The sequence below is a fragment of the Ruegeria sp. BHSB196 genome (assembly GCF_059613135.1).
Genome location: NZ_JBXWRY010000021.1, coordinates 1 through 55,235 on the forward strand (window position 1 = coordinate 1; position 55,235 = coordinate 55,235).

At 58.9% G+C, this 55,235-nt stretch carries 60 protein-coding genes (1 of these 60 running past the window's edge); 42 read left to right on the forward strand and 18 right to left on the reverse strand.

Going from position 1 to position 55,235, the window contains the following annotated elements; genetic code table 11:
* The 9 genes from AC2FNJ_RS11680 to AC2FNJ_RS11720 form a co-directional block, all read left to right on the forward strand.
* Positions 1–1,075, forward strand: a 1,075-nt coding sequence (locus AC2FNJ_RS11680; protein WP_496764412.1) for an ATP-binding protein, incomplete at its 5' end; no start/stop codon positions are given.
* Between the two features lie 121 nt (positions 1,076–1,196).
* The gene (locus AC2FNJ_RS11685) at positions 1,197–1,766 is read left to right on the forward strand and encodes a L,D-transpeptidase (RefSeq protein ID WP_093454951.1); all 570 of its coding nucleotides are present in this window, start codon (positions 1,197–1,199) and stop codon (positions 1,764–1,766) included.
* A complete protein-coding gene (locus AC2FNJ_RS11690) occupies positions 1,766–2,206 on the forward strand; it encodes a c-type cytochrome (protein WP_093454950.1) in 441 nt (146 codons plus the stop codon). The genes AC2FNJ_RS11685 and AC2FNJ_RS11690 overlap by 1 nt, the downstream gene beginning before the upstream one ends.
* 56 nt (positions 2,207–2,262) lie before the next feature.
* Positions 2,263–2,577, forward strand: coding sequence for a copper resistance CopC family protein (locus tag AC2FNJ_RS11695; protein WP_496764413.1), 315 nt, complete (start codon positions 2,263–2,265; stop codon positions 2,575–2,577).
* A 3-nt stretch (positions 2,578–2,580) separates the two neighbouring features.
* Entirely contained in the window at positions 2,581–3,447 is an 867-nt protein-coding gene (locus tag AC2FNJ_RS11700; protein ID WP_093454948.1) for a CopD family protein, read from the forward strand.
* Positions 3,444–4,829, forward strand: coding sequence for a multicopper oxidase family protein (locus AC2FNJ_RS11705; RefSeq protein WP_093454947.1), 1,386 nt, complete (start codon positions 3,444–3,446; stop codon positions 4,827–4,829). Before AC2FNJ_RS11700 ends, AC2FNJ_RS11705 begins: the two co-directional genes overlap by 4 nt.
* On the forward strand, positions 4,826–5,302 hold the full coding sequence (locus tag AC2FNJ_RS11710; RefSeq protein WP_093454946.1) for a c-type cytochrome: 477 nt from the start codon (positions 4,826–4,828) through the stop codon (positions 5,300–5,302). The genes AC2FNJ_RS11705 and AC2FNJ_RS11710 overlap by 4 nt, the downstream gene beginning before the upstream one ends.
* A 10-nt stretch (positions 5,303–5,312) precedes the next feature.
* Positions 5,313–6,041: a DsbA family protein gene (locus tag AC2FNJ_RS11715; protein WP_093454945.1), complete on the forward strand. Its 729-nt coding sequence runs from the start codon at positions 5,313–5,315 to the stop codon at positions 6,039–6,041.
* Between the two features lie 54 nt (positions 6,042–6,095).
* Complete coding sequence (locus AC2FNJ_RS11720) at positions 6,096–6,764, forward strand: L,D-transpeptidase (protein WP_093454944.1); 669 nt, start codon at positions 6,096–6,098, stop codon at positions 6,762–6,764.
* A gap of 34 nt (positions 6,765–6,798) precedes the next feature.
* Here AC2FNJ_RS11720 and AC2FNJ_RS11725 read toward each other — a convergent pair whose 3' ends face one another.
* Genes AC2FNJ_RS11725 through AC2FNJ_RS11735 form a run of 3 tightly spaced genes read right to left on the reverse strand, consistent with a single transcriptional unit; the run spans position 6,799 to position 7,637 of the window.
* Positions 6,799–7,041, reverse strand: a complete 243-nt coding sequence (locus AC2FNJ_RS11725) for a hypothetical protein (RefSeq protein WP_472737963.1) — start codon at positions 7,039–7,041, stop codon at positions 6,799–6,801.
* A 35-nt stretch (positions 7,042–7,076) separates the two neighbouring features.
* On the reverse strand, positions 7,077–7,292 hold the full coding sequence (locus AC2FNJ_RS11730; protein WP_093454943.1) for a heavy-metal-associated domain-containing protein: 216 nt from the start codon (positions 7,290–7,292) through the stop codon (positions 7,077–7,079).
* 51 nt (positions 7,293–7,343) lie between these two features.
* Positions 7,344–7,637 (reverse strand): hypothetical protein, encoded by a 294-nt coding sequence (locus AC2FNJ_RS11735; RefSeq protein ID WP_093454942.1) that lies wholly within the window; start codon positions 7,635–7,637, stop codon positions 7,344–7,346.
* A gap of 206 nt (positions 7,638–7,843) precedes the next feature.
* On the opposite strand from AC2FNJ_RS11735, the gene AC2FNJ_RS11740 reads away from it, so the two are divergent.
* The 5 genes from AC2FNJ_RS11740 to AC2FNJ_RS11760 all read left to right on the forward strand — a co-directional run bounded on the left by AC2FNJ_RS11740 (position 7,844) and on the right by AC2FNJ_RS11760 (position 13,221).
* Positions 7,844–10,354: a heavy metal translocating P-type ATPase gene (locus AC2FNJ_RS11740; protein ID WP_093454941.1), complete on the forward strand. Its 2,511-nt coding sequence runs from the start codon at positions 7,844–7,846 to the stop codon at positions 10,352–10,354.
* Positions 10,355–10,366: 12 nt separating this feature from the next.
* Entirely contained in the window at positions 10,367–10,768 is a 402-nt protein-coding gene (cueR, locus tag AC2FNJ_RS11745) for a Cu(I)-responsive transcriptional regulator (RefSeq protein WP_093454940.1), read from the forward strand.
* Between the two features lie 68 nt (positions 10,769–10,836).
* Complete coding sequence (locus AC2FNJ_RS11750) at positions 10,837–11,775, forward strand: DUF305 domain-containing protein (protein WP_093454939.1); 939 nt, start codon at positions 10,837–10,839, stop codon at positions 11,773–11,775.
* Positions 11,776–11,791: 16 nt separating this feature from the next.
* Positions 11,792–12,559, forward strand: a complete 768-nt coding sequence (locus tag AC2FNJ_RS11755; RefSeq protein WP_093454968.1) for a MauE/DoxX family redox-associated membrane protein — start codon at positions 11,792–11,794, stop codon at positions 12,557–12,559.
* An 8-nt stretch (positions 12,560–12,567) separates the two neighbouring features.
* A complete protein-coding gene (locus AC2FNJ_RS11760) occupies positions 12,568–13,221 on the forward strand; it encodes a DUF3047 domain-containing protein (protein WP_093454938.1) in 654 nt (217 codons plus the stop codon).
* A 5-nt stretch (positions 13,222–13,226) separates the two neighbouring features.
* Here the strand turns inward: AC2FNJ_RS11760 and AC2FNJ_RS11765 are convergent, their stop codons facing one another.
* The 3 genes from AC2FNJ_RS11765 to AC2FNJ_RS11775 all read right to left on the reverse strand — a co-directional run bounded on the left by AC2FNJ_RS11765 (position 13,227) and on the right by AC2FNJ_RS11775 (position 16,655).
* Positions 13,227–15,341, reverse strand: coding sequence for a protein-disulfide reductase DsbD family protein (locus tag AC2FNJ_RS11765; RefSeq protein ID WP_093454937.1), 2,115 nt, complete (start codon positions 15,339–15,341; stop codon positions 13,227–13,229).
* Between the two features lie 16 nt (positions 15,342–15,357).
* Positions 15,358–15,771, reverse strand: coding sequence for a rhodanese-like domain-containing protein (locus AC2FNJ_RS11770; protein ID WP_244525676.1), 414 nt, complete (start codon positions 15,769–15,771; stop codon positions 15,358–15,360).
* 101 nt (positions 15,772–15,872) lie between these two features.
* A complete protein-coding gene (locus tag AC2FNJ_RS11775; RefSeq protein WP_093454935.1) occupies positions 15,873–16,655 on the reverse strand; it encodes a DsbA family protein in 783 nt (260 codons plus the stop codon).
* A gap of 594 nt (positions 16,656–17,249) precedes the next feature.
* Here AC2FNJ_RS11775 and AC2FNJ_RS11780 point away from each other — a divergent pair.
* From AC2FNJ_RS11780 to AC2FNJ_RS11795, 4 genes are all read left to right on the forward strand, one after another.
* Positions 17,250–19,673 carry an efflux RND transporter periplasmic adaptor subunit gene (locus AC2FNJ_RS11780; RefSeq protein ID WP_093454933.1) on the forward strand — a complete coding sequence of 808 codons (2,424 nt, stop codon included), beginning with the start codon at positions 17,250–17,252 and terminating at the stop codon, positions 19,671–19,673.
* A complete protein-coding gene (locus AC2FNJ_RS11785) occupies positions 19,670–22,852 on the forward strand; it encodes an efflux RND transporter permease subunit (RefSeq protein WP_093454932.1) in 3,183 nt (1,060 codons plus the stop codon). The genes AC2FNJ_RS11780 and AC2FNJ_RS11785 overlap by 4 nt, the downstream gene beginning before the upstream one ends.
* Positions 22,853–22,981: 129 nt before the next feature.
* Positions 22,982–23,227 carry a copper-binding protein gene (locus AC2FNJ_RS11790; protein WP_496764414.1) on the forward strand — a complete coding sequence of 82 codons (246 nt, stop codon included), beginning with the start codon at positions 22,982–22,984 and terminating at the stop codon, positions 23,225–23,227.
* Positions 23,228–23,328: 101 nt separating this feature from the next.
* Positions 23,329–23,844 carry a disulfide bond formation protein B gene (locus tag AC2FNJ_RS11795; RefSeq protein WP_093454931.1) on the forward strand — a complete coding sequence of 172 codons (516 nt, stop codon included), beginning with the start codon at positions 23,329–23,331 and terminating at the stop codon, positions 23,842–23,844.
* On the opposite strand, the gene AC2FNJ_RS11800 is transcribed toward AC2FNJ_RS11795, so the two are convergent.
* On the reverse strand, positions 23,841–24,482 hold the full coding sequence (locus tag AC2FNJ_RS11800; RefSeq protein ID WP_274582268.1) for a hypothetical protein: 642 nt from the start codon (positions 24,480–24,482) through the stop codon (positions 23,841–23,843). The two genes, AC2FNJ_RS11795 and AC2FNJ_RS11800, sit on opposite strands and share 4 nt — an antisense overlap.
* 149 nt (positions 24,483–24,631) lie before the next feature.
* Between AC2FNJ_RS11800 and AC2FNJ_RS11805 the strand changes: the two genes are divergently transcribed.
* Positions 24,632–25,378 carry a hypothetical protein gene (locus AC2FNJ_RS11805; protein ID WP_496764415.1) on the forward strand — a complete coding sequence of 249 codons (747 nt, stop codon included), beginning with the start codon at positions 24,632–24,634 and terminating at the stop codon, positions 25,376–25,378.
* A 118-nt stretch (positions 25,379–25,496) separates the two neighbouring features.
* On the opposite strand, the gene AC2FNJ_RS11810 is transcribed toward AC2FNJ_RS11805, so the two are convergent.
* The 3 genes from AC2FNJ_RS11810 to AC2FNJ_RS11820 form a co-directional block, all read right to left on the reverse strand.
* Positions 25,497–25,724, reverse strand: coding sequence for a hypothetical protein (locus AC2FNJ_RS11810; protein WP_496764416.1), 228 nt, complete (start codon positions 25,722–25,724; stop codon positions 25,497–25,499).
* A 167-nt stretch (positions 25,725–25,891) separates the two neighbouring features.
* A complete protein-coding gene (locus tag AC2FNJ_RS11815; protein ID WP_496764417.1) occupies positions 25,892–26,149 on the reverse strand; it encodes a helix-turn-helix domain-containing protein in 258 nt (85 codons plus the stop codon).
* Positions 26,150–26,273: 124 nt separating this feature from the next.
* Positions 26,274–26,534: a hypothetical protein gene (locus AC2FNJ_RS11820; protein WP_496764455.1), complete on the reverse strand. Its 261-nt coding sequence runs from the start codon at positions 26,532–26,534 to the stop codon at positions 26,274–26,276.
* A gap of 203 nt (positions 26,535–26,737) precedes the next feature.
* Between AC2FNJ_RS11820 and AC2FNJ_RS11825 the strand changes: the two genes are divergently transcribed.
* The 16 genes from AC2FNJ_RS11825 to AC2FNJ_RS11900 all read left to right on the forward strand — a co-directional run bounded on the left by AC2FNJ_RS11825 (position 26,738) and on the right by AC2FNJ_RS11900 (position 39,750).
* Entirely contained in the window at positions 26,738–27,091 is a 354-nt protein-coding gene (locus AC2FNJ_RS11825) for a hypothetical protein (RefSeq protein WP_496764418.1), read from the forward strand.
* 43 nt (positions 27,092–27,134) lie between these two features.
* Positions 27,135–27,755, forward strand: a complete 621-nt coding sequence (locus tag AC2FNJ_RS11830; RefSeq protein ID WP_496764419.1) for a lytic transglycosylase domain-containing protein — start codon at positions 27,135–27,137, stop codon at positions 27,753–27,755.
* Complete coding sequence (locus tag AC2FNJ_RS11835) at positions 27,752–28,045, forward strand: TrbC/VirB2 family protein (protein ID WP_496764420.1); 294 nt, start codon at positions 27,752–27,754, stop codon at positions 28,043–28,045. The genes AC2FNJ_RS11830 and AC2FNJ_RS11835 overlap by 4 nt, the downstream gene beginning before the upstream one ends.
* The gene (locus tag AC2FNJ_RS11840; RefSeq protein ID WP_008327373.1) at positions 28,038–28,316 is read left to right on the forward strand and encodes a VirB3 family type IV secretion system protein; all 279 of its coding nucleotides are present in this window, start codon (positions 28,038–28,040) and stop codon (positions 28,314–28,316) included. Before AC2FNJ_RS11835 ends, AC2FNJ_RS11840 begins: the two co-directional genes overlap by 8 nt.
* Positions 28,306–30,681, forward strand: coding sequence for a VirB4 family type IV secretion/conjugal transfer ATPase (locus tag AC2FNJ_RS11845; RefSeq protein WP_496764421.1), 2,376 nt, complete (start codon positions 28,306–28,308; stop codon positions 30,679–30,681). The genes AC2FNJ_RS11840 and AC2FNJ_RS11845 overlap by 11 nt, the downstream gene beginning before the upstream one ends.
* The gene (locus tag AC2FNJ_RS11850) at positions 30,678–30,845 is read left to right on the forward strand and encodes a hypothetical protein (RefSeq protein ID WP_394424011.1); all 168 of its coding nucleotides are present in this window, start codon (positions 30,678–30,680) and stop codon (positions 30,843–30,845) included. Before AC2FNJ_RS11845 ends, AC2FNJ_RS11850 begins: the two co-directional genes overlap by 4 nt.
* Entirely contained in the window at positions 30,835–31,989 is a 1,155-nt protein-coding gene (locus tag AC2FNJ_RS11855) for a lytic transglycosylase domain-containing protein (protein ID WP_496764422.1), read from the forward strand. Before AC2FNJ_RS11850 ends, AC2FNJ_RS11855 begins: the two co-directional genes overlap by 11 nt.
* Positions 31,989–32,798, forward strand: coding sequence for a type IV secretion system protein (locus tag AC2FNJ_RS11860; protein WP_496764423.1), 810 nt, complete (start codon positions 31,989–31,991; stop codon positions 32,796–32,798). The genes AC2FNJ_RS11855 and AC2FNJ_RS11860 overlap by 1 nt, the downstream gene beginning before the upstream one ends.
* 16 nt (positions 32,799–32,814) lie before the next feature.
* The gene (locus AC2FNJ_RS11865; protein ID WP_496764424.1) at positions 32,815–33,468 is read left to right on the forward strand and encodes a VirB8 family type IV secretion system protein; all 654 of its coding nucleotides are present in this window, start codon (positions 32,815–32,817) and stop codon (positions 33,466–33,468) included.
* 101 nt (positions 33,469–33,569) lie between these two features.
* Entirely contained in the window at positions 33,570–34,265 is a 696-nt protein-coding gene (locus AC2FNJ_RS11870) for a TrbG/VirB9 family P-type conjugative transfer protein (protein WP_496764457.1), read from the forward strand.
* Positions 34,262–35,641 (forward strand): TraB/TrbI/VirB10 family type IV secretion system protein, encoded by a 1,380-nt coding sequence (locus AC2FNJ_RS11875; RefSeq protein WP_496764425.1) that lies wholly within the window; start codon positions 34,262–34,264, stop codon positions 35,639–35,641. The genes AC2FNJ_RS11870 and AC2FNJ_RS11875 overlap by 4 nt, the downstream gene beginning before the upstream one ends.
* A 4-nt stretch (positions 35,642–35,645) precedes the next feature.
* Positions 35,646–36,632, forward strand: coding sequence for an ATPase, T2SS/T4P/T4SS family (locus AC2FNJ_RS11880; protein ID WP_496764426.1), 987 nt, complete (start codon positions 35,646–35,648; stop codon positions 36,630–36,632).
* Positions 36,629–36,823 (forward strand): hypothetical protein, encoded by a 195-nt coding sequence (locus AC2FNJ_RS11885; protein ID WP_009807516.1) that lies wholly within the window; start codon positions 36,629–36,631, stop codon positions 36,821–36,823. Before AC2FNJ_RS11880 ends, AC2FNJ_RS11885 begins: the two co-directional genes overlap by 4 nt.
* Entirely contained in the window at positions 36,820–37,233 is a 414-nt protein-coding gene (locus AC2FNJ_RS11890) for a hypothetical protein (protein WP_496764427.1), read from the forward strand. The genes AC2FNJ_RS11885 and AC2FNJ_RS11890 overlap by 4 nt, the downstream gene beginning before the upstream one ends.
* Before the next feature lie 12 nt (positions 37,234–37,245).
* Positions 37,246–38,322, forward strand: a complete 1,077-nt coding sequence (locus AC2FNJ_RS11895; RefSeq protein WP_496764428.1) for a TrbL/VirB6 family protein — start codon at positions 37,246–37,248, stop codon at positions 38,320–38,322.
* A gap of 30 nt (positions 38,323–38,352) precedes the next feature.
* Positions 38,353–39,750 (forward strand): hypothetical protein, encoded by a 1,398-nt coding sequence (locus tag AC2FNJ_RS11900; protein ID WP_496764429.1) that lies wholly within the window; start codon positions 38,353–38,355, stop codon positions 39,748–39,750.
* Positions 39,751–39,803: 53 nt separating this feature from the next.
* Here AC2FNJ_RS11900 and AC2FNJ_RS11905 read toward each other — a convergent pair whose 3' ends face one another.
* From AC2FNJ_RS11905 to AC2FNJ_RS11915, 3 genes are read right to left on the reverse strand one after another with little or no spacing between them, the layout of a single operon-like run.
* Positions 39,804–41,069, reverse strand: a complete 1,266-nt coding sequence (locus AC2FNJ_RS11905) for a GIY-YIG nuclease family protein (RefSeq protein WP_496764430.1) — start codon at positions 41,067–41,069, stop codon at positions 39,804–39,806.
* A gap of 5 nt (positions 41,070–41,074) precedes the next feature.
* A complete protein-coding gene (locus AC2FNJ_RS11910; RefSeq protein ID WP_496764431.1) occupies positions 41,075–43,135 on the reverse strand; it encodes a DEAD/DEAH box helicase in 2,061 nt (686 codons plus the stop codon).
* Positions 43,128–45,839, reverse strand: coding sequence for a DNA methyltransferase (locus AC2FNJ_RS11915; protein ID WP_496764432.1), 2,712 nt, complete (start codon positions 45,837–45,839; stop codon positions 43,128–43,130). Before AC2FNJ_RS11915 ends, AC2FNJ_RS11910 begins: the two co-directional genes overlap by 8 nt.
* Positions 45,840–46,107: 268 nt before the next feature.
* Between AC2FNJ_RS11915 and AC2FNJ_RS11920 the strand changes: the two genes are divergently transcribed.
* Positions 46,108–47,025 carry a DMT family transporter gene (locus AC2FNJ_RS11920; protein WP_496764433.1) on the forward strand — a complete coding sequence of 306 codons (918 nt, stop codon included), beginning with the start codon at positions 46,108–46,110 and terminating at the stop codon, positions 47,023–47,025.
* Positions 47,026–47,306: 281 nt separating this feature from the next.
* A complete protein-coding gene (locus AC2FNJ_RS11925; protein WP_496764434.1) occupies positions 47,307–47,906 on the forward strand; it encodes a hypothetical protein in 600 nt (199 codons plus the stop codon).
* Positions 47,907–48,018: 112 nt separating this feature from the next.
* Here AC2FNJ_RS11925 and AC2FNJ_RS11930 read toward each other — a convergent pair whose 3' ends face one another.
* Positions 48,019–49,518, reverse strand: a complete 1,500-nt coding sequence (locus AC2FNJ_RS11930) for an anti-phage dCTP deaminase (RefSeq protein ID WP_496764435.1) — start codon at positions 49,516–49,518, stop codon at positions 48,019–48,021.
* Positions 49,519–49,638: 120 nt separating this feature from the next.
* Between AC2FNJ_RS11930 and AC2FNJ_RS11935 the strand changes: the two genes are divergently transcribed.
* Complete coding sequence (locus AC2FNJ_RS11935) at positions 49,639–49,809, forward strand: hypothetical protein (RefSeq protein WP_158091020.1); 171 nt, start codon at positions 49,639–49,641, stop codon at positions 49,807–49,809.
* 61 nt (positions 49,810–49,870) lie between these two features.
* Here AC2FNJ_RS11935 and AC2FNJ_RS11940 read toward each other — a convergent pair whose 3' ends face one another.
* From AC2FNJ_RS11940 to AC2FNJ_RS11950, 3 genes are read right to left on the reverse strand one after another with little or no spacing between them, the layout of a single operon-like run.
* Positions 49,871–50,659 (reverse strand): ImmA/IrrE family metallo-endopeptidase, encoded by a 789-nt coding sequence (locus tag AC2FNJ_RS11940; protein WP_085638597.1) that lies wholly within the window; start codon positions 50,657–50,659, stop codon positions 49,871–49,873.
* Positions 50,656–51,069 (reverse strand): hypothetical protein, encoded by a 414-nt coding sequence (locus tag AC2FNJ_RS11945; protein ID WP_496764436.1) that lies wholly within the window; start codon positions 51,067–51,069, stop codon positions 50,656–50,658. The genes AC2FNJ_RS11940 and AC2FNJ_RS11945 overlap by 4 nt, the downstream gene beginning before the upstream one ends.
* Entirely contained in the window at positions 51,056–51,634 is a 579-nt protein-coding gene (locus tag AC2FNJ_RS11950; protein WP_496764437.1) for a hypothetical protein, read from the reverse strand. Before AC2FNJ_RS11950 ends, AC2FNJ_RS11945 begins: the two co-directional genes overlap by 14 nt.
* A gap of 174 nt (positions 51,635–51,808) precedes the next feature.
* Between AC2FNJ_RS11950 and AC2FNJ_RS11955 the strand changes: the two genes are divergently transcribed.
* Genes AC2FNJ_RS11955 through AC2FNJ_RS11970 form a run of 4 tightly spaced genes read left to right on the forward strand, consistent with a single transcriptional unit; the run spans position 51,809 to position 54,490 of the window.
* Positions 51,809–52,348, forward strand: a complete 540-nt coding sequence (locus AC2FNJ_RS11955; protein WP_085638606.1) for a multiubiquitin domain-containing protein — start codon at positions 51,809–51,811, stop codon at positions 52,346–52,348.
* A complete protein-coding gene (locus tag AC2FNJ_RS11960; protein ID WP_496712493.1) occupies positions 52,345–52,725 on the forward strand; it encodes an E2/UBC family protein in 381 nt (126 codons plus the stop codon). Before AC2FNJ_RS11955 ends, AC2FNJ_RS11960 begins: the two co-directional genes overlap by 4 nt.
* On the forward strand, positions 52,722–54,131 hold the full coding sequence (locus AC2FNJ_RS11965) for a ThiF family adenylyltransferase (RefSeq protein WP_496764438.1): 1,410 nt from the start codon (positions 52,722–52,724) through the stop codon (positions 54,129–54,131). The genes AC2FNJ_RS11960 and AC2FNJ_RS11965 overlap by 4 nt, the downstream gene beginning before the upstream one ends.
* Positions 54,132–54,139: 8 nt before the next feature.
* Positions 54,140–54,490 (forward strand): ubiquitination-like system serine protease family protein, encoded by a 351-nt coding sequence (locus AC2FNJ_RS11970; RefSeq protein ID WP_496764459.1) that lies wholly within the window; start codon positions 54,140–54,142, stop codon positions 54,488–54,490.
* A gap of 176 nt (positions 54,491–54,666) precedes the next feature.
* Here AC2FNJ_RS11970 and AC2FNJ_RS11975 read toward each other — a convergent pair whose 3' ends face one another.
* Positions 54,667–55,235 carry the 3' end of a type IV secretory system conjugative DNA transfer family protein gene (locus tag AC2FNJ_RS11975; RefSeq protein ID WP_496764439.1) on the reverse strand. It continues 1,417 nt past the right edge of the window, so the window shows 569 of its 1,986 coding nt (coding positions 1,418–1,986); the start codon falls outside the window, past its right edge; it ends in the stop codon at positions 54,667–54,669.

A 55,235-nucleotide genomic window follows, 5' to 3' on the forward strand; every position in this document is an offset into this window, starting at 1 on the left:
GCCGAACCTCTCTCCGGAAATGGCGGAAATGCACGCCGAGATGATGCAGGGCACCCTGGCGGCCCTCGAGATGGAGGTCTCGATCGCCATTGCCGGAGGCCAATGGCTGAACGTCGCCACCCGGTTCGAGCGGCCGCCCATACAATGGTCTTGGGCCTCCACCCTCTCTTTCGTGTTGACGGCCGCCGTGTTGCTGCTTGCGATCTTCTGGTTTCTGCTGACGCGCCTGACGCGGCCACTGAATGATCTCGCCGCGGCAGCCGAGGAGTTCGGGCGCGGTGGCGGGCAAGGACCCCTCACGCCGGTCGGCCCAAATGAAGTGCGGAACCTGACGACGGCCTTCAATGACATGCAAACGCGCCTGGCTCGCTTCGTCACGGACAGGACGCAAATGCTGGCCGCCCTGGCCCATGACTTGAGATCGCCACTCACCGCGCTCAGGGTTCATGCCGAGATGGTGGAGGATGCGGAGACCAAGACCGGCATCACGGCCTCTCTCGACGAGATGCAGGATATGGTGGAAGCCACGCTGGCCTATGCGCGCGGTGTGGGACAGGACGAGGCCCTGCAACGGACCGAGATTGGCGCGTTCCTGACCGACATTCGGGACGCTACCAACGGTGCGTTGGACGTGCGCCCGGGACCCGAGGCAATGGTGCAGATCAAGCCCAAGGCGCTGCGCCGTGCTTTGCGCAATCTCATCGACAACGCGGGGCGCTACGGGCGCAACCCGACCCTAACCTGGGGCGTCTCTGACGAGAGCATCGAGATTTTGGTCGAGGACGATGGGCCGGGAATCCCTGACAACCGCTTGCGCGATGTGTTTCAGCCCTTCCTGCGCTTGGAAGGATCGCGCTCCCGCGAAACCGGAGGCCATGGGCTGGGCCTTTCAATCGCCCGCAGCATCGTTTTGCAACACGGCGGCGCGATCACCCTGTCGAACCGTGCAGAGGGCGGACTCCGTGCGCACATTGTTTTGCCCGTGACTGCGCATCAAGCTGCAATGACATCTCCGTCAGAGCATCCCGAAGCGCGCGCCGAAACCGGATTTTCGGCTCGGACTAAAAAAGTGTAGCGCCGCGGTCCAACCGGCGGGTTGATACATAACCTTACAAAATTCCGGGGCTCCCTGCGTTCCGTCGCTCACTGATCTTCGATAGAAAACAAAGCGTTCGACATGGAAACGAGGCAGAGCCATGCAGGCAAGAAATCGATCCTTTTGGTCGCGTCGTCATTTTGTCGGCGGCGTCGGCGCGGCGCTCCTGTTTGCGCCTTCGGTGCTGCGCGCAGAACCACGCGCACCGGTTCGGCGCAACGCTTCGAGCTTCAGAACCCACGATTGGCAAGACCACTTCGATCATCTGGGCAAAGGCATCATTATCGCGGACACCAATTCACGGGCGCTTCAGCAATGGACAGCCGACGGTGAAATGTTTCTTTATCCGACATCGGTTCCAATGACGGATGAGCTGACGCGGCGGGGCTATACAGAGATCGTTTTCAAAGATCCTGAGCCGGATTGGACACCCACGCCATCCATGCGCGAGCGCGATCCGTCCTTGCCGGCCTATATGCCGCCAGGTCCGGACAATCCGCTCGGGGTGCGGTCGCTGCATTTGACCTGGCAATATTATCGCATTCACGGGACACACGATACACGCAAGATTGGTCGTCGTTCGTCGAGCGGCTGCATCGGCCTCTACAACGAACATATCATTGAGGTTTACAATCGGACACCGGTCGGAACGCAGGTCAAATTGATCTGATGGGGCGTTACACGATCTTATCCGTCGCCCTTGCGGTGGTTCTTGGCATTGGCTTCTGGTGGACAGGACCAACTGACGATGACGTGGCAACGACCACGGACGACGCGTCTCGCGCCAACGGGCCCATGGTCGATGTCGCCTTGCCGGAAGTGCTGTCGGCCAACGCGGAGGTCGGCAAACTGGCCTACGATGCGAAATGTGCAGCCTGTCACGGCGCAAATGCTGCCGGGCAGGACGGTGTGGCGCCCCCTCTTGTGCATAAGATTTACGAACCCAGCCACCATGGGGATGCCGCTTTCCTTCTGGCGGCCAAGAATGGTGTCCGTGCGCATCATTGGCGCTTTGGGAACATGCCGCCGGTCGAAGGTGTCACCGATGGCGATGTGAAAATGATCGTGGCCTATGTGCGTGAGTTGCAACGCGCGAATGGTATAAACTGACTGAAGAAACCGACGAAGGACGATCCGTGATATACAGAGTCGCACTGACAATTTTTTTGGCGCTGACCAGCGCGCAAGCCCTCGCCCATTCTGAAAAGGAAAGCATGACGCCTGCAGACGGAGCCATTCTTGACGCCGTACCGGAGACGATTGGATTGCGCTTCAACGATGGGATGCGATTGACGAAAGTCGAAATGACCCATGCTGAGACGCACACCGAGGCTCTGGACCTCGGCACCCAATCCGGTTTTGTCAAAGAATTCTCGCTTCCTCTCACGCCCATGGGGCCGGGCATGTATCACATTGAATGGCGCGGGCTTGGTGTTGATGGGCACCCGATGAACGGTGTCTTCTCGTTTGAAGTGAAGTGAGCGGTGCCGGATATCTGGGGACAGGCTGCGGTTGCCACAAAGTTTTTGCTCTATCTCGGCGTCCTCACGAGTGCCGGGCTGATACTCTGTCGCCAAGTCTTTTCCGAGCAGTTGGCTGGGCTCGACCGTTTTCTACGCGCCTGGGCCGTCTTCTTTGCTCTTTTGGCGGCTACAATGTCATTCCTCGGCTTTGCCGTGCGGGGCGCGGTGCTCATGGATGATGCTTCAGGCATGACTGATCTGGCGATCCTGGCGTTGCTCTGGGAAACGCCGCCCGGAGACGCCCTGCTGTTGCGGCTACTGGGCCTGGGGGCACTCCTGACCGGTGTGGTCTTGGGGGGACGGTGGCTATGGGTCGCGCTCTTGGGCAGTTTCTTGGCAATCTGGAGTTTTTGCGAGATCGGTCATGTCGCCAGCGAAGATCGCCTGTGGTTTCAGAGCGTCTTGTTCGGTCATCTGATCGTTGCCGCATTCTGGATCGGCGTCCTTCTTCCACTCCATAAGCTTTCGGGGTCTGCGGACACATTGCGAGTTGCTGCCGTGCTTGGACATCGCTTTGGACAGGTCGCATCTGTTGCGGTCCCACTCCTACTACTCGCTGGCGTGGTAATGACCTGGCGACTGGTTGGTTCGTTACCCGCGCTTCTCGGCACTGCCTATGGTTTGACACTTCTGGCAAAGATTGCCGTCGTGACGCTGCTTCTGGCCCTTGCCGCCATCAACAAAACACGGCTTGTGCCCGCTTTGCAGAGCGGTGATCCCAAAGCTGGGCCACACCTTGCAAGATCGATTTCTCTCGAATGGGTTTGTATCGGTGTCATCTTGCTTGCCACGGCTGTCTTCACCTCAATTCTAACGGTGCCATCATGAAACTTTCAAAACGCGATTTTCTTCGCATGAGTGCTGCCGGTTTGGCGTGCATGCCGAATTCACTGTTCGCGCAGACAGACATGCGCGCGGTGACAGCCCGGGTCGCAGATATACAGCTTTTGCCTGATGACTACGGAAAAACACAGATCTGGGGGTTCGATGGTATCGCGCCGGGCCCTGAAATCCGGGTTACGCAAGGCGCGCGGGTACAGAGACGTATTATCAATGAGTTACCCGATCCGACATCGACCCATTGGCACGGGATCCGCATCGACAATGCGATGGATGGGGTGGCCGGTCTGACGCAGGACGCCATTCGCCCCGGGGACAGCTTTGACTACGATTTCGTTGTCCCCGATGCGGGCACCTACTGGTATCACGCGCACAACCGCTCGTTCGAGCAAGTCGCACGTGGTCTTCAGGGTGCGCTGATCGTCGAAGAGCCGGAGCCGATCGATATCGACCGTGAAGAGGTCCTGATCCTCGACGATTGGCGGATCGATCCGGAAACAGCCCAGATTGCGGATACTTTCGGGGCGATGCATGACCTCAGCCATGCCGGGCGTCTTGGAAATTACATCACAACGAACGGCGTCTACAATCTCGCAAAGAGCGTGAAACGGCATGAGCGTCTGCGCCTGCGGCTGATCAATGCGTCCAACGCCCGGATTTTCCAACTTGCGCTGGAGGGGCTCGAAGGCTGGATTGTGGCCATGGACGGGATGCCGCTGGCCGTGCCGCAACCCGTGGAAGGTTCATTCCTGCTGTCGTCGGCACAACGGGTGGACCTGATCGTCGACGTGACCGCAGAGGTCGGCAGCGCAGGCCATATCGTGCAATTGAGCCGCGATGAAAGCTTTTCTCAGGTGGCCTTCGAGGTGACAGGCGACGGTACACGCGCGCGGCGCGGAACGCCTCAACCCCTCCCACCGAATGCCCATGCCATCCCCGATCTGGGATCGGCAAGGGACATCGCATTGCTGATGGAAGGGGGGGCCATGGGCGGCATGCGCGGTGCCATGATGGGCGGTCGGATGTCTTCGATGCGCGACATGATGGAGACAGGAAACTTCTGGGCCTTCAATGGCGCGGTGGGGGGCATGGATGGTCCAGCACTGGCGGAGTTGTCGCGTGGCGAAACCGTTCGGCTGAAGATCACCAATGACACGTCGTTTCCGCATGCCATGCATCTCCATGGGATGCACTTTCACGAGATCGCAGCCGATGGCAGCCTCGGCGCGCTACGCGACACCACACTGCTGGACCGGGGCGAAGTGCGCGCCCTTGCCTTCGTGGCAGACAACCCCGGAAAATGGTTGCTGCATTGCCATATGCTGTCACACGCGGCGTCCGGCATGATGACATGGGTCAATGTGGCATGAGAGCGATGGCTGCCATCCTCGGGATTGGTGTCCTGGCGGCTCTCGGGGCGGCAGCCTATGTCTGGACCGGGTCTGCCGGTGATGTCCAAAGCGTGGTGATGCCGGAAAGCGTCGATCTCGTGGCCGGCGAAGCGCTTTATGCCGAGACCTGCGCTGCGTGCCATGGGGCCAATCTGGAGGGTCAGGACAACTGGCGGAGTCCGGGCGCGGACGGTCGGCTGCCTGCACCTCCCCATGATGAAACGGGTCACACCTGGCATCATGCCGACCAGGTGCTGTTCGACTACACAAAGCTTGGGGGCCGAGAGGTGATGGCCGCTCAGGGCATGGAGTTCGACAGCGGTATGCCCGGATTCGGCGACCAACTGTCCGACCAGGAAATCTGGAATATCCTCGGGTACATCAAGTCGACCTGGCCCGAGGAAATACAGGATATTCAGTACGCGCGCACCCATGGTGTGCCGGTGAACTAGGAGAACTCTCATGAAGATCGCAATGACGATGTCTCTGGTCGTCACTTTGCTCGCCCCATTCGCGTCTCATGCTGACGCGCTCAGCGAAGACCGGGTCAAGGAATTGGTCCTGGAGGCCATCCGCGAAAACCCGGAGATCGTCCTCGAGGCGGTTCAGATCATTGAACGGCGTGAACAGGAACGGCAGGCGGCCGCGGCGGCGAGTGTCCTCTCCGAAAATCGCGATCTCCTCGAGAACGACCCGAACGCACCGGTTCTCGGAAATCCAGAAGGCGACGTCACGGTCGTGGAGTTCTTCGATTACAACTGCCCCTATTGCCGTAGGGTAAAGCCGCATATTGAAGCGCTCTTGGACGAAGATCCCAATGTGAGGCTGGTCTATCGAGAGTGGCCGATCCTCGGCGACGGCTCTGTTTTTGCCGCGCGCGCCGCATTGGCCGCGCGAGAGCAGGGTAAATACGAGGAATTTCACTGGGCGTTGATGGGCATGCAAGGCCGGGCCGAGGAAGCGTCCGTCATCCAGGTCGCACAGGAGATTGGTTTGGATATCGCGCAGCTGCGACGGGACATGCAGGCACCTGAGATCGATGCCCATATCGCGGCGTCAATGGAGATGAGCCGCGCGCTCGGCTTCAATGGCACGCCATCCTTTGTGATCGGAGACGCGCTGGTTCCGGGGGTCATCGAGGCCGATCAGATGATCCGTCTTACGCAGGAGGCACGCGCCGCAGGTCAATAGTTTCCTGACAATTGGCGAACGGACACAGTCAAGACGAGTGAAAGAGGTATTTTGATGGCCAAACTGACGCGTCGGCACTTTGTGGTAGGGTCTGCAATGCTCTTTTCGGCGCCACTCGCCACGTCGATATCGGCAGCGCCCACGTCCCCGCGCGCGATGTGGGATGTCTGGGATGCGCAAGTCACACCTCCGGGTTATGACCCCTCAACTTCCAATCCGTGGGGGGTTCATCCGCGGTTCCTACCGGTTCGGGTGGAGGCAAAGGCGGGCCTCGTGCCGGGTGACATCCATGTCGATGCCGTTGCGCGCTACTTGTATCATATCGAGCCGAACGGCAGCACGGCGATGCGCTATGGCGTGGCCATCGCACGCGGGACATTGTACGAGCCGGGTGTCTACACGATCCGGCGTAAAGCCAAGTGGCCCACGTGGCGTCCAACGGACGACATGATCGAACGCGACCCGGACCTTTATGCACAGCATGCGGAGGGGATGGACGCGGGGCCAACCAACCCATTGGGATCCCGTGCGCTTTATCTCTACGTGGGGAACCGGGACACTTATCTGCGTATTCATGGATCGCCTGAGCCGCGTTCGATCGGAGGTCGGGCGAGTTCGGGGTGCGTGCGCATGATCATGGCACATATCAACGATCTCTATCCCAACGTGGAAACGGGCAAAACCGCTCACCTGTATCCGCCCGAAGATGCGATCGGGGGCTAATGGGGCATTTTGGTGTTGCTCAAAGCGTCTTGAACTAGCTCACCGCCTGGCAGATTGGATTGCCTTGTGGCGTTCTGAGAGGCAACCAGGTCGCTTCAACCGGGCCGTTGTGAAGATACCAAAAACAATTGTCATTCGGATCAAGCCGTACCTTGTTGAGGTTCTGGTATGGCGCAGCGAGACCGACGAGTGGTTCAGGCAATTCGGTGAAGGCACCGTCCGCATCGACCACGGGTGTCGTGGAACATCCGGTCAGCAGATAAGCACTAAAGATCAAGCCCGACGCCTTCAAGATCGTGTTTATCCGGCTCTTCAATCCTCCGGACCTTCTTCCAGAGCGGTCGCCGGATAACCAGCTTCCGCAAGAACCTGAAGCAGGGCCGCCGAGGAGGAGGCTGTCGAGTCGATCTCTGTCGTGTGTGCAGCCAAATCCGGCCGAATGGTTGCGGACGGGTCTGCAGCCTTGACCGCTTTTTCGATAGCTGCAATGCAATGGCCGCAGCTCATGTCTGGGACGTGAAATTTCATGGTGTATCCTCTTCTCACTCATAGGAACTAAGGGTTCCAGCGGGTGGAAGGTCAAGCATCCATCGATGTTGGAAAAGGGGCTTTTGAGGGCGCGGGTGCGTTGCTATCCGATGACTTGCCGCTTCCATGGCAGGACTTCCCCATGAAGAAGAACATCACGCCATGTGCGCCGAGGCAAAGGGCGATTGGTGCTAGAACGCCCAAAATGTCCTGCAATCCAAAAAACGAGCCGCCTCGGGCAAAGAAAACAAGCAGCGGAAGCAGCATCACCGCGCAGCACACCCACATGCCGACGTGCATCATTTTTGAATTCTGCGGCTGCTGTTCCTGATCTGACATTTTCATCGGGCACTCTCCTGACCGGGGAATAGCGCACCGGTGGCTTGTCCGCCAAGTTTACAAATCGATACATTTCAATTGGAAACAGGGGGTTAGACATGCTTCAGGTTGATGCTGTGCCGGTCACCAAAAGAAATCTCCGATGACCCCTTGAGCTTCCAGTGACTGGAAGCCCTATATCTGCCTAGACCATACAATCCAGGTAACACGCTATGACCGACACCAGCCAAACAACGCTCAGCATCGACGGCATGACCTGTGCATCCTGCGTGGGACGTGTTGAAAAGGCCTTGGCGGGGCTCGACGGCGTTTCCGACGTCGCCGTCAACCTCGCGTCTGAGACGGCGCGCCTTTCGCTGGATGATCCGTCTCGGCTAACCGACGCCACGCAGACGCTTGCCTCCTTGGGTTATCCCGCGCGGACATCCAAAGTCACTTTGAACATTGCGTCCATGTCCTGCGCATCCTGCGTCGGACGGGTGGACAAGGCACTGGCGGACGTGCCCGGAGTGCTTTCCGTCAGCGTGAACCTGGCGGCAGAAACGGCAACGATCGAGTATCTCGAGGGCGCGGTGTCCTTGGGCGATTTGATGGCGGCATCGGCGGCGATTGGTTATCCGGCCGAGATTGCAGAGGCGCAGGCGAGCCAGTCTCGCGCCGCACGCAAGGCAGAAGAAGCCGACGGACTGCGTCGCAGCGTCCTTTTGGCAGCAATTCTAACGCTCCCGGTCTTCATCCTAGAAATGGGCTCCCATCTTATTCCGGCATTTCATCACTTGGTGATGACGACGATTGGTCTCCAAACGTCTTGGATCATCCAGTTCGTCCTCGCAACACTCGTCCTCTTCGGGCCGGGACGCCATTTCTACACCAAGGGGTTTCCCGCGCTTTTCAAGGGCGCGCCGGACATGAACAGCCTCGTTGCCGTCGGCACCGGCGCGGCCTGGGGGTACTCGGTGGTCGCAACCTTTCTTCCCGGACTCCTGCCAGAGGGGGTACGCGCGGTTTACTTTGAGGCAGCTGCGGTCATCGTCGTCCTCATTCTGGTTGGGCGCTGGCTTGAGGCACGCGCGAAGGGTCGCACCGGCGCAGCGATTCAGGCTTTGCTGGGCCTGCAGGTCCGCACCGCGCGCGTCATTCGGGGCGGTGAAACGGCGGAGGTCGATGTCGACGCACTCGCTGTCGGCGATGTGATCCTTGTCCGACCGGGTGAACGGATCCCCGTGGATGGCGAGGTGACCGAGGGGTCGAGTAATGTCGATGAGAGCATGATTACCGGAGAGCCCGTGCCCGTGCAGAAAACCGCTGGTGCCGCTGTCACTGGCGGGACTGTCAACGGCACTGGAAGCCTGACGTTTAAGGCCGCACGGGTTGGTTCAGATACCACACTCGCGCAGATCATCCGCATGGTCGAAGAGGCTCAAGGTGCCAAGCTGCCCATCCAGGGCCTAGTTGACCGCGTGACCCTGTGGTTCGTGCCTGCCGTCATGGTGCTCGCGGCACTCACGGTTGTGATCTGGTTGCTTGTCGGACCGGACCCGGCTTTGACCTTTGCGCTGGTGGCCGGCGTCTCGGTTCTGATCATCGCCTGTCCTTGCGCCATGGGCTTGGCCACACCCACGTCGATCATGGTGGGCACCGGGCGCGCCGCAGAGATGGGAGTCTTGTTCCGCAAGGGGGATGCGCTCCAAGCCTTGTCCGAAGTCGATGTCATCGCACTCGACAAGACGGGGACTGTCACCGAAGGCCAGCCGTCGCTGACCGATCTGGTCACTACCGACGGTTTCGACCGAGACAAAGTGCTGAGCCTGATCGCCGCTGTGGAGGCCCAGTCTGAGCATCCCATCGCCGAAGCCATTGTCCGCGGCGCGCGGGCCGAAGGGATCGCCGTTCCGAATGCCACGGGCTTCCGGTCGATCACCGGTTACGGCGTCGCCGCGACTGTCGAAGGTCAGGAGGTGATGGTCGGCGCGGACCGTTATATGTCCCGCGAAGGGATCGAAATCGCCGCCTTGGTCGAAACGGAAGCCGAGCTGGCAGGGCGGGGCCGGACAGCGCTTTATGCGGCGATCGACGGCAAACTGGCCGCAGTGATCGCCGTGGCGGACCCCGTGAAACCCGCCAGCCAGGAAGCCATTGCAGCCCTGCACGCGCGCGGTTTCAAGGTTGCGATGATCACCGGAGACAAACGCGAGACGGCGGAGGCCATCGCGCGCGAAACCGGAATCGACCACGTGATCGCGGGTGTCCTGCCGGATGGCAAGGTCGCAGCGCTCGACGATCTGCGCGCGGGAGACCGAATGATTGCTTTCGTCGGCGACGGCATCAATGATGCACCGGCCCTGGCCCATGCGGATGTCGGCATCGCCATCGGCACCGGAACCGATGTCGCTATCGAATCCGCCGATGTGGTCTTGATGTCAGGCGATCTGCGCGGCGTGGTGAATGCGGTTGAGGTTTCCAGGCGCACCATGTCGAACATTCGCCAGAACCTCGTCTGGGCCTTCGGGTACAATGTCGCGCTGATCCCGGTCGCTGCCGGGGTTCTCTATCCGGCCTTTGGTTTGCTTCTTTCCCCGGTCTTCGCGGCGGGTGCTATGGCCCTGTCGTCGGTATCGGTTCTGACAAACGCCCTGCGTCTGCGCCGCATCGCGCCGGCCTTGCGTGAAGACAGAGACATCACCGCACCACGGATCAGTGCACAGACCCAACCCGCGGAATAGGAGGATCGTGTCGTGAACATTGGAGAAGTTGCAGAGCGGTCTGGCATCCCGCCCAAAACCATCCGCTACTACGAGGATATCGGCCTGGTCAGGCCGCAGCGCAGCGGCAACGGATACCGCGCATTCCGCGAGACCGATCTGCACAAGCTTGCGTTTCTGGGTCGCGCGCGCGCGCTCGGGTTCTCGATCGAGGATTGCCGCAATCTCTTGAATCTCTATGAGGATGAAACGCGGGCGAGCGCTCAGGTGAAGGCCATCGCCGAAGAGCACCTGAGCGCAATCGACGACAAGATCGCGCAGCTTCAGGACATGCGCGAGACCTTGTCCCATCTCGTCGAGGCCTGCCGCGGAGACCACCGACCGGATTGCCCGATCTTGAAGGATCTTTCTGGTGACCTGAAGAACATCCGCTGAAAACGCGTTCTATTTCGGAACCCTCCAGCGCTGGAATCTTGTTTGAGAGAAAAGCGAAAGGAGTTCACATGTCAGATTCAGCAATATTAAATCACGACAGCCGCACAGCCGATTCCGCGAAATCGGACAGTCACGGCAAGTCTTCTTACGGGCGCTTCCTCGCGATGGTTGGAACGTCGACCGCTATTATGTTCGGCCTGATGTATCTGAACACCTATGCCATTGAGCATGTCTATTGGAGCGAGACACGGTTCTATATGACCTTTGTCATGGGTGCGACGATGGCAGTCGTGATGCTCCTGTTTATGTGGGGCATGTACAAAAACCTCGCCGCCAATGTCGCCATTCTCGCAGGCTCGGCAGTCCTGTTCGCCGGCGCTCTCTGGCTCGTCCGCGGCCAAGAAACCGTGCAGGATGAAAGTTGGATGAGTGCCATGATCCCGCACCATTCGATTGCAATCATGACCAGCAAGAGGGCGGAAATCACTGACCCGCGCGTCAAAGCGCTTGCTGAAGAAATTGTCGTGGCCCAAGATCGGGAAATTGCGGAGATGCGCTTCCTGCTCGCCGACATCGAGGCAAATGGTGAAGCTGGGCCAGAATGGCCATTGGGTAAATCCGATGGACCTGCAAGCGTGGCAAGCCTGACGCAGGCAATCTCGACGCCGGTCATTGCAGGCATCCGTCCTGCTCCTCTTTCGGACGCGGAGATCGAAAGCGGGCTCGGCACCGAGCCGATGTGTACGTTCGTTCGCGCCGTCAACGCCGACCCCATATTGGCGACCGATGGAAACGGGCAGGGAATCGCGAAGGTCTCCGGGTCGCTGGTGCAATTCGAAGCGACCGGCAGTGTGGCCTCTGGAGGTGTTCTGATGGCCGATGGTGGCCAGATGACCGTCGCGATGAGCGATGCTGACAATGGAGAAGGCTCTACCCTTCTGTTCGAATTGACCGGTGAAACCCCGCTCGCGGTTGGCTCCATGGGCTACTGGACCTGCAACGGCTAGACCAATGGAGGACATGATGCCGAAAGATACCAACCAGGCCGCAGGAAAGGCTGTTCTTTATCGCATGGTCATGGAAGACCACCTCTGCCCCTATGGATTAAAATCGAAAGATCTCTTGGAGCGCGAAGGGTATGAGGTCGAAGATCATCATCTGACGACGCGCGAAGAGACGGACGCGTTCAAGGCGGAACACGACGTATCGACAACACCCCAGACCTTCATCGGCGGTACGCGCATCGGCGGCTATGACGCCTTGCGCGAGCACTTCGGGAAAGAGGTTAAGGACGCGGACGAGACAACCTATCAGCCGGTCATCGCGATCTTCTCGGTGTCGTTTCTGATGGCCCTGGGTCTCAGCTGGGCGTTCTCTGGGTCGATACGTACGCTCCGTGCTTTCGAGTGGTTTATCGCGATCTCCATGTGCTTCCTTGCCGTCCAGAAGCTGAAGGATATCGAAGGCTTCTCGACGATGTTCCTGAACTACGATCTGCTCGCGCAACGCTGGGTGCGTTACGGCTACATCTATCCCTTTGGTGAAGCCATCGCGGGCGTTCTCATGGTCGCGGGCGCACTAGTGTGGATCAGCGCCCCAATTGCCCTCGTGATCGGGACCATCGGGGCGGTTTCCGTGTTCAAGGCGGTCTATATCGACGGGCGAGAATTGAAATGCGCTTGCGTTGGTGGCGGGTCGAACGTGCCACTGGGATTTGTGTCGCTGACCGAAAATCTGATGATGATCTTTATGGGGGTCTGGATGCCCGCGCGCGCACTCGGTTGGATATAGGACGAGCAATGGTCCATGTCGCCAAAGTCCTGACCTTGCTGACATGCGCCGTGTTTACACCAGCCGCGGGCATCGCCAACGAGGTCATTTCTTTTGACGGCAGCTGGAAAAAGCAGGGCTTCTTGCGCCTTTTCTCGAACGATTTTGGTCAACGGGGACGCCAGTTGGACATCGTTTCGGACGGTACGGTCTCGTTGCTCTGGCGCCCCGTTAAGGACCTCAATCGTTCGGTTGAATCTGCGCGTTGGGTCTGGCGGGTCCACGAGGGTGTCCGACCGACCGATCTTACGATCAAAGGTGGTGACGACAGAAATCTGGCGATCTACTTCGTGTTCGTCGATCCGGAGAGGGTGGACGCTCTGAGCGGAAAGAGCGCGCGGCGCATTCTTCAAGAGGACAGCGCACGCGCCCTGATCTACGTGTGGGGCGGTGCGCACCCGACCAATGCGATATTGCCCAGCCCCTATTCGCCCCGGTTGCGCAGCAAAGTCCTGCGCCCTTCAGAGATCGGGCAGTATCGTGAGCAGGTCGATCTCGCATCAGATCATCGCACTGCGTTCGGGATCGAGCCGGGTGCCCTGATTGGATTGGCCGTGTCGGCCGAAAGCGATGATACCAAGGGCAGAATCGTTGCGTCGATTTCCGATCTTCAGCTCGATTAAGCGCGTTACTCCGACGCGACACTTCGAACAGACGCTGTGTCGAGAGCGTCAAGAACTGCCTGTGGCGTCAAAATTTCCGGGAGAGCGATGCCGGAAGGCGACCCTGGCCCGAAGACGATATTGAACGGAATGCCGTAGCGGTCATATCGCTCGAGAAACCGCGCGATGTTGTCATCCGGGCGGGTCCAATCCGCCTGCATGGCGATCACGGAACCGCCGCGCAACCGCGCACGCACTGGATCCCTGTCAAGCACGAGAGACTTGTTGGCTTTGCAGGTCAGACACCAATCCGCGGTCACATCGACGAACACCGTCTCGCCTTCAGAGACGCGGCGCGCGATGCCGAGGGGTTCGAAATCCTGCCAGTGGGACGTCGCATCAACCCCTGCTGTGGTGCGGTCAGGGGTTGAGGTGAGACCTGCCCCGAAAATCGCCAGAAAAACACAGGCGCTGAGAACCGCACGCCGTACCCATTGGTTTGCCTGTGGGATTGATGCGGCGACAATGAACACAGCTGTGAGTGCCGAGATGAAGGCAGCTGCACGCCCACCCGTCACGCCGACAAGAACGAACAAGAGCCATGCGGCTGTTGCCAGCAACAGACCGCCAAGAAGGATCCTGACCAGAAGCATCCATCGCCCGGGCCGGGGCAGTCGCGTGACCAACTCGGGACGTGCGGCAATGACCAGGTAGGGGAGGGCCAGTCCAAGACCGAGCGCCGTGAATATCACTATCACGTCCAGTTGTGTACCCGCGAGCGCAAAGGTGATCGCGGTGCCGAGGAACGGGGCGGAACACGGCGTAGCGAGGATGGCCGCAAGCAGTCCGGTGCCAAAGTCTGAGATGTACCCGGCTCTGGCATTGCTGGCACCCAGGCGGTCTTGAAGGGCCGCGGGCAGGGTTATCTCGAATGCACCGAAGAGATTGGCGGCAAAGACGACGATGACCATGAACATCAGCGTCACGAAGACCGGATTTTGGAATTGTATACCCCAGCCGACGGATACTCCGATCCATTGAAGAAACACTAAGGCAGCCGCAAGCGCCCAGACAAATGTCAGTACCCCCAAGGCTGAAAACAGGAATCCGTTGCGCGTCATCTGCCGGGTTTGACCGGTTGCCTTCAAAACGGATGTGAGCTTGATCGATAAAACGGGTAACACGCAGGGCATGACATTCAGGATCAGACCACCGAGAAAGGCGATGGCGGCCACCGCCACGACCTTCAGCACACTCGTTCGAGGGTTCGCGCTTGAAAACGGTGGGGCAGGGGGATCTGAGGTAAGCGTGATCGGCGCCGTGATTGCACGTGCGGTGTCTGTGATCGTCACCGAAGGCTCTGCATGCTCTTCGGTCCAGGCGTTGATCGGTATTTGTGCCCAGAGTTCCGTTCTATCGCGATCCAACCGGATATCTGGTTTGCCAAAGGTCACAAGGGGTCCGAATTCCGGGAACACGTCGACCTCACCGAACGGTGTGTCGCTCGTTGCCACAACGATGAGAGCCGAGTCGCGCGCATCGAGGGCCGTGACCGATATCCTGATGTCGCTGTTCTCGGGTACCGCGGGAACGCGATCGGCATAAGTAGCAATTTGGCGAGCCGAGTTTGTATCGATCCCGATGCCTTGTGGCAGGGCGAGTGAAAGTTCGAAGTCATGGGGCACACAGACAGTCGAACATGTCAGCAAGGACACGCGGGCACGCAGTTCCAGAGGGTGGCCGTCGTCCTCAAGTCTCGCGCGGATCGGCAAGACAACCTGACCGGAATAGCCGAAGTTTTCGATCCCGAAGGCCTCGAACCGTTCCGGCGCGGGCCAGAGTAGCTCGGCGGATTTCAGGTTGGTCGAACCCGACCAGTTGATCTCCGGTGCCAAGCCAACCTCGCCGGGGGTGCGCCAGTATCCCTTCCAGCCCTCGCCGTACTCCAAGGCCAACCCAAGTGAGACGGAGGCGGCATCCGGCGCAATCCCGTCTTCGGCCGAGATCAGACGCGCCGTGACGGCGGGGTTTGAAAAGCTCTCGGATTCGGCAGCGTTGGCGGCATCGGATAGGAAGATGCCCACGCAACCGATAAGGATGAGCAGAAGCCAAGCCCCGAGGTGAAAAACTCGGACCGTCATTTGGGTGTGCATGCAGTCAACGCAGTACGCCAGGCAGGCTGGCCAAGGCCGCCTCCAGATCCGTCACGGGCAATCCGCGTGCGATCCAGCCTGGCCCCTTCTGTGATCCCAGCATGCCTTCCGAGACATCGATGAAGCCCGTGTAGTCGGCTCGTTTCAAGGCGCTCAAAAGACGGCCGCTGCGCCCCCCGGTGGCGCAGATCAGCGCAATGGGTTTCTCGCCTGAAAAATCGCGTGCGGCGAACAAGCGCTGCTCGAACACGGGTTCGTGCATACTGATCGGCCATGCGGCTTTCGCGACGCCCGTTTCCACCCATTCGGGGCGCGATCGAACATCAATCAGGGAAATCCTGTTCTGCGCCAATGCGTCGGCCGTCTCGGCAGCCGACCAGATCTCGCGCGTGGCGGCCGCAACGACCTGCGGCCCCATGACCCATGTCGATGCAAGCAGGATGAAGCACCGCCTATCCATGTTGCCTCCACAGTCGATTGACGAGAAACGCCAGGACTTCCCGGGGCGAGCCTTGCAGCCTAAGCAGCCTTACAAACATTCTGCCAACCCTCTTCGCGCTCCAACTCGATGATTTCCCGAACCATTTTGTCGCTGATCTGACCTTGGACGACAGTGCGGCCGATCACGAGGGCCGGCGTGCCGACAAAGGCGAACACGCGTGCAAGCGCTGCACTGTCTTCCAGCTCGCGCGTGATCTCGGCACTCTCCATGTCGGTGATCAATTGGCTGCCATCGACGCCAAGATCAGTGGCGAGGCGCGAGAGATATTCTGGCGTTGCCTGGAAAGGGGATTTCATCAGCCGTTCATGAAAGGCGACATAGGCATTTTGCCGTTTCGCCGCCAGAGCTGCCTTGGCCGCAAGATTTGAGCTGTCGCCGAGGAGCGGCAATTCATGCCAAGCCACTGCGATCTTGTCTGGCATCTCGCTCGTCATGTCGGCCAACCGTTTGGTTTGCACGCGGCAAAAGGGGCAATAGTAGTCCGAGAACGACGCCATCGGGACCTGCGTAGGCGTGGGAGTCAGACCACCATAAAGGGCCGAGCAAATATTATCGGAGACGCGCTCCAAGGCTGCGGCTTTCTGCGCCGCCACTTCGGTGCTGTCCGCCGTGCCCAGGCCTACGAAAGGATCGAAGCCGCCTGACGTCTCACCCGCAACGAACTTACGAAATCCTTCTGGTCTATCGAGTGCCTGCAATTCCAGTTTTTCCGGCAACAATGAGGGAACTGTGCGCAGGGCGGCGTACCCTGCGATGATCGCACCGATCGTCAGAAGCGTTGACCGTTTCTTGGAATCCATCTGAAGCCTGATCTCACCGTGTCCCCTTAAGTTCGTAGTGTGAAGCCTTGGAAAAGGTCAACTTTACAAACTGATACAATCTTTCAGCCCCGCTCCAATTGCCGCAACTTCTGAAGAGCGCTATTTCTCGCATATGGTTTGGAACGCGTTCTTTTTCCTGCGATCGGCATGTCTTGCCTGTGTGTGTCTGACGATCACCGTCGTCGGAACGCAGGCAATGCCGTTTGATGGAGAGATCAGCGGCGTGGAGCGCGGCCTGTACATCGCTTCTGTGGGAGAAGTGTCCAACCACATTCACGCGCACCACCCCGAAAACAATGGCGAGCGGCAAACGGACGCTCACGCAGGACACGGCGACGGGTGCCACACCGGTCTTTGCTGTGTCATGGACTACCAGCAACATCTGGATCATCGGTCTGAAGAAACCGCGTTTACGGCGCCAACACGGGCCGCATTCTCCAGGGCTCATGTATCCCGTGAGCCCCTCGTGCCCGATCGCCCGCCCCGACACTCCTGACGTTTCGGTGCCCGCATATGCGGGCTGTTTGACCAATCGATCGCTGCATCCAATGCAGCCGTCAGGAGACGATATTTATGCGTGGAAGATACGCGGCACTTTCAGTTCTTGCCTTGGCAGCTGGCCTTGGCGGTGGGGTTTACGTTGAGCGGTTGTACCTGAATCCAGCGGTGCAAGGCGGATCTGAAGGCCCCGAGATTCTCTATTGGGTTGCGCCCATGGACCCAAATTTCCGTCAACCAGGACCGGGCAAGTCGCCCATGGGGATGGATCTTATTCCAGTCTATGCCGGACAGGAACCATCTGGTGATCCTGCCGAGGTCACACTGAACGCGGCCGAAATCAACGCAATCGGCGTACGCACGGCGGTCGCCCGCATGAGTGAAGTGCAGCCTCGGATCGAGACTGTGGGTTTCGTGGGGTATGACGAACATCTGACCAGTCATGTGCATACGCGGGTAGAAGGTTGGGTCGAAAGGCTTAAGGTCCGAGCGGTCGGAGACCGCGTTGCCGGGGGGCAGGTTCTTTTCGAGCTCTTTTCTCCACTCATCGCAGCCGCGACGGGTGATCTTGTTCGCGCTGTCGAAGATGGTGACCCCCGCATTCTGGATGCGGCGCGCAACAAGCTGATGAGCCACGGTATGTCCGCCCGCCAGGTTGCGGAGATCGAGGCGGGCGGCGAATTGGTTCGCAACATCGAGATCGAAGCACCACAGAACGGCGTGGTCATCGCCCTGAATGCGGCCGATGGCATGTATTTGCAACCTGGAACGCTTGCCTTCTCCGTCGCTGACTTGTCGAAGGTCTGGCTCATTGTAGATGTCTTTGAACGTGATATTGCCCGGCTGTCTGAGGATATGCGGGCCATCGCTCGGTTCGAACACTTGCCAGGGCGCGTGTTTGAAGGCGACATCGACTACATCTATCCTGAACTCGATCCCCAAACACGAACGCTTCCTGTTCGACTGAGGTTTGACAATTCCGATGGCGTGCTCCGCCCCGGAATGTTCGGAAGTGTCAGTCTCAGGCCCAACGAAAGCCGGACGGTCCTGACAGTGCCATCTGAGGCCGTAATACGGACAGGGTCGGCTGAGCGCGTCATCCTGAAAACAGGGGAGGGGACCTTCCGACCGAGATTGGTGACTGCCGGTCTCCGGGACAGTTTCGGAGAAGGAGGGCGGACAGAAATTCTTCAGGGCCTGGGTCCGGGTGAAGAGGTCGTTGCCTCCGCACAGTTCCTGATCGACAGCGAAAGCGCTTTGAGCGCAGGCTTCACGCGCATGGCGCCAACGGATGCCGACCCGGCGCGGGGCAGCGGTGTTCTCGTTGCTCTCGATCCTGAGAATCGGGTGGCAACCGTGCAGCATGATGCCCTGGAAAGCCTTGACTGGCCAGCGATGACATCCGACTTCCCGGTGAGAGCCGATGTTCCCCTGGATCGGCTAAAGGAGGGGGAGGCAGTCGCGTTTCTCGTGGCCCGTGGCGCCGATGGACTCCTGAGCCTCACCGAACTTGCGCCAGATGATGGAATTGCCGGTACCGGCACTGGGATTGCACGCGCGGTGACGTCGGATGGCAAGCTAACGCTGGAGCACGGCCCGATCCCAGAGCTTGGCTGGCCCGCAATGACGATGGACCTGCCGGTGTTGGGGGTTGATCTCGAGACCGTGCCCCTCGATGCGCCGATCGAATTCGATCTCACGGCAGGTGATGGCGGCCTTTTCTCCGTAGTCGCGGTCCGCGCCGAGGGCGCCGATCCCGAAGAGGTGGAAGCGGCTGAAACAAATGCCGCGGCGCCGATCATGGTGTCCGGCACCATCGACGACCTCGATCTGCATTCCGGAACCGCAACGATCACCCACGGGCCCATGGCTGAGATCGGAATGCCAGGCATGACCATGGATTTCCCCATCGATCCGGGCTTGGACATGGCATCGCTGAAAACCGGCGTCCAAATGACCCTCACATTTGCACGGCCGGATGGCTTGAACATGATCTTGTCTGATGTCGAGCTTGAGGCAGCTGCGGCACCGCCCATCGTGGTCTCAGGCACGATCGATAGTGTCGATACAGACGCCTCAAAGGCCACGATCACCCATGGACCGATGACCGATATCGGCATGCCTGGCATGACCATGGCCTTTGATATTGATCCGTCACTCGACGCTGCCGCTTTGATGACAGATGTGGAGATGGTGCTCACTTTCGCGCGCCCGGACGGCATGAACATGGTGCTGGCAGCGGCCGAACCTGTGGCACCGCCCATGCAGGTTTCAGGTCAAATCAACTCCATCGATGCTCAATCACGGACGGCGAACATCACCCATGGGCCGATGACCGATATCGGCATGCCCGGAATGACGATGGATTTTCCCTTGGCTGAGGAGCTCGAGATTTCCCAACTCACAGTGGGAACGGACGTCACGCTCATCCTGCGGCGCAACCCGGATTTCTCGATGACATTGATCGATGTTGTCCGTGACGGGAGGGTTACCCAGTGATCCCGGCGATCATCCGCGCCTCGCTGGCCAATAGGTTTGTTATTCTGGTCCTTGCCGTCATGATGGGTGTCGCAGGCATCTGGGCCATCCGCGAGACACCGGTCGATGCGATACCGGACCTGTCCGATGTGCAGGTGATCGTCCGCACCCCTTATCCGGGGCAGGCGCCGCAAGTGGTCGAAAACCAGATCACCTATCCGCTCGCCACATCGTTGCTGGCGGTACCTGGCGCACAGGATGTACGCGGCTTTTCCTTCTTTGGTGACAGTTTTGTCTATGTCGTTTTCGAAGATGGCACGGACCTGTATTGGGCAAGATCCCGCGTCCTCGAATATCTTGGGCAGATCACCGGGAGCTTGCCGGACGGAGTGTCCCCTCAGCTTGGCCCGGATGCCACCGGGGTCGGGTGGATCTACCAATATGCGTTGATCGACAGAACCGGCACACACGATCTCGCGCAACTGAGAACGCTGCAGGACTGGTTTCTGAAATACGAACTGCAGGCTGTCGACGGTGTGTCTGAAGTGGCAACAATTGGCGGCATGGTCAAACAGTATCAGGTCGTCGTCGATCCGAACAAATTGCGGGCCTACGATATCACGCTGACACAACTCAGGAACGCGATACAAGCGGCCAATCGAGAGACCGGCGGAAGCGTGATCGAGATGGGCGAAGCAGAATTCATGATCCGCTCGTCCGGATACATCGATGAGCTTTCTGATCTATCCAGCGCCCCCCTAATGATCAACGAGCGTGGAGCTGCTCTGACCCTCGGCGACGTTGCTGACATTCGCCTAGGACCGGAATTGCGCCGCGGCGTCGGAGAGTTTGACGGGCAAGGCGATGCCGTTGGCGGCGTGGTCATCATGCGATGGGGTGGCAATGCCCTTGCGACCATCAAAGCGGTGGAGGCCCGCATCGAAGAGTTGCGGCCGAACCTGCCGGAAGGTGTCGAGATTATCACGACCTATGACCGGTCCGGCGTGATCGAACGCGCAATCGACAATCTCAAGAAGAAGCTGACGCAGGAATTCGTTGTCGTCGTCCTCGTCTGTGCGGCCTTTCTGCTGCATCTGCGCTCATCACTGGTGATCCTTCTGTCGTTGCCCCTCGGAATCTTCGCTGCCTTCATTCTGATGAAAGCGCAGGGTGTGAATGCGAACATCATGTCGCTTGGCGGCATAGCGATTGCCATTGGAGCCATGGTCGATGCGTCGATCGTGATGATCGAGGCGATGCACAGGCGGCTGGAGAAGGAGAAGCTTACCGCAGAAAACAGGTGGAGGATCGTGCAGGAATGCGCCTCTGAGGTCGGTCCGGCCCTCTTTTACTCCTTGGCAATCATCACGGTCAGCTTTCTGCCTGTCTTTGTGCTGGAAAATCAGGAGGGCAGGCTTTTTGCCCCGCTGGCCTATACAAAGACCTACGCGATGGCCGCCGCCGCGATCCTATCGATCACACTGGTTCCGGTCTTGATGGGTTACTTTGTCCGGGGCCGGATTTTGCCCGAGCGCAAAAACCCACTGAACCGATTGGTGGTCTTCCTGTATCGTCCCTTTCTCGACGCAGCCATCGCCTGGCCGTGGGCGACAACCTTGCTTGCCGGCGCCCTCGTGGCTTCAATGTGGTATCCGTACCAACGGCTCGGGTCCGAGTTCATGCCCGAGCTGAATGAGGGCGACTTCCTTTACATGCCAAGCTTCTACCCGGGCGTGTCGATCGGTAAGGCGCGCGAGGTCCTGCAGCAGACCAATCGCCTGATCGCTACAATCCCAGAGGTCGAAACTGTGCACGGCAAAGTGGGGCGCGCAGAGACAGCGACCGATCCTGCACCACTCACGATGGTGGAAACCACGATCCAGCTCAAACCAGAAGCTGAGTGGCGCCCTGGCATGACCATGGAAAAAATTCGCGATGAGCTTGATCGGGCTGTGCAGATCCCTGGCGTGACCAATGTCTGGATCCAGCCGATCAAGAACCGGATCGACATGCTTGCCACCGGGATACGAACGCCGGTTGGTGTCAAGATTTCGGGTGCTGATCTGAACGTCATCACAGACATCGGGATCGAAGTGGAACGAGCCGTGTCGGATATCGAGGGAACTGCCTCCGCCTATGCGGAGCGTCCGGTAGGCGGGCGCTTCATAGAAATCGACGTCAAGCGCGACGCCGCAGCGCGATACATGATGAGCGTGCGGGATGTTCAGGATGTGGTGCAAACCGCCATCGGTGGGATGCAGGTATCGGAATCCGTTGAAGGGCTGGAGCGCTTTCCGATTAACCTGCGCTATCCGCAGGCGTGGCGCGACAGCCCCGAACGCCTCGAAAACTTGCCCGTTGTCACCCCATCGGGGGCTCATGTGCCGCTGACCGCCTTGGCCGATGTTCGAATTGTGGATGGTCCGGGCATGATCCGATCAGAGAACGCTCGGCGCACGGGGTTCGTGTTTATCGATATCGCAGGACGAGACCTCGGCGGATATGTCGCCGAGGCGCAGAGGGTCGTGGCCGATCAGGTGCGTCTACCGCCCGGATATTCTCTGACATGGTCCGGGCAGTATGAGTACATCGAGCGGATGCAGGACCGGCTGGCGATCGTCGCCCCCGCCACGCTTATGATCATCACGCTGATGTTGTTCATGGCGTTCAATAGGGTGATCGAAGTTGGCATCATTCTCGCCGCGCTTCCTGTCGCGTTGGCAGGCGGTGTCTGGTTTCTGTGGTATCTCAGCTTCGACATTTCGATCGCCGTCCTTGTCGGCTTCATTGCCCTGGCCGGCGTGGCCGTCGAAACAGCTATCGTCATGCTGCTTTATCTCAATCTCGCCTGGGAAAAGCGACGCAAACTCGGTCAATCCGAAGGCCGCAAGCTGACACAAGACGATATCGAGGAGGCCGTCTTTGAGGGAGCTGTTCTTCGGGTGAGACCCAAAGTCATGACCGTGGCCACCATCTTCGCGGCGCTGATACCGATCATGTATGGCACCGGCACCGGCTCGGAGATCATGCAACGCATCGCTGCACCGATGATCGGCGGTATGGTGACAGCGACCCTGCTGACGCTTTTTGTCATTCCTTCCATATTCGTGATTTGGAAACGGCTCGCGCTGAAACGCGTTAACCGCGAAATCACGTCCCCAATTCAGCAGCCCGTCGATGCAGCACTGCCTGCCGAATAATCGAACGCACAAACCTCAAGAATGGAGCTTCTCATGAAGATACTGACTGCAAGTCTCGCACTTCTGACCCTGTCCGCGACAGGGGCTATCGCACAAATGAACCACAATATGGATCATTCGGACATGCCGATGTCCGCCGAACAAATGGAGGGCGCAGTTCACGCAAAGGCCGTGATCAATTCCATCGGCGACGGCACGGCCAACGTGAGCCATGACCCGATTCCCGAGATCGGCTGGCCTGCAATGACGATGGATATGACGGTTCTGGAAAACGCGCAGATGATGGGCGAGGTGACCGATGGTGACGAGGTGACCCTGATGCTCGTCAAGGGCGAGGATGGCATGTACGCAATCGGGGCCATAATGCCGAACTGATCATGAATGCGCAGTTGCCGAGAAATCGGCAACTGCGGCGCGTATTTGGAGAGGTACACCGAGTTCGACCGCCGAGCTGCGTGTAGGCGAAAGGAAAGTGAATGCGGCTGTCTTCGAAACAACTTGGTTTGATCGCTGCCGGCGGATCGGCCGTTCTTTTGCTGGCTGCCTTCTTGTTTCAGGCAGCGGGCTACGCACCATGCGCGATGTGCATTTGGCAGCGATACCCTCACGCGATCGCCATCGCTATCGGCGTGCTCCTCATGGTTGGTTTGCCCATCTTACTGCTACTGATGGCAGGCGCTGCCGCCGCGTTCGTGACAGCGGGTATCGGGATGTTCCATACCGGCGTCGAACGAGGTTGGTGGGAAGGTCCGACGGCGTGCACCGGCTCTGGTCTTGATATGTCGAACTTGTTAGCTTCGGACCTTTTGCCCTCCGCATCATCCGCTCCATCAACCTTGGTGATGTGTGACGAAGTCGCGTGGGAATTTCTGAGCCTGTCGATGGCGAGTTGGAACGCGCTTTGGAGTTTCGTTCTTGCAGGGCTCTGGATCCTGGCTCTTGCCAAAGCTTGGCGCGCGTCCCGCTCAGATGAGAGCGTGACGGCAGTCTAGCTCAGGAGACGCAGGATGACGGCTGCAGTAGCCGTCAGACACACAGCGGCCGACAAAAAAGCAAGGAGAGCAACCGAAACCGCGCCCATTTTCTTTGGGAAGAGATCAAAGATTGGTCTCAGGATTGCCGACTTTCCGGCTGCCGTAACATAGAGCGGCAGTGCACTTACCAAAGTGGCGTACAGGTAGACTCCGGATATGTTTTCAAAGAGTGCTGACCGCGCCAGTGTGGGCGCAACCACTGAAAGAGCCGTCGCCCGACTGCCTCCAAAAGAGCCGAACCAACTGGCGGAAAGCACGTAAATGAAGGCGTGGAGAACGAGAAAAAGAGCGACGCGAGTTATCACATCGAAGAGAATGAATACCGCCGGATCACGGCTATTGGTGTCTTTCGCCTTCAACATCGCAAACAGGAAGAAGCCGACGTAGTTGACGATAAAGATGACCGGTAGGCCATTCGTCAGAACCTGCCTGAGAAATCGTGATAGCGCCGGTCCACCGTCCATCAATGCCGAAGCAAATCCAGGCGCACGCATGACATAAACGAGCAAGACCGGCAGGAGACCGATTAGGCTGAAGACCAAGACGTTCATTACAAAATTCACGCCCGGCATCTTGGTTGAGAAGAACCGTTGCATGTGAGCAGGTTGGCATGTCGGGAGACAACAGTCGACTTTCTCTGCGACCATCATTTATTTACATAAACTTCATTATGCGGCTTTATACTTAGTGTTGCGATAGTATATTATCGTATGTATGCTGAGCCTAGTTCCAGAGAGCCGTCAGCATGCTTCACCTACTTAAGAAACTCCTCCCCTCGGTCGCAGTCGCTTTGACTGTGACAAGTACTTCGATGCCGATGCCCGCCCGCGCGCAGACATATCCGATCGATTGCGCGATCCTCCTATGCCTGTCTGGTGGCTGGCCTGCATCCGTGCCGTGCGCCAGAGCCCGCGCCGAATTCATCCGGCGGATTACGCCCTGGCCGGTCGAACCGCCGCTTCAGATCTGGCGCTGTCCCATGGGCGCGTCCTATGAAACCTCTCCTTCATCAAACAGCGCAGACCGCATCTTTGAAGCGTTCTTCCAAAACAACAGCACAGGACCGCGACAATCCTTTCCAGCGAACGATACCGCTGACCTTATTGCGGCTGCTTGGCGCACCCCAGAGGCCCCAGATTACCTTGTTTCCGCCGACCAGGCCCTCCGGCTCGTTCAAGATCGCGCGGACATCGATATCAGCGGACCTGAGTTCAACTTCGTACGATCAATCCGCGTCTTTGATGTCCGGTATGCGCGACAGCACGAATCCGGACGTGACGGCGACTGCAATCGTAGCGCCACCGTGGTCCTCGGCACATACGGAACCCAAGGCGACTTCGCTTGGCAGAGGTCTTCTATCAGCGCCCTACCTTCCGCTCATATCGGCCTCGAACGCTGGGGCCAGAATTGCCCCGGTATCTATCATCGATCCGTGTTCGTCGATTGGCGCGACTACGAGGGCAACTACGGCTTTGAGCAGGTGAACTACTGACCTGCCACCGCATTGGCTTGCAATGGAACTCGGCTTCTTTGACTTGTACGACGGCACCGCGTATCAGTCGCGGTCCACAAGCAAATTGGCATTTCGGCATTCAGTGCAGGTTCTCACCTCACCCGCCCCCGTCTCTTCCGATCTCCGTGAGCGCGTCGAAGTCAATTTCCTGTTTCTGTTCCGCAGTGAGATCCGGCCGGATTTCCGACACCGGCTGGGGCCCGTGGACGTCCCACATCACCGCATGCCCGCCTGTAGTCCAGCGATACACCCAACCAACCACGCTGCACCCGTCTGTCCCGATCAGATTGGCGATCGCGACGCCCTCACCTTTATCATCGTTCACTGTTTACTGACTTCCTGCACTGAGGCTCTGATTTTGCAGCGTGACGAGCTGCGGTGCTCGCCTGCACCGCATGCCGCGCTTGGGGAATGTTGGCTAACTGCTCTTCCTGGAGGAGCTCACTTCACATGGGGACGCACGAAGCGGAGCGTCCCAAAATTGCATTGTTCTCAAATCTTGTGGTCGGGCTCCGTGGCGGCTTCGACGATCGCCAGAACCTCCGATAAGTTGAAGCCAAGCGCCCGGGACAATACGATGAACTCGACAACGTCGATCCGTCGCTGGCCACTTTCAATGCGCGCCACGAGCGACTGATGACAGTCGAGCCTGTCCGCCAAGTCTTTCTGCCCCAGACCCGCGTGTTTTCGGGCCTCGACCAAAGACTTGCAAAGGGCCAGATGCCCGGTACTCCAGATTGTTTTCGACACGCGTCACATACCTTTTGTGACGTCGCTAGCGGATGAAATCTGTTATCTAAAAAGTAGATATTTGAGGGTGTTATCGGCGTCTGATTTCCAAGGGGTGCAAGCCTGATGCACACCCGATCGCCCATCAATCCCCCACCAGTTCGAGAAACCGACCATAGTCTTGGCTGACTTCACGGGCTTCTTCGAAGGCGCGCGCACGCTCCTGCTCGAGGCAGCGAAAGTAGTCCTGAATGTCCGCGATGTAGACCTCAAAGTCCCGTCGGATGATGTCGGCATAATCCCGGGCGGCCTGCGAATCGCTTGGAACGAATGGCCGGACCGGGGCGAGACAGGATCCGGCCTGGGTTGCGACCGGAGCGAGCATCAGCAAGGCCGCAGCCTGCATCTTCACCCGTCGGCTCAACCGCAGGTTTCTGAAACCCCTATTTTCCTTGATAGACGCCAATGGCCGTGCCTAGAGTTTGAGTAACCGAGATACAGCCGTATCTGCCGCATTATACCTTGCGGTTAATAATATACTATCGTAACTCTGGGCTTCAAGTGGGAATGCCCGGGTGTTGCGCGTTTGAAGAAAGCGTGAGCCGGGCCATGAACTGGGACATCGAAGCACCAAATGTGGTTACGGAAGCACGTTTCCGCGAACTCGTGGAAAGTGGCTATAGCGCTGAAATCCTATGCCAGGAGTCGGCACACAAGAAGGGCCCGAGTTATTACGGGGTCTGGATCATGCGCGTCGTCTCTGACGAGGGCGTGGAAAAGCTGCTGGTCACGGCCCGTACCCGGACGACCTATAACGACATCAAGATCCGCGAGTTCAAAACCATCACGGGCGTGGTGTCCTTCCTCATCGGGATCGGCTTCTCCCATGCTGATGTCCCGCTCGAGGAAGGCCAGCGGACAACGCACAAGCTGGCCGCAAGCGACAAGGGCAGCAGCAAGTAGCCTTTTTCTTTTCTGGTATCTCGCGGGTCCCGCCACTGCGCAGATGGTACTGGTCATGGAGAGCGACGGCTCTCTGACTCCGTCCCGCTCCCAGGACAGCTTTGCCCGCAATTACAATGACGGTATCGGCCAGGGTTCGGCGGCTGATGAGCTGGCAATCCTCGGTGAAGATGAATCAGCTATTGAACCTGACGCTTTGCGTTTTGCAGCACTCGCCCGCCCGGCACCCCTGCCCCGCGCCGATGTTCTGGCGGCCATTGAGGCCACCGCGCTTCGCTATGCCGGGCATCCTGCGCTGCGTCGTTCAGACCTCTCGGTTCGTGATTGGCTAACCCTCTACCGCGCCAATATCGAGGTGGAGAGCGCCTATCGGCAGGATTCGATCTCGAGCGCAGGCGCCATCGGCCTTGGTCAATTGATGCCCGCGACGGCGCGCGACCTCGGCATTGACCCGCGGGATCCGCTTCAGAACCTCGACGGCTCCGCCCGCTATCTTGCGATGATGCTGGAGACGTTCGGCGATCCGCGTCTTGCCCTCGCAGCCTACAACGCCGGCCCAGATGCGGTCCGCCAGTATGGCGGCATTCCCCCCTACAGAGAAACCCAGAACCACGTGGTGCGCGTCATGGCCGTTGTGGCCCGATTGGAAGGATCAAATTCATGAAAAACGTATCAAACCTATTCATTGCTTCACTGGCATTCTTCCTGTTCATGGCAGAACCGGCCTTGGCGCAAAGCATCGACCTCTCTCCGATCCAGAGCCTGTTGCAGGGGATCGTCGATGCGCTGACCGGCCCGCTTGGCGTCGTCATCGCGACGCTCGCCGTTCTGGGCGTTTTCTTGAGCTGGTTCTTCAACATCATCGATCTGCGCCAGGCGCTTTGGGTTCTTGTCGGCATCGCCGGTGTCGCGGCCGCTCCCACCATCGTTGCCGCGGTCTTTGCCGGTGGCTGAGCGCTCGCCCCTCTTTCTCGGCCTCGTGCGGCCGCCGAAGCTTCTGGGCCTGCCCATCATGTATGCGATGGTCTGGCTCTTCGGCTCGGTGCTGCTCTTCGTCTGGGTTCAGCACATCGCCGTGTTGGGCGTGGCCGCCCTGCTCTACCCCGTGCTTTGGAAGGCCGCGGATTGGGACCCGCGCTTCATCGACGTGATGATGACGGCGCTGCAGGAAACCCCGCCAACGCGGAACCGTTCCATTCACGGCGGGGACAGCTATGCGCCCTAATACAGCCTTGGACGAAACGCTCGATCCCCGCACCATGACGCCGGACTGGTATGCGCGTGAAAGCCGCCTCGCGCATATGCTGCCCTATGTGAGCCTCGTCGACGAACGGACCGTACGGACGCGGGTGAACGAACTTTTCCAGTGCATCCGGCTCGACGGGGTCAACAGCTACACCACAGATGATGCCTATCTCGACAAGGTGACCGCGCTCTTTGCCCGGATCATCGCGCAGCTGGGGCCGGAGTTCAGCTACTACGTTCACAAGGTCTCCAAAGCGATCACACCGGACCTCGAGCCGGTGCGCGAGGACGGTTTTGCGGGAGAAATTGACCGGCTCTGGCGCAAGAAGCTCGAGACCAGCGGGTTACGCGACAAAACACTGACCCTCACGGTCATTCACCGCCCGCCCCCGAAAAGCGTTCTGCCGTTTCTCAACCGCAGCGCGCCGGATCGCCTCAAGGAAGCGACCGAAAAGCGCCTGCGTCGTTTGGGCGAGGCCGTAAGCGTGTTCGTGTCAGGCCTGACGGAGCTGAACCCGCGCGTGCTGACTTCTGAGAATGGCGAGTTGATCGGCTTTCTGGGCGCCCTCAACACTGGCCAGGAACTGCCGCTTTATCCGGCCAATACCTATGGTTTCCTGTCCTTCAATGTGGCCAACACCCGGGTGACGTTTCAAGGCGATCATTTCGAACTCTCGGAAGGCGTCGTCGGCCATCGCTTTGGGAAGAGTTTCACCATCGGGGAATACTCGGAAGCCACCTCCTGCACCATGTTCGACATGCTGAACCTGCCGGTCGACATGATCGTCACGCATTCCTTCACACCGATCAATTCGAACCTCATGGCGGGCCGCATCAAGCGGCAAAAGCGCCAGATGCAGGCTTCGCAGGACGCGGCCCTGTCGCTCATGGAAGCGCTCGACATTGCTGCCGATGATCTCGAGGCCAAGCGCCAGAGCTTTGGCGAGCACCACATGGTCGTGACGATCTTCTGCGACACGCTGGACGAGTTGCAGACTCTGAGCGCCGAGATCGTGAACGCCGCCGCCGCCGAGGGCGTGAAGATGATCGGCGAGCGGGTCGCGGCCAAGGCCCATTACTTGAGCCAGCACCCCGGCAACCAGCCCAAACGCGTGCGCGCAAGCGCCATCACCAATCGCAACTTCGCAGATTTCGCGGCGTTTCATCGGACCCAGCTCGGCAAGTCTGCTGAGAAGACCCCCTGGGGTCGGGTCATCACCTACCTGCCAACGCCCGAGCAGAGCGCCTACCGATTTTCCTATCACGAGCAAGGCAGCCCCGACAAAGAACCGACCAGCGGCCATACCCTGATCATGGGACGGCCCGGGTCCGGCAAGTCGGTGCTTTCCGCATTCCTCATGACGCAAGCCCGTCGAGCAGGGGCGCGGATCTTCGTCTTCGATTACCGTCTCGGTATGGAGATGGCGGTCCGCGCCAATGGCGGGCGCTACGCGTCTTTGAAAGCCGGCCAACCCACAGGCCTCAACCCGCTTTGGACCGAAACAGATAGTCGCGGCACCGCCTGGCTCTCGGACTGGCTCGCCACCCTGCTCTATCGTGCCGACAAGCCGCTCACGCCTGCACAGACCAACCGCATCCAGGAAGTGGTGCGCCAGAACGCGCAGGCTTTGAGCCCCGCCCTGCGGAACTGGCGGGATTTTGCATCGCTCTTTGTCTCCACCGACGATGGCGGCGATCTGCACCAGCGTTTGCTCGAGTGGACCGAAGAGGGCCGCTATGGCTGGATCTTCGGGCAGACGCTGGAAGACACGTTCTCGCTCGAAGGCGATGTCGTCGGGTTCGATCTCACCGGCATTCTCGACAGCGAGGCCGAGAAAGAACGCATGGCGGTCCTCTCCTATCTCTTTCGCCGGGTCGAGCGCGAGATCGAGGATCGCCGCCCCACCATCATCGTCATCGACGAGGCCTGGAAGGCGCTCGACAACGCGTATTTCGCCGAGCGGCTGTCGAACTGGCTCGTGACCGCGCGCAAGCAGAACACCGTTGCGGTAATGATGACGCAATATGCCAGCCAGCTCGAGCGCACCCGAACCGGCAAGACCATCGTCGAAGCGGTGCCCACACAAATCCTGCTTCCGAACATCCGCGCCCATGCCGCCGACTACGCGATGCTGAACCTCTATGAGAAGGAACTCGATGTGCTTCTCAACACCGGCAGCGACAGCCGCCTTGCGCTCATCCGCGACGACCAGGGCTCGATCGTCGTCGATGCCGATCTTAGCGCCCTCGGGCCCAATCTCACCATCCTCGGCGGCATGGAAAAAGGCGAGGCGCTGGTCGGCGCCGATTACCGCGACCGCCCGGACTTTTGGAGGCTTTCATGATTCGTACTCTGTTTCTTCTCACCGCGCTCGGCGCTTTGGCCTCCTGCGCCCAGTACCAGGAACCGCAGGCGAACTGCTTCACCTTCCTGGCCTCTACGGCGCCTGTCGCGCCGGATTGCAGCTTCACGCCCCTTGGCGCGCCGGAGCGCGACGTTGAAGTCTAGGCTGCCCCATATCCTGGCGCTTTGCCTGCTGCCCGGCATCGCCCTGTCCCAAGGCGTGCCGACCAATGACAATGGGCTGACCGCGCGTGACATCGTCGAGACTGGCGATCGCGAGGCTGACTTGGCCGTTCAGGCGGACAAGCTTGCCGTGCGAGAACTCATTGCCGAGATCGAACGGGAGCAGCTGGAAACCCTGCAACGCATCCTCGATGCCCAAACCAGCTTCGGCGGTCAGGGCCTGCCCGCGATGATCTCTGGATTGGAGAGCGGCAGCGGCGATCCAGCCCGTTCCGTCGAAGCGGTCTACGGCAATGCCGAGATCGACCCCAATCCCGGCGGCGCACAGATGTTCGGGGATGCGGCAGAAAACATCGAGCAACTCATCATCCGCGTCGCCCAGGAAACCAGCGGCTTTGCGGGCGTTGGCCGCGCGGGCCTCTCCCCGGTTCAATGGCGCGCACTCCTACAGGCGCTCATCTGGCAGGAAAGCCGGTTTACCATCGGCGCGCGCTCGCCCGTCGGGGCTTTCGGCCTCACCCAGATCATGCCCGGGACCGCCAGCGATCTCGGCATTAACCCGGAATACTACAACAGCCCCTATCTGCAGGTGCATGGCGGCGCGCGGTACCTGGCGACACAGCTCAACACCTTCGATGGCAATATCATCAACGCGCTCGCCGCCTATAACGCCGGACCCGGCCGCGTGTTCGAATATGGCGGCGTGCCGCCATTCGCCGAAACTCAGCATTATGTCCAGGTTATTCCAGAACGCTACAATCTCTATCTGAGCCGCATCGGCGGGATCGAAGCGCTCGGCACGATCGACCCCGCGCTTCTCGCCAATGCCAATCTCTCGATCACCGGGCATGGTGCGGCTTTCTATGGCAACAATTCCCCTGCGGCGATTAGGCAGGCCGCCTTGCGCATCGCGGATATCGTCGAGCGGATTTCCGAGACCGAAGACGTGCAGGAGAGCGTCGCGCTCAACACCTATGCCCGCGCCGAACTCGTGCGCCTCGTCGCCGCCCGCATCCGGCTGCAGGCGGCGCGGACCCGCGTGCTCTCGGCCGAAGAGCTGGCACAGGCCAGCGCTCGCCTGACCGAGGGCGCGTTCATGGAATTCACGATCAGGGAGATAGACTAATGGGACATTTGCTCATGAGAACGGCCTTGGCCACGACGCTTGGGATTGGCCTGCATTTCGGCACCCTGTCCCCTGCCGCAGCACAAGGCGTGCCTGTCGTCGATACCCAGAACATCGCGCAAAACATCCAGCAGCTCCGGCAGATGATCGAAGATGAGATCCTGCAAAATGAGCAGCTGACGCAGCTCCGCGAACAACTCGCCACACTCACGGACCAACTCGCGGAGCTGCAAAGAACATATGAAGCGCTCACCCGCCTGGCTGAACTTCCCGAGATTATCCGCACCGAGATGGAGGACGAGCTGAACGGCCTGCTCGATCAGGAGTTCGGCGATATCATCGCCACGATTGAGGCGATCAAGACGGGCGATTTCTCGGGCCTGTCGGGCTCCGGTGCGGGCGAGATCGAAACTCAGATGGACCGGGTGCTGGCCGATCTCGGATTTGACGACGACACGCTTTCAGAAATGGCCACCAGCGGAAATCCAGGGGCCAACCGCGTGGCGACGCAAGCCACAACCGGTGCACTCGTCTCGGCCGCAGCCCAGAACAGCTACGAAGATGCCGGCCAGTCACTCGAGCGGGTCGACCGGCTGGTCGGACTGATCGATGACATGGACGAACTGAAGGAAAGTATCGACCTCAACACGCGGGTGACGGCGGAGCTGGCAATTGCCCTCGTCGCCATGTGGCAGCTTGAGGCCGTGCAAACCGTGGGTGACGGCACAGGCGGCGTGATCGATGCCGCGACGATCGCTGAAGAGCAGCGCTTCATGGACTTTACGCTGCCGGACCTGCGCGCAGACTGATTCAGGGGTGTGACGCGTGGCTAGTGAACAGGAAATCATCGAAGAAGAGCTGGTCTATGGTGCCCTGCGCCGCGAGCGGCTCTGGCAGCGCCTTGGACTCATCGGCCTGATTTTCGGCATTCTCGGATGCCTGAGCGCGGCAGCTGTCGCGATCCTCGATGTCGATCCGCCGCCCGTTGTTGTTCCCTATGATCCCGAAACGGGCTTTGCCCTGCCGGAAGCTTCGGTCGGCGCCTCCTCGGTGACCGCCAACCAGGCGATCATCGAGGCGGAAGTGTTCCGCTATGTGACCGACCGGGAGGTCTATAACCAGCTCGACAACGATCTGCGCATCCGCAACGTCCTGCGCCGCTCGGACGGAGCTGCAGAGAGCGGGTTACGCCAGATCTGGAACAGCGCCGACGAGAACTACCCGCCGACGGTCTACGGCCCCAATGCCCGGCTCGATGTGGAAATCCTCAGCATCAATCGGATCGGCACGAACCGCGCCACGGTCCGCCTGCGCAAGCGTCTGACATCCATCAATGGCGTCCAGACCGGCCTCTTCACCGCCACGCTTCTCTTCGAATTCCGCCCCGAGACCCGTCGTTCCATCGATGAGGTCTGGACCAACCCCTTCGGCTTCACGGTCCTCGAATATTCCATCCGCTCCGATAGATTGGAGAATTAATGCGTTTCTGGAATTCACTTCAAAATATCTTGTCGCCAATGTCCCGAGAGCGCGTAGCGCGGCAGGGTATTGGCGACGCAACTCATTCCGGAAACGCATGTTTGTTCCCAGTTCGACTTTTCTTATTGCTGATTGCCCTATTGCCCGGCCTCGCCATTGCCGAGGCCATCCCGCGCGGCGGGCCCAATGACAACCGAGTGCGCTTGGCCACCTATCAAGAAGGTCAGGTCTATCGCCTCAGCGTGTCGCTCACCCATGTGACCACCATCGAGTTCGGCGAGGGAGAAAGCATCCGCTCGATCATCGCAGGGGACACAGAGGGCTTCGAGATCGACGGCGTGCCGGGCGGGCAGGCCTTCGCGATCAAGCCCGTCGCGCGCGGCGTCCATACCAACGTGACGGTCTACACGAACCGCCGCAGCTACTACTTCAACGTCCAGGAGACCCGCAGCCCGACCTTCTACGTGGTCCAGTTCCGCTATCCTGAAGACAATGCGCGTCCCACGCGTGCCATCGCGGCCCAAGCGCCGAACTACAACTACGGTGCCAGTGCGCGCACCGAGTTCACCCCGACCCGCGTCTGGGATGACGGGACCTTCACGTATTTCGCATTCCCGCGGAACGCGCCGGTGCCCGCGATCTTCCGTTACGCCAATGGCCGTGAACGAACCGTCAACACGCAAGCCACCGGGGACGGCGTGATCCGGGTTTCAGGCGTGAACCGACAATGGGTGCTGCGGATCGGGGAGGAGGTGGTCTGCATCGAGGCCACACCACCTGCGGGGGTAGGCTCATGAGCGATACTGGAAACGCAGACCTCGAGAAACGCCTCGCTGCTCTAGAACAAGGTAAGGGCGCTGGTTCGCCCCCTGCGCCACGGCGCTCACCGCTGCTCGCTTTGGTCGTCGTCCTCGTGATCGGCGCGGGCGGTGCGTTGCTCTATCTCCTATCCCAACCCGAGGAAGAGGAAGCCCTTCCCACGGCCACGCCGGACGTGTTCCAGAACGAAGGCGACGGGTTCGGCGCCATCGAGACCTTGCCCCCGCCCGAGCCCGAGGTTGTGTTCGTCGCACCCGATCCAGTCGAGCCCAATGCTGAGCTTCTGGCGCAGATCACCGCCCTGCAGGCTCAGATCGAGGAATTGCGCAACGCCCCTGAACCGGTGGTCGAAGAAGATACCGCTGCCGCCGAAGCGATCGATGCGCTGACCGCCCAGATCGCCGCCCTGCAGTCCGCCTCTGAAGCCGCGCAACAGCAGTTCCGAGACGAGCTCACCGCACGTGATCGGGAGTTGGAGCAAATCCGCATGGACCTCGAACTTGCGCAACTCGAAGCCAATCGCCCTGCCCCCGCGCCCATCGGCCCCACCGAGGACGAATTGCGCGCGCGGGAAGAAGAGCGACTGCGCCGCGAGGAAGAAGCAAGACGTCTCGCGGAACTTGAACGCCGCGCGGCCGAGGAACGGGCGTTTCAGGAACGCCGCATCACCTCCCCCACCATCGCCTTTGGCGGCACCTCAGGCGCGAATGAAACTGCGTTGACCGAACGGACTTTTGGGGAAGTGACGGATTTCGTGTTGAACGGCGCGCTGCCCACTTCAGTCACACAAGCTGAGGTCATCGCCAATCCGTCCAACACCATTGTCCAAGGCACGATGATCCAGGCCGTCATGGAAACCGCTCTCGACAGCTCCCTGCCCGGCCAAACTCGTGCCGTTGTCTCAGAAGATGTCTACAGCTTCGATGGCTCCCGCCTTCTGATCCCGCGCGGGTCCCGCCTGATCGGACGTTATCGCTCTGGCGTCGATATCGCGCAGCGCCGGGTCACCGTCGCCTGGGACCGGATCATCTTGCCCGACAACCAGACCGTCCAGATCAGTTCCTTCGGGGGCGATGAACTTGGCCGCTCCGGCGTGACCGGCTTTGTCGATACCCGCTTTGATGAGCGCTTCGGCTCTGCGGCGTTGATTTCGCTGATCTCCGCCGCACCAAGCGCCGCTGCAGCAAATGTCCAAGACGAGACCGCCGCGGACGTGCTCGAAGACGTGGGCGATGATCTGGCCGATGCCACGGACAGCGTGATTGGCGACTACCTTTCGATCGGTCCTGTCATCTATGTCGACCAAGGTGCCCGCGTCACCGTGATGGTCGATCGCGATCTGGAGATATTCTGAGCCAATGTCGCTGAGCTATCTCCAGACCTCTCTCGACCGGATCGATGCCGCCGCCCGCGACGATGTCATCGAGATCTGTATCAACCCTGACGGCAGCTGCTGGGGAGAATTCCAAGGCGATCATTTCATGCGCAAGCTGGGCCAGGAGTTGACCGCAACCGAAGTGAAAGACCTCGGCAACCAGATCGCCTCTTCTGCCAATACCACGATGAGCAAGGACCGCCCCATCGTCTCGGTCTCAATCACCTACAAGGGGCGCCCGATCCGCGCACAGGTCATCACCCCGCCCGCCGTGTTAACGGCGATGTCGATCAGTCTTCGGTTCTTTTCCAGCTTGCCGCTCGACGGGATCGCACTCGACTTTCTCTATGGCAAAGAACGCAAGCTCGAAGAACTCCGCCTCGAGAAAACCCAGGAACTGCGTGAAGTGGTGGCCGCGGGCGTGATCGGCGATGCGCTGGCCTTTTGCGTCGACAACAAGCTTAACATGATCGTTTCTGGCGGCACCTCCACCGGCAAGACCGTGGCTGCGCGCAAGATCCTCTCGCACGTGCCATCCGAGGAACGCATCGTCACCATCGAGGAAGCCGCCGAGCTTTTACCGACCCAGCCAAATGCCGTGACCCTCATCGCCAATCGCGATGCGGAGTTCCAGACCGCCGATGTGCTGCTCACCGCAACGTTGCGCATGCGCCCCGACCGGATCATCCTGGGCGAGGTGCGAGGCAAGGAGGCCATGACCTTCCTCGAGGCGATCAACACCGGCCATGGTGGGTCCATGACCACCCTTCACGCAGAAACCCCGCAACTGGCCGTGCAGCGGCTGGCGATCGCAGCCCTCAAGACCGAGATCCCGATGACCTATGCCGACATGGTCCAGTACATCGAGAATTCCATCGACGTGATCATTCAGGCCGGTCGCCATGACGGCAAACGCGGCATTACTGAGTTCTACCTCCCCGGCACAACCGAGATTGGAGCTTCCCAATGAAGACCTTTGAATACGACATCCTCAGCTTTCCCATGACCCGAAAGACCAGCCTTGCCGACATGCAGGCCAGCCTAAATGTGAAGGGGGCCGAAGGCTGGGAGGTCGTGTCGATCAGCTCCTCGGAATTCGCCAACGTGGGACACACTGTCTTCCTGAAGCGCGAGACCACACCCGCCAGAGCCACGGCATGAGGCAGGCGGGCTGTACCCTCGTACTGACTGCTCTGGTCCTGGGCCTGACGTCGGCACCCGGCTTCGCTGAGCGCAATCTCGTGCCGACCCTCGAGCGCAGTTTCGACGTCTGTCCAGAACGGCCCGCTGAACCCGTGTGGATGCAGGAGATCCCCCTGCGCCAAGCCTATCAGCGCGTGTTGGTTCAAGACATCTACCGAGCCCAAAATCTTGAACGCATCGTCGAGAGCGGCAACTGCGATTGCGAGACCCGCTTCCCATCTTGGGACGCAGCCGAGGCGGTGTTTCGCGAGGTCCACGCGAGTGACGAACGATGGGAAATGCTGGAAGCATCCGACGCCTACAACCGGCGCGCCAACGAAGTTCGCCTTGAGGCCAAAGCCATCTGCGAAGCCGCGGGCAATTGGTGAGGCAGCCCTGCGATGAGCGTCGTCACCTATTTCGTTGAAACCTCCCAGGGCTACCTCGACACCGCGGCGGAAACCCAGTTCGGGTCGGTCGCGGCGACAGTCGGCACGCTTCTGGTGCTGGGAACAACTCTGGTGGTGATCCTCGTCTTCCTGAACATGATCTACCAGTACAAAGCGATGGACGGGCGCACGGCTTTTTGGCTCGCGGTCAAGATCGGGCTCATCGGGATATTTGCGACCAACTGGGTGCAGTTCAACGCACTTTCCGCCGCTATTCTGGCAGGCATCGACAGCATTGCTGGTGCGCTGGTGGCTTCGGTTGGTGGTGGAACCCCGGGTCCCTCTGGGACCTTTGCGGAAGAATTCGACCGTTTGATCGCCGAGTTGGGGGACTACTTGAACGCCGCTGGTTCAGAGTTGAACTGGATGGCCGGCGCCATGCTCGACATAGTCGGGGTGCTGTTGCTTTCCATCCTCGGCGGGCTGGCCGCCTTCATTCTTGTGGCATCCCGCCTGATGATCGCGCTCCTGATCGGGATCGCACCGGTGATGATTTTCCTGACCCTCTTCGAAGTGACCAAGGACTATTTCGCGCGCTGGCTGTCGGCTCTGGTTTCCTTTGCGCTCTACCCCATCGTCGTGGCCGGCGTGTTCGCTACGATCACAGGCGTCTCCTCCGCCCTGATTGGCGAGCTTGGCGACCCTGAAGGCGCCTCAAATATCGGCGCGCTCATCCCCTTCTTCATGATGGTGCTCATGGCCAAAGGCTTCATCATCGCAACGCCCTTCATCGTCCGTGCGATCTCGGGAAACATCATGATGCCCGCCCTCTCCGGTGGCCTTGGTGGCGGCTACAGCATCGCCCGCGCTGCAATGGGCAGCCAACAGGCCTACAATCGCTACTTGATCGGCGGGGCGAGTGGCGCGGAGTATGCAGCCCTTAGAGCGCGGCAGTTCTTCGGCGTGCAGCAGATGCCCGTGAGACAAGGCATGGGGCAGACGGGTCAGGCAAGCGGCACAGGGTCACCGGGGGCCGGGTCCCAGATGCTGGCGCAACTGGCCCGACTGGGAAGGTTGGGGCGGAGATGATGAAGTTTTGTTTTGCAAGGCTACCGAGCCATGGATAAACGGCGGTCCCATAAACATTCACAAGTAAAAAAGGTACCACTAGAACTGGTTCAAGCAGTCCTGCGCTCAGCAGTGAATGGAAGATCTGTCGGGCTTGAAGAGGCAATACGTGTTCTGGACTGCGATGCGCATCATGCCAACCGCGTCTTGCGCCAGATGGCCGAGGCTGGGTACTTGGAGCCTGCCGACATCCTTGACGGTTTGTTTTACTGGCAGCTAACCCCAAACGGAACTCGCCTGGCACTGGAACCCAAGCGAAAGCGTATCGGGCGCGATAAGGTTCAAACCATCATTTCTGAACTTCTTGCTCGAGCCAAGGTCATCAACAGCGATCCGAACCGCCTGCAACGTATCACATTGAAGCTGTTCGGCAGCGCGCTCGACGAGCTTGACGACTACGGGGACGTAGATGTTTCGATTGCGTATGCGCGACGCCAGCTAAGCGATATCGAACGAGAGCGCATCGAAAACAGACTGAAAGCCCGTCAAAGCAAGTCAGACCGCCAAACCTTTCACGGACGTCTCATGGGGGCGGAACGTCAGGATACGCGCGAGATCATGGCGTTCCTGAAAAAGGGTCTGCCACCTCTCTCGCTCATGAATGATGATCCTATGGACCTCGGGACACCGTACCGCTGGCTAGTCGACCACGACGTGAAAACGGACAGACCAGTTGATGTTTCTGACGATATCGTTCGACCCAACGGGCCTTCGATCCTCGACCAATATCCGAGGAAACCGCTACCGCCCATCACACTGCTTGAAGCACGACACAGAGCCATTTCTGCAAATACCAAAGTTGCGATTGATGACATGCGCATAGGTTTGGAGGACGCAGCCACGCTCGAAGAACAAATGTGGTCGCCAAAGGTGACACGCAAAGGCGCTTTCATTGCCAATGACATCAGAAGTCAGAAGCGGGTCAAATTCGCCGGGTTTCAGCACTTGTGTCCGATCTGGAAGAAAGACCTCTGCGGCGTAGCGATGCTGAAGGAAGCCCTCGACTGGTGCGATGAACATAAGGTTTGGGTCAGAGACCTACATCCGGGAGTTTCAATCCAACGGTCCGACCGGACACATATCATACGCCTCGGGTGGGGCCATGATCTGATCTATTTCAATGTCGGCGGCAAATCGACAACTGGGAGCCTGCTGCCCAGAAATAGAACACGCGTTTCCAAAATTGACTTGGCCGGAGCCTATGCCGTCGGAAGGGCACTTTCGAAGATGTATGACGAAAGCAGGTCCGCGAAAATGCCATGGTTCAGCGTTGACATTTTGCTTCCGTTGGTCGAGTTAGACAGGCTTCCAGATTTCCCGCGGCTGCATAAAGCAGGCGCGTTCAGGAAAGGCGCGTTTCAAGGTCTGCGGGAGGTCACCTTCTTCTGAGCCGGGACCATACGCCCTACCCCGAACGAACTGGTTTCAGTAGAAGAGCACGTTTAATTGCCCTGCTCTACCTTGACGATCAACTGGCGTTGGGTGTCGTATCTGTACTCATGCAACCTGCGTTCCTGAATGAGCTGAACGGCTTGGCTGACATGCTCGGGAAGCACGTAGAACCATTCTCGAGGATGGACCGCCTTGCCGAACCGGTCGGTGATCACAAGACCTTGCGGCCGCGCCGCGTCAAAAAAGCGATGCAAGAGATCCTCGACCTTCATCCGCTCCAGGTTATGCAACTCGTAGGTCGCAACAATTTCGACGGGCGCGAGCAGGAAAGTTGGATCGTTCTTCGCGTCAGCGATACGCCGCCGGACATCCTGACTGGTCACACCGACCTTGTGCAGAATCCTTGATACTTCTGCGATTTCCGGGTCTCTGGACAGGCTTCGCGCCACATACACTGTGCCGGTGACCGCCATGCTATCCTGATCCCATTCCGGATCGAGCCGCCCAAACCCAGCTCTTTCGACGATCCGTGCGGTCTTATCTGCTGCAAGCGCTTTGCGAAATGACGACGACAGAGGATCGTTTTCCATGCCATTGGAAAAGATGATCCGCAAACGGTGATCCGGCTTACCGCTCCTGCGCGAAAGTTCCGTTTTTTCGGCGACATAGACCAGAAGGCCGCGATGGATGAAGAAGTCGCCTTCGTAAACCGTGATCTCTACATTGTCCTGAACCGGGAGAACCTTTCGATCTCCGGACTCGAGCTTCGACTGCATCTCGGCAAAGCCGCCTTCGAAGTGTTCGAAATCCGGGCACGGGAACATGTCGGCCCGGTGGTCAGGCAACTGGCGTTCTGAAGCTGGCGTCACATTACGGATGTTGAGAACCGCGTCATGCACGTCGAGGTCATCATCGCCGAAGATGTCGTCAAGGCTTGTCGGAACTTCCTCGTCGGCAACTTCTTCGCGCCAATCGGGCTCAGGCACAGCCGGAGACTCCGTTTCGGCAATGGTTGCGGTCGGTGCCACTGGATGGCCATGCCCAAGAAGCCGGTTCCGGTCTGCCTCCATCATCGCAGCCGATGGACTGGTCCGAATTGAACGCCAGATTGTCCCGAGTTTCATCTCCTCGAGGTCCAAGCTGTTGTCGTCCGGAATCCGACCGTTCGACTCGTAGAAAGCATTCACCTGCGAGACGATCTCGGCGTTTCGAGCATCTGGTGTTGCCGCCGCGCCGCGGTTTGTTTCCTTAATGTCGAGAAGCCCGAATTCATCCGGCTCTTCGAAGATTTCATCGAGAGATCGATAGCGCGGCATGTGGCTCAGGTTCCCGACTGAGCCGCTCGCTGGCGTTCGGCCTTCTTCGTCTTGATGTATGCATGAGCTTCCGCAAGACGCTTCTCTAATGGATCCGCCGAATGCGGGTTGGGTTCGCGGCCTTCTTGCGCCCGAAACCGCTTGATGCGTGGCCACAGTGTCAGCGCTTCTTTTTCGCTCATCTGGATGCGCTGCGAGATCATCGCGTCCTGGATGGTCTTCAAGAGTGGCGTGTCGAACGCGCGCGAGGCGACGTCGAAACCTTCCTTGAATGGGTTCACGCTGTCGATCAGATCGATATCCAATTCACGAACATTGACGAACCGCTTCACCATGTTCATCAGGGACAGGTTTTCTGACGGCTCAGCGTCGTACTCTTCGCCCTCTTCAGCAAACCCGCCTTCTTGCGACGCGCGTTTCGCCATGCCGATGAGGTTCATCCGCGCCGCGAGGTCCTGGCGCACGGATTCCGTTTCGTCATCTGACAGGTTTTCGTACGTCGTCTCGATGATATCCGTCAACACCATCTGAGTGGCGACTTCCGGTGCCACATCATCCGCGACAACGCGCCGGTCCATGGCTTGGCAAGCCTTGGCCACGAGTTCGTTCATGTCGTTTTCGACAATCGCACGGGCGCGGGCCGTGGGCGGCTCCATCAAGCCCTTGATCCCGATATGCACGGTGCCGTCGTTCGTGGTCTCGACAGGCGCGCGGATATCCCCATCTTCTCGGCGATAGAATTTGAAGTTGGGCGCCAGCACCTGCTCCATCAGCATCGCGCCCGAAATCGCCTTCAGCATGTCGTTGACCGCGTCAGCGACGACTGTTGTTTCCACACCGGGCTCAGCGACCAGATTAGTGAACTGGGCGTGGGGCTTGCCAGGTGCATCGCGGGTGGCCCGGCCGATGATCTGGACGATCTCTGTTAGCGAATTCCGATAGCCGATGGTCAGCGCATTTTCGCACCACGGCCAGTCGAACCCCTCCTTGGCCATCCCGAGTGCTATGATGATATCGACCTTGGCCCGATCCGCCGCGTCGTCCCGCTTGCCATCAGGACCCTTCGCCTCTGCCTGCAACGCGGCCTTGATGCCGTCGCGTCCGTCGCCGTCATCCACCAGGTCAGCGATTTTCAGAACCCTGCCGTCCGAGGCGCGTTTCACCAGGTCGAACCCGGTGTCCGGATCCCGGCCAACGTGTTCACCGATCGCGCCCATGATCAGCCCAACCTCGTCGTGCTTTTCGCCGAACGCCTCAGCAGACCCGCGATGCGGGATATGGATGATCGTTTTCCGGTCGGTATCGAGAACATCCGGGATCGCCGAGATATACCGCCCGCGATAGAAGGAGTACGAAATCCCAAGTGACTTCAGATGCTCGTATCCCTCTAGCTGCTCATAGTAGCTGTAGGTGATGGACTTGAACCGCGCCTCATCCTCGGGCCGCAGGACCGGCACACTGTCGCCCCGGAAGTAGGACCCGGTCATCGCCATCATGTGGGCTTTCTCGCGGGCCAGCAATTTGCGGAGGATCTCGCCCAGGCGGTTGTCATCCGCCGCTGCAACGTGATGGAACTCATCGACTGCGATCAGGAAATCGTCGAATGCCTCCACCCCGCGTGCCTTCTCGATCGCGTCGAAGGCAAAGCGGAACGTCGCATGGGTGCAGACGATCACACGGGCGTCGCTGTCCATGAAGGCTTCAAACGCCTTCACTTTCTGGGACTTCGCCATGCCATCTTCGCCAAACAGGCAAAGGTTCCATCGCGGCTCCACGTCCCAATCGGCCCAGAAACCGTGCGAGGTCAGGTCGGTCGACCGGAATGAACTGCCGATAGAGGTTTCAGGCACCGCCACGACCACTTTCTTCACGCCCTGGTTTTCGAGCTTGTCGAGCGCGAGGAACATCAAGGCACGGGACTTGCCCGCCGCCGGTGGCGCCTTCAACAACAGGAACTGTGCGGCGCGCGCCTCATAGACGCGGGCCTGCATCGGGCGCTGGCCGAGGCTGTTCGTCTTGGAGTCCGCGCCGGAATGGCCATAGGTCATACGCACAAGATCAACCATTACTCTTTACCATTCTTTTGGGGGCCTCTTCCTTCTTCAGCTTCTCGATCCGGGCAGCATAGAGCTTGAACAGCCGCTCAAGTCGTTCGGTATCGTTGCGGAACGGACGTCCGATATACATCGTCTCGAGCAATTCGTCATTTTGGCGGTGAGCCTCGCGCAGGTCGTCTGGCATGTTGTCCGGATCATAAAGCTGCGCGATGGTTTTGGGGTGGTGCATGTACCGGGTCTTTAAGATTGCGCGTGCCGACGCGCTGAGCGCCTCGAACTGATCCCGAGTGAAGCGGGGCACGGGGAAAGTGTTCCAGCCAAGCGTGTTGGAGTAGCGGAAGCGCGACTCAAGCCTGCCGCATACAGTCCCAATCCAGACCAAATGTAAGCGCGAAGCAATGAGAGCGATACACCATTCGGGTGCATCATAGAGAACAAAGTTAAGGTTGGACGCAATGACATCCGGACCAAGACGATCCACCGGCAGATAGGGCCGACGCTCCGAACTTACGCTTGGTACCAAGATGGTGTGCTGCCAAGTTCCACCATAAACATACTCAAACCGGTATGGTATTTCTGCAAGTCTACGAGTTGCAAGTTTCGCACTCTCCTCCCGGAAAGTTCGTACCCCATCTACGCGCTTGGCGAGTTCTGGAATTCCGTATGCTTCGTCGCATGTGTCTTCATCGATAATTAGGCACCAACGTTCCTTGCTCTGTATCAACTCTTGCGACCCCATGTAGCGCCAAAGGAACTTTGATGCTTCCGGGTGCTCTTCGCGGAGTTTGTGCGCCTGTTCCGCCGAAAGGATCAAATGCCCGCCGTCGCGTGGCGTGTTTCCAATCAACATCTCTGGCAGTTCAAACAGAGAACGTTTGGCTGAAGAAACAGTTACGTCCTGGCCATCTAATAAGTATGGGTTAATGTTATGAGCATTCTTGACGATAGAACCATCGAACAGCGTTTTCTTCTCTCCACTTATCCGCCGCATACCTACAATTACGCACATGACTGCAGCATTGGCTGATGCATTGTTCCGCCATTGGAATGGCTGGTGTGCGAAGAAGATTTCGAGTTCCGAGCCTAGTGCAATCGGCCAAAATGCAGCAACCGACCGCCCCTGACAAACTGAATTGGTCGCCACCAAAGCGGATTTCGCCGCATGGTGTCTTATGTAGTCGGCGGCCTTTATGAACCAACAAAGAACGTAGTCGAGCTTAGTCTCATCCTTCACCCGCCCTGCGTAAACGTGCCTAATCTCTTCTTTTTGATCCTTGGATTGATTGGAATAGCCAAGGAAAGGCGGATTACCTGCAATGAAGATTTCGTCGTCTTCCATTGACGGAGGACAGACTGCTTCCCATTCCAGTCGCAGCGCATTGCCGCAAACGATGTTCCCGCCATCTCGCAGGGGTAGCGCCGGTGCGGTGTTTCCGAATATCTCGCCGAAGCGCGCATTGGCCTGATACTCTGCGATGAAGAGCGCCAGCTTGGCCGTCTCCGCCGCAAAATCCGTGATCTCGATGCCGTAGAAATTCGCCAGCCGCACGCCGGAGAACATCTGCGCCGAGGCGCCGCCATCCAGCTGCGCCAGACGCTCCAGCACGCGCATCTCGCGCGCTCGAAGCTCCCGATAGGCGACGACAAGGAAGTTCCCCGATCCACAGGCCGGGTCAAATACCCGGATACCTTCGATCCGTTTGAGCACGCGCGCCAGCGCCTTTCGGCTATCGCCGGCCTTCTCGATCTGCTCATCCAGATCATCAAGGAAAAGCGGCCCCAGAACCTTGAGGATGTTCGGCACCGAGGTGTAGTGCATCCCCAGTTCGGACCGTTTGTCCGGATCGGCGACCGACTGGATCATGGACCCGAAGATGTCGGGGTTGATCTCTTGCCAATCGAGCTGGCAGGCGTCCTGAAGGTAGCGATAGGCCCCGCGGTCGAATTTCGGCACATCCAGCGCATCGGCGAAAAGTCCGCCGTTCACGTAGGGAAAGGCGTCAGCCCAAGCCGGCAGGTCCTGACGCTGGCCGTCGGGGAGATTCATCGCGGCGAAGGCCGACGCGATGCAGGACTGCGCCTCTTCCCCTTTGTCGCCCGCATGGGTGAAGATGAGACGTGAAAACAGGTTGTCTTCGAAGATCCCCACGTCTTCTGCGAACATGCAGAATATCAGCCGCGTCATCAGTTGGTTCAGGTCATGGCGACGTTCCGGCGTCTTCCAGTCCGGGTTCTTCTTGAGAAGCGCATCATAGAGCTTGGCCAGTCGCCCGGCCGCCTTGACGTCGACCTCGTTCTCTTCCGCCGCCTTGTAGCGCGACATGCCGGCCGCTGGCAGGAAGAACCCGAAGTGATGATGCAGGTCGGCGAACTTTATGTGCAGGCTGTCACCCGAAGCGACATGTTCGGCAGACAAGTCGACACCGTCGGTGGCCAGCAGGATCGCCGGTTTGTGGGCGGTGGTCTTCTTGTCCGACCGGATCATCGACAGACCCTGGTCCACCGCGCCGGGGTCGGTCACCATGGCATAGAACTTGCGGTTCATCAGGACCGCACCGGGCACCTTCGACTTGTTGATCGTCCCACTGCGTAGCTTTGAAACCGTGGCTTGCGGACTTCCCATGGCGGCGGCGAACGCAAACGGGAACTCGCCGCCGTCGAACGGGCGAGCGGCGATTTCTTCCAAGGCGTCTGCGATTTCTGTCGGGTTCATTTAGGGTCCGTCGGTAAACTCATACGAATGCTACAGAAATTTTGGGGCGATGACGATAGCGACCGACGCCTTTGACAGCCCAATTCGGCTATCGCCAATGAAAAAACGTGCGTTGATAATACGCAGCCATTTGAGCCAATCGGAAATCACTGGCGATTTTGGTCCAGTGCAGCATTGTGCGGCAACCATCGACGATGTCGCAAATGAATGATCGGCACCCCGGCCCTGAGGCTAAGCTGAAGAAAGTGACATCTTTAATCGGCCGGACATGACATCAATCACCACAGCCCCTTCAACTGCCGATGCCCACAAGAACGGTGTGCTCTTCGTATTTGCGGCGGGTGTGCTGTGGTCGACGGTCGGCCTCGGTATTCGCCTGATCGAAGACGCCGTCGTGTGGCAGATACTGCTCTACCGGTCGATCAGCCTGTCGCTGTTTCTCTACGTGCTTATCCGCGTGCGGTCTGGCGAAAGCCCATTTGTTCAGATCCGCCGCATAGGCTTTCCGGCTATCGTGGCGGGCCTGTCGCTGGTTGCAGCCTATTCCGGCGGCATCTATGCGATCCAGAACACTTCGGTCGCAAATGCCATGCTTCTGTTTGCAACCGCACCATTTATGGCAGCAGTGCTTGGATGGATCGTGTTGCGGGAGCCCGTCCGCGTGGCAACCTGGATAGCGATCGCCGTCGCTATCGGCGGGATCGGGATCATGGTCGCGGACAAGTCCGGAGTCGTCGCCCTAAAGGGCAGCCTCGCCGCGCTTGGATCAGCCTTCGGTTTTGCTGTCTTCACAGTGGCGCTGCGATGGGGGCGCACAGGAGAAATGCTGCCAGCGGTGTTCCTGTCTGGCCTCTTCGCGCTCGTCATCACTTCGGCCATATGCTTGGGCCTCGGGCTCTCCTTCGTGCTGAGCCCCAGTGATGCCGGCATTGCATTGGGCATGGGCGTGTTCCAAGTCGGGGCAGGGCTGATCCTCTACACACTGGGCTCGCGCAGCCTACCCGCCGCAGAACTCGCCCTGTTGTCCTTAGCCGAAGTGCTACTCGGACCACTCTGGGTCTGGCTGTTTCTGGGGGAAACCGCGACTGCGAACACTCTGATCGGAGGTGCTGTTCTGCTCGCGGCCATTGCGGGCAATGCGCTTTCGGGCAAGCGAAGGAAACCACCGCCAATCACGGCTCCTTAGAACCGCAACCTCGGCCCTGAGCGGACATCCGGTCGATGGCCACGGTGCTGCAGTGCGGCCCTTCAGAGGAGACATTCTCTGTGGCTGCAAATGGCACGACTTCAAAACCAAAAGCTGAACGTCGAAACCAGTGGTTGTCGCGACCGCCGAAGTATGACGAGTCTTCTAAACGTGGCCATCAAGACCACCCTCCGTTTTGGCACACAGTGAAATTAGTGGCCTGTTCATTCTTTGTTCTCTCCAGTAGTATGCGACTGTTCCCATGAGGTAGGGAGGAAAGAATGAGGATCAGAGTCAGTCAATTCATTGATTTCGCTTACGGGGATAAGCGAAAGGACAAGTCAAAAGCGAAGAGCATAATTGACGATCTCGAGCTACCTTATGATCCTGCGAAAGATCGGTACAAACAGTTTCGCGAAGCAATGGCTTCTTATGAGGATAAGGCCATTTCGGATCAGCAGTTCCTAGCACTTCATACAAAGGTAGCTCCAAATAAGTCCTCTGGCTACAGAGTTCTCAGCCAAAACTACCTCGATCTAAAGGAAGATCATGCACTTATATGGCAAGGTCGAAGCCCCATTGAAGCGAATATCGCGGACCTGCAGATTACAACCGCATGGTATCTACGTACCGAGGCCAACAACCAAAGAAGGATTATTTTCCTCCACTTTGGCAAGGAGCAACTACCCAGAAAGAAAGAACGAGGCTTGCTCACAGTACTCCGAATGGCTCAACCAGATTCGGCAGGAGTTGGTATCCTCAATATACAGCCAGGAACGCTAATCACAGCGACCCGGCTGAACCAAGAAGAGGCTGAATACCTACACGAACGGGCTGAAAAATTCTTGTTAATTGCACAGGACCTTAGATCGGCTGAATAGAGATCAGGTAACTCCGCGTTGCCTATCGCTCGGCGCAGCTATGTCAAGATCAAAAGGTCGTACATTGAAGCGGTCGGGCAAGCCGAATCGATCTTCAACACTTATCATCACGTTAACTGTATAAGTTCTCAATTATCGCAAATAGTTCTCGTGGTGTGCCCCCAACTTCTATGTTGCCAAGGCGAGGCGCCGCGCACCCCTTGTACCACTTTTGAACCTCTCCTTGGTCAGTCTGTCGGCTCCCTTTTTCGAAAATATCGCGGTACCGCCGCGGAGAGATTCCGTAAAAATGTTCTATCGAAACTGTGGCTGCATCGGGCGTGTCCGGCACGATGATATCCTCAAACAGGCTCTCAGTTTTGCTCTTTGGGTACGGCTCGATAAAAACAATTCGTTCGACACCTGATGCCACGAGATGCTTTGCGCAGTTATGGCACGGATATGTCGTCACAAAGATGGTCGAACCTTTGACAGACCTACCAAGACGCGCAGCGTCCGCAAGTGCATTCATTTCAGCATGAACCATACGCCCGTACTCAGTGACACCTGAAACAAGCGACTTCTTGATAGCCTTTCGATGATCCGGGTCGTTCAAGATCTCTTCAACTGTACGGTCTTCGGTTATTAGCCCTTGCTTCTTCAGGATGCCCAGGAAATCAAAGATCATGCGGTTGATCTCATTCTTGTTGGCTTCACCCCCAAGATCAATGTCCCGTCGCTTGTTTTCCTCTTCGTCCCAGTAGTTGCCTCCACCGTACTTTGGAACTTCATTGCATCCAATAGAAATAAGATCGCCCGACGGGGTGCAGATAGCCGCACCGACCTGTCTCGACAAATCAACTGACCTCAGCGAAGCAGCCTTGGCCATGTAGCTACCGAACTCATCTGAAGTTGGAGCCACGTTATTTCTTCCGAAGAATGCTTTGATGAATCGTTGGCTGGAGTGCTCAATTGATGCTTCAGAGGTTCCATCGAAGAAAACATCTCCGAGATGGAAGATTTTTGAGATCCGCTGACCTCGGTCTTCGGCTTTTTCGTTTTGATCGATGGCGATCAACTGATCCGCATGCTGCTCACATCTTTCATTGTCCCAACCATGTTGTTCAGTCCGAATTCTTCCGATCAACGAACGTCTTCGTTGTTCCAAAGGGGTGACAACTGAGACCTGCACAAAGCGTTTTCCGAACGCCTTTGTGAGAAGCTCAATCTCTTCGGGCAATTTAAGTTGGTCGATGATGAATGCATGCTCATCAAGCGGTACAACGGCCTGCTCATCCAGTTTTGCCTCATCCGTTTCGCCGCTTGCCGCAGCGGCGGAGCGCCTAAAATCGACAATTTGCCTGATAGCCTCGGATGCAAGAACGGCATTATTGCCAAACGCCTCCCGAACGGCATTGCCCTTCTTGATCTTGTTGTGGAGTACGGATGTGGGAGCTTCCGCAAAGCTTGCGCCCTTGGCAGTCAGTAGTCGATCCATCTCCTTGCTGAGAGAAATCGTTGTCGGGGTGTAGTCCATCTTCTTCAGCGTTGCTGCAAGGCTTTCGCTCGCTTCGTGGATCGGGCATCCGATTGGACCAACCAAACCAAAAACTAGCTCGACACGGCTTCGCATGAAGGAAACTTTCCATAGTTATCAACACAATATTTTGCCTATTACCACGTTCCGTCAAGGCAGGTCTTGATCTGAACGGGCCATTGCATCAAAGTGATCATGCTTGGTGGGGAGGCAACGATGGACCATGAAATGGATCAAAATGTGATGCAGAGCAACCAACCGCAGGCCCAAGCACAAGACGATCAGACGCGTGATCTAGAACAGGAGCGCCGAGTTTACGAACGTATGCTTGAGCGGCAATCCGAGGCATCACGTCAGTATAGTATGGGAAAATTTAGATCGGCGTGAGGCTGGTCTAGGTACACGCTGAATCCTACTCAAGTGGCTAATCCATTGAGTTTTATATCATTTAGCGCGCCATCATATACTCACTCTTGAGAACCAACAGCGTCATGATCTCGTCATCACCTACGCGGAATGACTGCTCACATAGCTCATGTCGGTCGGCGCCCTCGGTATCGAACCAAGTATCCGCGTCCATAAGTGAAAGCGAGATGTCGTCTCGGGCACCCTTATGCAGAATATCGTAGGCATTGCTTTGCGGATCGAGGGTCCGCCGCAGAAACCACCGCTCCCCGACACTCTTTGATCGCTTGAACCAGTTTAGGCCCCCGCGGCTGTAAGAAGCCAGAAGGCTCGGTTCGAAGTCAAGATCCACCAATCTGTATGCCATGGCCGTCTTGCTGACAGAAAAGGCGTCTGAAAGGGAACGCACGGTTCGCATGTCGAATTTCCTGAAGTCACTCAGCGCACTCTTGAGCATGAACCCCGGCATCAACAGCTCTGAGGCGAACCGGTTGGCGCCCTTCTCTCGGGACATTCCTCGTTCCCGCCCCTTGCTACCCCCGATATCCTCTTTTGCACAAAACAGATGTTCTCCCCTGTGCCATTCCCAGTGCCCCAGTTCGTGTGCGAGGGAGAACCTCTGGCGCCGTAGATTTCCATGCGCGTCATTCACGGCGATTATCGCGCGGCCGACGTCAGCTCGACCATGGATGCAAGCCTCACATCCGTCCATTTCCCGGTAGTCGACCTTGGCACCTTGAAGCCAAGCAATGGCTTCAAGGTTGATGTCTTCCGGTCGCTTCAGGCGCAAAGCTTGGAGGATCTCCTCAGCACGACGCGGAGAATGGGTCATTCATCATCGCCCTTTTTGTCGGGCCAAGCGTCATCGTCGAACAGGTCCTCCAAGTCCTTCTCGATCCCTTTTCTGTCTCTCTCGGACAGCTTCTTTCCATGGCGCGCGGCCACCGTGTCCGGCATGAAGCTGTCGGGTCGGCTCCCTGGCCTACGCTGGGGCATGGAGACAACATTCTGGTCGCGCGTCGCACGATCCTTCTCAGCCGCGGCCTTGGCTTCCTTCATTGCCATTTCGGCGACCTCGTCTTTCGCGGTCTCCAGCCAAGCCCTCATGCGATCACCGAAAGCAGCAATGTCCTCCCCGGCCTCCTCAGCCTCTTTCCGAACATCCTCGACTGAGGAATTCGTGATAGCTTCGTCGATTTCCTCCGCCAGGCGATCTTGAAAAGTCTTCTTATCCTTCGCCATCGAGCATCTCTTTCATTTCCGGGTGGGCGTTACGTGTCCTTTTGACACGCTGCACCACCGTGTTGTATTCCCTTTCATTCCAGTCGAGGCCCGTCATGATCTCGGACTTCGATTGCCCTTCCTCCAGTGCCAGGAGGTATAGCTGTGCATCGTCATCACCCTCGAAGAGCGCCATGAAGCGGGCCATGAATTCTTTCTCGAAGAGCTGCCCTTCCTGGTTGCACGACGAGGCGATGTCCTTCGCGGCCTCCATGTCCTTGTCGGTGTTCTTGCGAAACCCGATCCTGGGGCGCTCTGATGCAATGCTCCTCATCACACCGGAGAGAAAGTCGATAAGAGCAACACCTTTGGGCCATTGGCGCGTCCCGGTGATCTCGCTCTTCATCACCCTCATGACGGCCTCTTGAAGGACCTCCTCCTCGTCGCCAGCCCGGATGTTCCGAATGCACCAGTTCCGCGCCTTCTGAAGGAGCTTCCTGAGTGCGACATCATCGCGGAAGAGAAGGTCCAGTTCGTCAGTGAATTCCTTGAGAGTATGGAACTCCTGGGGTGTGTCTTTCGCCATGCCAATCGCCGTATTCGCTGCTCTTCAAATGTATATGCACACGCAGTGACCTACCGCGGTCAAGAAAATCCAAAAAAAATCTGAAGGCTGCGAACGCCAACCGTCTTGTGCCGCGCATACACCTTTGAAGGCGCCTGCTGCGGGCGTCGAGCAGGCAATAAGAGGATCACTGCCATGACTACCGAACAGATGGAAATCGAAGATCTCCAGGCCGCCCTGAAGGCCGGCCGCAAGCCCCGCGACCACGGACCCTACAAGGTCAAAGTCGGCGACCACGACCTGAAGTTCACCGACGCCGTCATCGACGATCCGACGCCCACCGGCCGCCAGATCATCGAAGGGGCCGGCTTCCGCAAGGCCGAGGAACACCTCGTGTTCCAGGTGCTGCGCAACGGTGAACTCGAGGAACTTCGCCTCGAGGAAACCACGGACCTGCGCCCCGGCCAGGTCGAGCGCTTCCTGGTCTTCCCGAGCGCGGAATCCTTCCGCTTCGACATCGATGGCAAACGCCTCGAGTGGGGCCACAAGGTCATCAGCGGGCGCGTGCTCAAGAAGCTGGCCGGGGTCGATCCCGCCAAATTCGCCGTCTGGCAGGTGATCCCCGGCAAGGATGACATCCTAGTCGGCGACACCGATCTGATCTGCCTCGCGGATGCTGGCCTGGAGCACTTCTTCACCGGCGTGCCCCAGACGACGGAAGGGGGTGCGGCATGAGCCTCCTCCCCCGTCAGGATCGCCGCTACCTCGAGGGTCGCGGCATCACCGTTCGCGAGGTCATCGAAGGCGGAAAGAAGGGCGTGATCCTCACCGGGATCACGCTGCCGGAAGGCAAGTATCAGGTCGCCCAGGTGGATATCCTGATCCTGCTGCCGCCCTCGTATCCCGAGGTCGCCCCCGACATGTTCTACGCCGTGCCTCATCTGAAGCTCCTTGCCGGCCAGCGTGAGCCCCGCTGCACGCAGGCACGCCAGGCCTTCGATGGCCAGAACTGGCAGCGCTGGTCTCGCCATAACAACCAGTGGCGTCCCGGCACCGACGGCATCTGGACCATGCTGAAGCGGGTCGAAGAGGCCCTGGAGGTGGCGGCATGAAGCGCAGCGACATCACCCTCCACGCCCGCCACCGCGACAAGCTGCAGGCGCTGCTCGCGCACCCCCGTGGGCACGAGGGCGCCGCCTACATGCTGCTCGGCAAAAGCGAGATCGCGCAGGACCCCTGGGACCTCGAGCCGCGGACCCGTTACACCTCCTACGAGGTCATCGCGATCCCGCAGGAGGACCGCGTCGATGCCAGCGACAAGCACGTCACCTGGAATACCAACTCCTTCGCCCAGCTCTGTCGCCGGGCCAAGGAGGAAGGCCTGGTGCCGGCGATCGTTCATAGTCACCCGGGAGGCTTCGACGGTTTCTCGGACCAGGACGATCGCAACGAGCGCGACCTCTTCACCATGGCTCGGAACCGTAACGGCGAAGGGACACGCTTGGTGAGCGTCGTGCAAGTCGGTGAAGGCCTCTACCGGGCACGGGTCTGGGAAGACGACATGACACCCTTGCCCTGTCACCGCGTGACCGTCATCGGCACTCGGCTCGAGATCCAGTCGACCGACGTGCCGACTCCGTCGGAAGCTTTGGCCCGGCAGGCACTGGCCTTCGGGCCGGAGGTCAACGGACTCCTCAATCAGCTCTCCGTTGCCGTAGTAGGCTGCGGCGGCACCGGAAGCCCGGTAGTCCAGCTCCTCGCTCGCCTCGGCGTGGGGCGCATCGTGGTTATCGACGACGACGTGGTCGAGCAATCCAACCTGAACCGCCTGTATGGCGCGACCCGGAAGGATGCTGACAACGCTGTGCCCAAGGTCGACGTCATGGCGCGCGAGGTGACGATGATGGGCCTCGACGTCGACATCCGGTCCATGAACGGCTGGGTGGATGCGCCGCATATCCGTGACGCGCTGAAATCCTGCGACGTCATTTTCGGATGCACGGACGATCACGCCGGGCGCCTCTACCTGAACCGCGTCGCGCATTTCTACCTGATCCCGGTGATTGATGTCGGGCTGGTCCTGATGCCCCGTGACGATGGTGAGCCCGGCCTCCTCGAGATGGCCGCGCGGGTCAGCGTGCTCTATCCAACGTCGGCGTGCCACGGCTGCCGCGGCACGGTCAATCGCGTCAGGGCTCGTGAGGAGGACCTCCAGCGATCAGACCCCGCCGAATACGAACGACAGAAGACCGAAGCCTACGTCCGCGGCGGGGGCAATCCGGCACCGGCCGTGGTCACCTTCACCTCTGAGGCGGCCACCATGGCGGTGAACGAACTCCTTGCCGGTCTCGTCGATTACCGCGCAACCGGTGGATGGACATGGCAACGCTATCGCAAGCTCGACAAGGGTTTCGAGCGTTCACAGGCGGCGCAGCCCCGGCCGGACTGCCCGGTCTGCGGCAGCGAGGAATACTGGGGTCTCGGCGACGTCGACCCGTTCCTGGATCGTATTGGGTGAGTGGAATGATGATCGACATTGTGCGGAAGAGCCTTGAGCTCTTCCGCTTCATTCCACGAAGTGACCTGCTTGCCAGAGTAACACCCAAACACCCGACGCCGGATCAGATCGTGCCGGGGGAGATGATCATCGTGCGCGATGGCGTCGACAAATGGGCTTGCTTCCACTGCCCCGGTGGGTGTGGCGAAACCATCAAGCTGTCGCTGAGCAAAAACCAGAGACCTAGGTGGACGGCCATGTCAGACTGGTTGAGGCGACCGACCATCTCGCCCTCGGTCCGACAAACGAACGAATGCCGGTGTCACTTCTGGATCCGGCAAGGGCGAATTGATTGGTGCAAGGATAGTCCTCGCCGTTAGCTTCACAGCAGCGACAGTGCGAAACCAGATTTCGTAAGAAATGGAAGATGGTTCTGAACGGCTGAACGGCGGCTTTGCTGAATTACCAGAGTCTGTTGCGTGCATGCCGCGAATGGCAGCTTCCCGCCCTCCCTGACAGACAAGCGATGCCTACCACCCTATAGCGCAACCAGCTTTTAACCGCCTTCACCCTCTCGCAACATCGCTTCCATGTCGTCCAAGCCATCGACGGCGGAACGCATCTGCGCCTCATCAACGACGCTCGCTGCCTTAGCATCCGCAACCAGGCCTCCAAAATCCATTTCCAACTGCCGCTGTTCCTCTGCGACGACAGCTTGAACGACCGGCGCGGTCTTCTTTGAGGCAACATGGGTTTGCTCTGACGATTGGCCATCAGCAGCCAGGCGTGCGGCCACCACATCGGCTTCAGATCCACGGGGCCCGTCCGGTGGCGGCGTCATTGGCATGGCGCGCATACTCAGAGGCAGCGTACCCTGCTCCCCCCCTCCCCCTGGCTCCGGGAACGGCAATTCGCCCGTCTGCGCCGCGTGGATCGCCTTAAACAGGCGGTCGTCGAAATACTGGATCCGTTTTGCACGGACAGGCATTTGGGCATCGATGACCATAACGATCTCGTCGAGCGGTAGGCGGCGCGCTTCATCTTCAGGAAGCAAGGAGCTTTCCTCGGTCCGTGTTGATTGGCTGCGCCCCTCGAAGGGGTTCTTGCCGATGGATTGCGAGCGCG

Excerpts from the sequence above, each read along its gene's own strand:
- AC2FNJ_RS11715 (WP_093454945.1), top strand. The coding sequence starts at position 5,313 with ATGAAGATCGCAATGACGATGTCTCTGGTCGTCACTTTGCTCGCCCCA.
- AC2FNJ_RS11950 (WP_496764437.1), bottom strand. The coding sequence starts at position 51,634 with ATGGCGAAAGACACACCCCAGGAGTTCCATACTCTCAAGGAATTCACT.
- AC2FNJ_RS11820 (WP_496764455.1), bottom strand. The coding sequence starts at position 26,534 with ATGCAGGCTGCGGCCTTGCTGATGCTCGCTCCGGTCGCAACCCAGGCC.
- AC2FNJ_RS11805 (WP_496764415.1), top strand. The coding sequence starts at position 24,632 with ATGCTTCACCTACTTAAGAAACTCCTCCCCTCGGTCGCAGTCGCTTTG.
- AC2FNJ_RS11875 (WP_496764425.1), top strand. The coding sequence starts at position 34,262 with ATGAGCGATACTGGAAACGCAGACCTCGAGAAACGCCTCGCTGCTCTA.
- AC2FNJ_RS11730 (WP_093454943.1), bottom strand. The coding sequence starts at position 7,292 with ATGAAATTTCACGTCCCAGACATGAGCTGCGGCCATTGCATTGCAGCT.
- AC2FNJ_RS11835 (WP_496764420.1), top strand. The coding sequence starts at position 27,752 with ATGAAAAACGTATCAAACCTATTCATTGCTTCACTGGCATTCTTCCTG.
- AC2FNJ_RS11755 (WP_093454968.1), top strand. The coding sequence starts at position 11,792 with ATGCCGAAAGATACCAACCAGGCCGCAGGAAAGGCTGTTCTTTATCGC.
- AC2FNJ_RS11740 (WP_093454941.1), top strand. The coding sequence starts at position 7,844 with ATGACCGACACCAGCCAAACAACGCTCAGCATCGACGGCATGACCTGT.
- AC2FNJ_RS11790 (WP_496764414.1), top strand. The coding sequence starts at position 22,982 with ATGTCCGCCGAACAAATGGAGGGCGCAGTTCACGCAAAGGCCGTGATC.
- AC2FNJ_RS11935 (WP_158091020.1), top strand. The coding sequence starts at position 49,639 with ATGGACCATGAAATGGATCAAAATGTGATGCAGAGCAACCAACCGCAG.
- AC2FNJ_RS11860 (WP_496764423.1), top strand. The coding sequence starts at position 31,989 with ATGGGACATTTGCTCATGAGAACGGCCTTGGCCACGACGCTTGGGATT.
- AC2FNJ_RS11685 (WP_093454951.1), top strand. The coding sequence starts at position 1,197 with ATGCAGGCAAGAAATCGATCCTTTTGGTCGCGTCGTCATTTTGTCGGC.
- AC2FNJ_RS11920 (WP_496764433.1), top strand. The coding sequence starts at position 46,108 with ATGACATCAATCACCACAGCCCCTTCAACTGCCGATGCCCACAAGAAC.
- AC2FNJ_RS11710 (WP_093454946.1), top strand. The coding sequence starts at position 4,826 with ATGAGAGCGATGGCTGCCATCCTCGGGATTGGTGTCCTGGCGGCTCTC.
- AC2FNJ_RS11965 (WP_496764438.1), top strand. The coding sequence starts at position 52,722 with ATGAAGCGCAGCGACATCACCCTCCACGCCCGCCACCGCGACAAGCTG.
- AC2FNJ_RS11970 (WP_496764459.1), top strand. The coding sequence starts at position 54,140 with ATGATCGACATTGTGCGGAAGAGCCTTGAGCTCTTCCGCTTCATTCCA.
- AC2FNJ_RS11955 (WP_085638606.1), top strand. The coding sequence starts at position 51,809 with ATGACTACCGAACAGATGGAAATCGAAGATCTCCAGGCCGCCCTGAAG.
- AC2FNJ_RS11735 (WP_093454942.1), bottom strand. The coding sequence starts at position 7,637 with ATGAAAATGTCAGATCAGGAACAGCAGCCGCAGAATTCAAAAATGATG.
- AC2FNJ_RS11925 (WP_496764434.1), top strand. The coding sequence starts at position 47,307 with ATGAGGATCAGAGTCAGTCAATTCATTGATTTCGCTTACGGGGATAAG.
- AC2FNJ_RS11845 (WP_496764421.1), top strand. The coding sequence starts at position 28,306 with ATGCGCCCTAATACAGCCTTGGACGAAACGCTCGATCCCCGCACCATG.
- AC2FNJ_RS11900 (WP_496764429.1), top strand. The coding sequence starts at position 38,353 with ATGGATAAACGGCGGTCCCATAAACATTCACAAGTAAAAAAGGTACCA.
- AC2FNJ_RS11880 (WP_496764426.1), top strand. The coding sequence starts at position 35,646 with ATGTCGCTGAGCTATCTCCAGACCTCTCTCGACCGGATCGATGCCGCC.
- AC2FNJ_RS11690 (WP_093454950.1), top strand. The coding sequence starts at position 1,766 with ATGGGGCGTTACACGATCTTATCCGTCGCCCTTGCGGTGGTTCTTGGC.
- AC2FNJ_RS11885 (WP_009807516.1), top strand. The coding sequence starts at position 36,629 with ATGAAGACCTTTGAATACGACATCCTCAGCTTTCCCATGACCCGAAAG.
- AC2FNJ_RS11765 (WP_093454937.1), bottom strand. The coding sequence starts at position 15,341 with ATGACGGTCCGAGTTTTTCACCTCGGGGCTTGGCTTCTGCTCATCCTT.
- AC2FNJ_RS11825 (WP_496764418.1), top strand. The coding sequence starts at position 26,738 with ATGAACTGGGACATCGAAGCACCAAATGTGGTTACGGAAGCACGTTTC.
- AC2FNJ_RS11760 (WP_093454938.1), top strand. The coding sequence starts at position 12,568 with ATGGTCCATGTCGCCAAAGTCCTGACCTTGCTGACATGCGCCGTGTTT.
- AC2FNJ_RS11960 (WP_496712493.1), top strand. The coding sequence starts at position 52,345 with ATGAGCCTCCTCCCCCGTCAGGATCGCCGCTACCTCGAGGGTCGCGGC.
- AC2FNJ_RS11780 (WP_093454933.1), top strand. The coding sequence starts at position 17,250 with ATGCGTGGAAGATACGCGGCACTTTCAGTTCTTGCCTTGGCAGCTGGC.
- AC2FNJ_RS11770 (WP_244525676.1), bottom strand. The coding sequence starts at position 15,771 with ATGGGGCCGCAGGTCGTTGCGGCCGCCACGCGCGAGATCTGGTCGGCT.
- AC2FNJ_RS11775 (WP_093454935.1), bottom strand. The coding sequence starts at position 16,655 with ATGGATTCCAAGAAACGGTCAACGCTTCTGACGATCGGTGCGATCATC.
- AC2FNJ_RS11750 (WP_093454939.1), top strand. The coding sequence starts at position 10,837 with ATGTCAGATTCAGCAATATTAAATCACGACAGCCGCACAGCCGATTCC.
- AC2FNJ_RS11895 (WP_496764428.1), top strand. The coding sequence starts at position 37,246 with ATGAGCGTCGTCACCTATTTCGTTGAAACCTCCCAGGGCTACCTCGAC.
- AC2FNJ_RS11905 (WP_496764430.1), bottom strand. The coding sequence starts at position 41,069 with ATGCCGCGCTATCGATCTCTCGATGAAATCTTCGAAGAGCCGGATGAA.
- AC2FNJ_RS11795 (WP_093454931.1), top strand. The coding sequence starts at position 23,329 with ATGCGGCTGTCTTCGAAACAACTTGGTTTGATCGCTGCCGGCGGATCG.
- AC2FNJ_RS11915 (WP_496764432.1), bottom strand. The coding sequence starts at position 45,839 with ATGAACCCGACAGAAATCGCAGACGCCTTGGAAGAAATCGCCGCTCGC.
- AC2FNJ_RS11930 (WP_496764435.1), bottom strand. The coding sequence starts at position 49,518 with ATGCGAAGCCGTGTCGAGCTAGTTTTTGGTTTGGTTGGTCCAATCGGA.
- AC2FNJ_RS11940 (WP_085638597.1), bottom strand. The coding sequence starts at position 50,659 with ATGACCCATTCTCCGCGTCGTGCTGAGGAGATCCTCCAAGCTTTGCGC.
- AC2FNJ_RS11800 (WP_274582268.1), bottom strand. The coding sequence starts at position 24,482 with ATGCAACGGTTCTTCTCAACCAAGATGCCGGGCGTGAATTTTGTAATG.
- AC2FNJ_RS11720 (WP_093454944.1), top strand. The coding sequence starts at position 6,096 with ATGGCCAAACTGACGCGTCGGCACTTTGTGGTAGGGTCTGCAATGCTC.
- AC2FNJ_RS11850 (WP_394424011.1), top strand. The coding sequence starts at position 30,678 with ATGATTCGTACTCTGTTTCTTCTCACCGCGCTCGGCGCTTTGGCCTCC.
- AC2FNJ_RS11910 (WP_496764431.1), bottom strand. The coding sequence starts at position 43,135 with ATGGTTGATCTTGTGCGTATGACCTATGGCCATTCCGGCGCGGACTCC.
- AC2FNJ_RS11705 (WP_093454947.1), top strand. The coding sequence starts at position 3,444 with ATGAAACTTTCAAAACGCGATTTTCTTCGCATGAGTGCTGCCGGTTTG.
- AC2FNJ_RS11945 (WP_496764436.1), bottom strand. The coding sequence starts at position 51,069 with ATGGCGAAGGATAAGAAGACTTTTCAAGATCGCCTGGCGGAGGAAATC.
- AC2FNJ_RS11890 (WP_496764427.1), top strand. The coding sequence starts at position 36,820 with ATGAGGCAGGCGGGCTGTACCCTCGTACTGACTGCTCTGGTCCTGGGC.
- AC2FNJ_RS11830 (WP_496764419.1), top strand. The coding sequence starts at position 27,135 with ATGGTACTGGTCATGGAGAGCGACGGCTCTCTGACTCCGTCCCGCTCC.